The organism is Microbacterium sp. 67-17 (genome assembly GCF_001898325.1).
Taxonomy (GTDB): domain Bacteria; phylum Actinomycetota; class Actinomycetes; order Actinomycetales; family Microbacteriaceae; genus Microbacterium; species Microbacterium schleiferi.
In genome coordinates, this window is sequence record NZ_MKTR01000007.1 from 113,873 (window position 1) to 164,264 (window position 50,392).

Below are 50,392 nucleotides of genomic sequence, written 5' to 3' on the forward strand. Positions count from 1 at the left end.
CGGACTCGTCGGATCTGAATGTCGGTGACCAGGCTGTCGCCATTGGTGCGCCCCTCGGGCTCGCGAACACGGTGACCACGGGTATCGTGAGCGCACTCAACCGATCGATCCAGATCTCCTCGTCTGCTGCACCCGACACCGAGCAGAGCGACCCCAACTCCGAGGATCAGGGTGGCGAAGGTCCGTTCTACTTCGACTTCGGTCAGGGTAACCAGGGCAGCACCGGGTCGAGCGAGACGATCTCGATCGCGGTGATCCAGACGGATGCCGCCATCAACCCGGGTAACTCGGGTGGTGCACTGGTGGACTCCGACGGCAAGCTCATCGGCATCAACGTCGCCATCGCCTCTGCGGGCGGATCCTCTGGCCAGTCGGGCTCCATCGGCGTCGGCTTCTCGATCCCCTCGAACGTCGTCGAGCGTGTGACGCAGGAGATCATCGACACCGGTTCGGCGACGCACGGATTGCTCGGCGCGAGCGTGCAGAACGCGGCGGCTATCGCCGATTCGACGATCACCGGTGCATACATCGCCGAGGTCACCGACGGCGGTGCTGCCCAGCGCGGCGGCCTGCAGGCTGGCGACATCGTGACGGGCTTCAACGGCGTGCCGATCTCGGACGCGACCGATCTGACGGCCCAGGTGCGGGCGGCCGCGGCCGGAAGCGATGCGACCGTGACCTTCGTCCGCGATGGTCAGACCCGCACGGTCGACGTGACGCTCGGACAGCTCGGCTCGTGATCGCGGCCTGAGGTTCGATCTCCACAGACCCGACCGACGCCGCCCCGGACTATTCCGGAGCGGCGTCGGTCGCTTGCGTGCCTGGGTCTTTGTCGGGACGACGCGTGATGCTTCGAGCCGCGCCGCCGATCGCCGTCGTGCCTTTGGAGACACCGCTGCCGATCGCTGATGCACCCCGGCTCACGCCGCTACCGACGGCGGAACCTGCTCGCCGCACGGCCGAGACCGCAGAGTGCTCGAGCCGCCGGGCGCCGGGACGTGGCTCGGTTTCCGGTGGGAGAGCCTGCGGAGGAATACCGAAGGCTCGGCGCGAGCCCGCGAGCACCCGCCGGCCGAGGATATGGTTGCCGGTGCCGCCGATGGCCGCGCCGATGCCGAACGGCAGAGCCTTGCCGATCCAGGACGCTCCGCCCTTGGCTGCGAACTGGCGGACGAAGGTGGTCTTCAGGCGATCGACGAGGGGACCCATCGCGGCCTTCGGGATCGTCTTGGTGACCATCTCGCCCCAGTAGGTCGAGCGCGTCGGCCCACGCCCGGTCGCCTGATTCGCCAGCTGCGAGACGAGGTCAATGCCTTCTTGCCCGAGCATCAGCATCAACACGAGCGCGCGGGCGCGGTTGGGATCCGAGACAGGAATGCCGTGCACTTCGGAGACGGACTGTGCGAACAGTGTGGTCGCTTCGAGGAAGGCGATGGTTTCGACGCCGCTCAGCGCGAGGGTGACGCCGGTGCCGATGCCTGGGACGACGGCCGTGGCCCCCACTGCCGCACCGCCGGTCGTCACCGCGGCGAGGTATCGCCGCTCGAGGGTGCGGATGATCTGGGCGGAGGTTGCGTTCGGTTGACGAAGACGGATGCTGCGCACATGTGCCAGCACGACCGGCCGCTGGATTGCCAGCACGCGATCAAGCGCTCGGATGAACAACGGGTGCTCGTCCGATCCTTCCGGAGGGAGGCCACCCGACCAGGGCGCGTCATCCGGCAGCGAATGGATCTGATGGACCTTGTCGGCCATGGGGCGATCCTAAGCGCTCCGGCTGGGCATCCGCCTGGCATGGAGTGTCATCGGGGGGTTGAAGCAGAGGTCGATTGATAGTTTGGAGCGGTGACTGAGGCGACGGATCTTCCCGACGAGTCCTCCGGCGAGTCCGGCCAGACGCCAGGGGAGGGGCCCGCGAACAAGCCAGCGTCGCCGCGTACGCCGCGCACCCCGCGAAAGACGTCGAGTTCGCGAACGACCGCCTCGAAGACTTCGGGGTCCAGCCCCCGCACGCCACGCAAGCCCGCGGCGAAGCGACCGACGACTGCGAGCAAGCGCCCTGCCTCGGCGGCGAAGCCCCCGGTACAACAGGATGCCGCGTCCGCTGAGCCTGAGGTGACGGCGGTCGCTGGTGCTCCGGTTGATCCTGCGCTCGAGGCTGCGCTGGAGTCGATCACGGCCAGCGAGACCCGGGATGAGGTCGACGAGACCGTGGTTCCGGAGGCCGATGAGACTGAAGCCGCAGACGACTCCGTGGCGGATGACTCCCTGGTAGATGTCTCGGTGACAGCTGACTCCGTGGATTCAGCCCAGTCGGCCGTCGCCACGATCGACGGGTCGACCGACCTTGTGTCCGTCGAAGCCGAGGATGCGATGCCCGAGCCGGCGCTCGTGCTGCGCGACATCCGCAAGTCGTTTGGCGATCTTCAGGCACTGGACGGGATCAGCCTCGAGGTTCCCGTGGGCAGCTTCTACGGGATCGTGGGGCCCAACGGGGCGGGCAAGACGACGACGCTGTCGATCGTCGCGGGGCTGCTTCGCGCCGACTCGGGCGAGATCACGATCGCGGGCGTGGATGCCGCGGCCAAGCCCGTCGCCGCCAAACGCCTCATGGGTGTGCTTCCCGATCGGTTTCGCACGTTCGACCGGCTGACCGGTCGCCAGCTGCTCTACTACTACGGCGCGCTGCGAGGTCTCCCGCCGGCGGAGGTCGAGAGGCGCACGATCGACCTTGCCCGCGCCTTCGATCTCACCGAGTCGCTCGGTCGGGTCGTGTCGGATTACTCGGCGGGTATGTCCAAGAAGATCATGCTCGCTGGCGCTCTCATCCACTCGCCCCGCGTCCTGGTTCTCGACGAACCGTTCGAAGCTGTCGACCCGGTCTCGAGTGCAGCGATTCTCGACATCCTGCAGGCTTATGTCGCCCACGGCGGAACCGTCATCCTCTCCAGCCACGGCATGGAACTGGTGGAGCGGGTGTGCTCCCGTGTCGCCGTGATTGTCGCCGGGTCCCTGGTCGCGGAAGGCTCGATCGACGAGGTGCGCGGCGAGGTCAGCTTGGAAGAGCGATTCGTCGAGCTTGTCGGTGGGGCGGGCGAGCTGGAGGGTCTCGAGTGGTTGCACACATTCTCCGACTGAGACTCGCGCTGCTGCTCGGTGCCTTCCGCGGGGATCCGCAGAAGGTCACCCGGGGCGTTGTTGGGGCGTTGCTGCTGCTGGCGGCGACCGTTGCCGCGTGCTGGGCGCTCCTGGGAGTGCAGGAGTCATCGTCCGCCGCCGTCGGGGCCATCACGGTTTTCTGCGGCGCAACACTCACGCTCGCCTTCGCGCTGGCTCCCATCGTTGCCGCGGTGACCGATCCGCTCGATCCACGCCGTTTTCGGGTCTTCGCACTTGCACCCGAACCCCTCGCGGGGGCTCTCGCCCTCGCCGGGCTGCTCAGCGTCCCCGTCCTCGGCCTGGTCGCTCTTGTCGCGTGCGCGGCTGTTGTCTGGGTGGCCGCGGGAGCTACCGTCGTGGCTGCGATCATGGCCGCTATCATCGGGGTCGCGACCTGCGTCCTGTTCGCCCGCGTCTCGTTGGGGGTCGCCGGCATCATCTTCGGTGATCGCCGGTCCAGAGAGCTCTCCGGGCTTCTGCTGGTCACCGTGCTGGTCATCGTCGTCCCGGTGGGCGTCTTCCTGGCGTCACTCGATTGGCGTGGCACCGTCCCAGGCCCACTGCAGCAGGTCGTCGACATCCTGAGCTTCACCCCCATCGGCGCCGCGTGGGCGTTCCCGCTGCTGTTCACGCGCGGTGACGCATCCGGAGTTCTTGCCCTGCTCATCGCCCTGGGAACCGTCGCTGCCCTGGGGTTTGCATGGCTCGCGCTGGTGCGTCACTTCCTCTCGAGCATCGAGAAGCCCCTGACCACGCGCGAACGGGGCGGGCTCGGCTGGTTCAGCGTCGTTCCGGGAACACCCGGGGGAGCGGTCGCCGCTCGGAGCCTGGTGTATTGGCTGCGTGACAGGCGCTACCTCGTGAACACCCTCGTCATTCCCGTCGCGGCGGTGGCCACTGTCGTGCCGCTGCTGATCGCGGGCGTTCCCGCCAACGTCGCGGCGCTCGTTCCCATCCTGTTCGTCGCGCTCTTTTTCGGGTGGCTGCCGCACAACGATCTGGCGTACGACTCGACGGCGATCTGGATGCATGTCGCCAGCGGCCTGCGGGGCCTGCCCGACCGCGTCGGGCGACTTGTTCCGATCCTCGTCATCGCCATCCCGGTGCTGGCGATCGGCATCCCGATCTCCGTTGCCCTCCACGGGCGATGGGCGATCGCGCCGGCGATCGTCGGCGTGTGCGCGTCGCTGTTCTTCTCGGGCCTCGGGCTGTCGAGTATCGCTTCGGCAGCCTCGCCCTATCCCGTCACACCCCCGGGCGAGAGCCCTTTCCAGCAGCCCCAGCGCACCGGTTCGAGCGGAGCTGTGCCGCAGGCCCTCGTGATGCTCGGCTCGCTCGCCGTGTCGGCCCCGAGCCTGTGGTGGACGTGGCTTGCGCTCACGCGCACGATCGAGGCCGCATCGCTCGCTCTCTGGGTCGGAGTTGCGACCGGGCTGGTTGTCCTGGTGGCGGGGGTCGCGATCGGGGCCGCCGTGTTCACGCGTCGCACCGGGCGGATCATGGAGTTTGCCGAGGCATCCTGACGCCCCTCCCGGCGCGGCTGCTCGTGCGGCGTCCGGCCGCGCGGAACCCGCGCCGGGGCCGGATGCCGCGACTACACTGACTGTCCATGAGCACTCCGCTGGACAGCCCCGACCAGGGCGGACTTGCGACCCTCGATCGCGAGCTTGAAGAGCTCCTTCGCGAAGAGACCGTCGAACCCGGGGACCACGAGCGGTTCTCGCACTATGTCAAGAAAGACAAGATCCTTGAGTCGGCTCTCACCGGCAAGCCCGTCAAGGCGCTGTGCGGCAAGAAGTGGACGCCCGGTCGCGACCCCGAGAAGTTCCCGGTATGCCCGACCTGCAAAGAGATCTACGAGCGGATGCAGCACTGAGGCGACGCGCTGGAGCAGTCAGCCCGACTGGTATCTGGTCTCCAGGGCCGGCTCCGAACGGCTGAGCGCGAGTGCCGTCAGCGGAAGTTCCGCGCGTGCGCGCGCGTGGTGCTCCCGAGCGACGCTGACCCCATGGGGCCCCTCGGCCGAAGCATCGATCTCGCCGTGGACCACGAGCGGAACCTGCAGGGCGCGGGCATCCGCATGCGGCGCCGGCGTCTCGCGGTGCTCGAAACCTTCGGCGACGACGATGAGCTCTTCGCGGGCAATCCCGTCCTCAAGGATGCGAAAAGCCGTCTTTCGCCCGCCCTGCGAGGCTTTGGCTGTTGAGGTCTTCGCCACCGGAATCCACGCTCCGCCGGCATCCTGGCGTGCCACGAGCTTGTAGACAAGGCCCGCCGTCGGCGAGCCGGAGCCCGTCGCCAGTGCCGTGCCGACGCCGTAAGCATCCACCGGGGATGCCGCCAGTGCCGCGATCGCGAACTCGTCGAGGTCGCTTGTGACAGTGATGCGCGTACCCCGAGCACCGAGGGCATCGAGTTGCCGTCGAACCTGCGCAGCGACGATGGGGAGATCACCCGAGTCGATCCGCACCCCGCCGAGCCTCGTTCCGGCGACCTCGATCGCGGTGGCTACGCCCGTCTCGATGTCGTAGGTGTCGATGAGAAGCGTGGTCTGGTCGCCGAGGGCCCGCAGCTGTGCTGCGAAGGCATCGGCTTCGGTGTCGTGGAGCAGGGTCCAGCTGTGCGCTGCCGTGCCCATCGTGGGGATGCCCCACCGGCGGCCCGCCTCCAGGTTGCTCGTGGCGCCGAATCCCGCGATGAAGGCGGCCCGCGCCGCAGCGACAGCCGACCATTCGCCGGTGCGTCGCGATCCCATTTCCGCGAGGGGGCGGTCACCGGCGGCAATACTCATGCGTGCCGCGGCGGCAGCTACCGCGGAGTCGTAGTTCAGGACGCTGAGGGCGAGGGTCTCGAGGATGACGGCTTCGGCAAAGGTCCCCTCGATCGTCAGGAGCGGCGACCCCGGAAAATACAGTTCGCCCTCCCGGTAGCCGTGGATCGATCCCGTGAAGCGGTATCCCTCGAGAAAGCGCAGTGTCTGGGCATCCACCACCCGCTCGTCCCGCAGGAAGCGCAGCTCGTCATCACCGAACCGGAAGTCGCGTAACAGGCTCAGGAGGCGCCCGGTGCCTGCCACGACGCCGAACCGGCGGCCGCCGGGCAGGCGTCGCGCGAAGACGTCGAAGACGCACCGGCGCGAGGCAGTGCCATCGTGGAGTGCGGCATCGAGCATCGTCAGTTCATACCGGTCGGTGAGCAGGGCCGTGCTGACGGATGCTGTCATGCGCGCCAGCCTAGTGATGGCGCCGCCGCGGCATCCATCCCGTGCCGCCAGCGACGGGTGAGAGACGAGCGCTGGCGTAGGCTGGTGCACCGTGAACAACGCGCCGATCGGGATCTTCGACTCCGGTGTCGGCGGGCTCACCGTCGCGCGGGCCATCTCGGACCAGCTGCCTCGCGAGTCGCTGCTCTACATCGGCGATACCGCCCACTCGCCCTATGGGCCCAAGCCCATCGCCGATGTGCGCCGCTACTCGCTTGAGGTGCTCGACGCGCTCGTCGCGCAGGGTGTGAAGATGCTCGTGATCGCCTGCAACACGGCATCCGCCGCGGTGCTGCGCGATGCCCGCGAACGCTACGACGTCCCCGTCGTCGAGGTGATCGGGCCAGCAGTCCGGACGGCGATGTCGACGACCCGGTCAGGGCGGATCGGCGTCATCGGCACCAGCGGCACGATCGGCTCGCGCGCCTACCAAGACATGCTCGAGGTGAACGACCGCCTCACGGTGTTCGCGCAGGCGTGCCCGCGCTTCGTCGAGTTCGTGGAGGCAGGCGAGACCGACACCGCCGAGGTGCTCGCCGTGGCCGAAGAGTACCTCGCGCCGCTGCGGCATTCCGCCGTCGACACCCTCGTCCTCGGTTGCACGCACTACCCGTTCCTCAAGGGCGCGATCAGCTACGTCATGGGGCCGGATGTCTCGCTCGTTTCCAGCGACACCGAGACGGCGAACGACGTGTACCGGCAGCTCGTGAGCCGGGATCTGCTGGCGGGAACGGATGCCACGGCGACCCACACCTACGAGGCCACCGGCGACTCCGCTGACGAGTTCGTGAGACTTGCCCACCGGCTCATGGGCCGCGAGGTGCGAGACGTTCGCCTCGTGCAGACCGGAGCCATCGACCTGCGGCACTGACCTGCCGCACTGACCGACGCTCCGCCGAGGCGGAGCATCCGACCCGAAAGAGAACCCGCATGAGCGAGATCACCCGCACCGATGGCCGCGCCGTCGACCAGTTGCGCCCCATCACGATCGAACGAGGCTGGTCGGCCCAGGCAGAAGGATCAGCGCTGATCAGCTTCGGCGGAACCCGCGTGCTGTGCACGGCATCCTTCACCAACGGTGTTCCCCGGTGGCTGACCGGCAAAGGTAAGGGCTGGGTGACCGCCGAGTACGCGATGCTGCCTCGCGCCACGAACGACCGCAACGACCGCGAAAGCGTCAAGGGCAAGATCGGCGGGCGCACACACAAGATCTCCCGCCTCATCGGCCGGGCGCTGCGGGCCGTCGTCGACACGAAGGCGCTCGGTGAGAACACCATCGTGATCGACTGCGACGTGCTGCAGGCAGACGGCGGAACCCGAACCGCCGCCATCACGGGGGCCTACGTTGCGCTTGCCGATGCGATCGAGTGGGGCCGGCGCAAGAAGTTCATCGGCCAGAAGTCGCAGGTGCTTCTCGACTCGGTGGCTGCCGTCTCGGTCGGCATCATCGACGGTGAGCCGATGCTCGATCTTGCCTACGTCGAGGACGTCCGTGCCGAGACCGACATGAACGTCGTCGTGACGGGGCGCGGGTTGTTCGTCGAGGTGCAGGGCACCGCCGAGGGCGCGCCCTTCGACAAGCGGGAGCTCGATGCGCTGCTCGAGCTGGGGCTGTCGGGATGCGCGACCCTGCGCGACATCCAGACCGAAACGCTCAGCGCTGACTCCGACAGTGCGGGTGAGTGATCGGATGCCGCAGCAGATCGTCCTGGCAACCCACAATCCCCACAAGGTTGCCGAGTTCGGCCGGATCGTCGCGGCGACCCGTCCCGACCTGCACGTCATCGGCTACGACGGACCCGAGCCCGTCGAGGATGGCGTGAACTTCGCCGAGAACGCCCTGATCAAGGCGCGGGCAGCTGCCCGTCATACGGGTCTTGCAGCGCTCGCCGACGACTCCGGAATTGCCGTCAGCGTGATGGGCGGGGCGCCGGGAATCTTCTCGGCGTACTGGGCGGGTCACAAGAAGGATGCCGTCGCAAACATGCACCTGCTGCTGGACCAGCTCTCCGACATTGCGGACCCGCATCGGAAGGCATCCTTCGTGTCGACCATCGCGCTGGTCGTGCCCGAACCGGGCTCGACGGCCTTCGCGATGGAGCACGTGGTCGAAGGGCGCTGGCACGGGCGACTGGCCCACGAGCCGCGCGGGGACGGTGGGTTCGGATACGACCCGATCTTCATCCCCGACGGCCAGGAACCCGGCGCCGAGCGCACGGTCGGCCAGTGGAGCCCCGAGGAGAAGACCGCGGCCTCTCACCGAGCGCAAGCGTTCATCGCCCTCGCGCCCCTGTTGTCGGCGCTCTGAACTCGCGGAGCGGAAGCGAGAATCAGACTCGTTCCCGATTGGGCGTAAAGCCCTGCCGCGGGCCGTTCTCGCCCCTACGCTGGGTGCCGTGTCCAACGGATCGGGCACGAGATGTAGACGCAATGCGATTCCTGACGGGGCGGTTATACCACTCCGGGGCGTGTGGGTACGAGGGTGTCGAACTCTTTGAACCCCGCGAAGTCGGGGAAGAGGGTGCGCGCTGAGCGGTTGTATGTGCCTTCGAGGTATCGGAGGAGCTTCGTCTTCAGTGGCGATGACACGATTACGGCAACGAAAGGAACCTTCGGGGGACGCCCGGCGTTGCGCTCATTGAGAAGCGCTCCTTGAAGCACTTCAGGGTTCCCGGGCTGGAACGGAACGTGGAGACTCTTGAAGGGGGTCGTGTCGACGAGTTCGAATCCGTGTACCAAATTCACGCGCTCTCGCTCGGGGACCGGCCCAGTGACGAAGAAGCCCTCTTGAGCCCGCAAACGCGCGTTCGGGCTTGGGGACTCCACTATGACCGGGGTCGCGCCTCTCAGGACTGCTCTTAGGGTCGCGCCGTTGGGATCAGAGAGGTCCGCGACGGTGAGAGTACGAGAACGCACGGTCGCGACCCGCTCCCAAGCGGTGGTATTTAGCGCCAGAAGCAAGCCCGCCTTGGCTAGCGCCGGACTTTTTGGGGTCTGACACGCGAACCAGAGCGCCGTCATTGGATTCGACGTGAAGTCAATCAGCCGCGTTGCGATCCCATAGTGCTGAAGATCTGACAGGAGCTGGAGGTCATCGACGTACCCGGTCGATTCGACCCCGAGGCCCCATTTGCGCGCGCGTCCAAGAATCTCGATCTCCGCCGTGCGGAGTTGCTCTTCATCCCCACCGACTTGCCGATGGAGTGAGGACGAGAGATCGTAGTCGGCACTCGACATCCCGCGCCACGCGAAGTGCTGACCTGTGCTGTAGACACCTATCGAACCGATAGCTGCCATGACTTCGCGCGCGGTTTTCGGCTGAATCCACCAGCCCGTCCGCTTCCAATCGTCAATCAAAGTACCCGGCATGAAGCGAGACTAGTGGGGGGGCCGCGGACGGAGACGGGGGCCTGCGCGTGCAAGAGCCCCAACAGCTAGTCCGCAACTTCTTCGCGGTGGCCCAGATCGCGCTCATAGGGGAGAACCTCCCAGCCTCTCTCGCGCGACCATTTCACCGCTGGGGTGCCTGCGGTGCCGATCACCCAAACATCGGTGATCGGCTCTATCCCTGAAAGCGGACTAGAGCGAACCTCTGTCGCATCCCAAAGTCCGCTCCATATCTCGAAGGGGGCACCTGACTCGTGCACTATCAGCGCAAGATGCAGCCGACTTTTGCCGGAAGCGGCAAGCTTCTGAGCCTTGTTCCGCCACTGGTTGCCGCCCGTGAGGCTCATGACCCAATCGCTCAGGCCCGTTAGGTACTCATCAATGAAACCCGCCGTCGCTCTCGGCAGTACATCGATGCGACCGCCCCGGCTCGCACCGACGTACCGGTGCAGGCGGTAGCTGTTGAGCATCAACCACTGACCGGCTTCGAGCGCGGAGATGAGCTCGGTACAGTCATCGCTGTCTGTAAACCCCGCGGTCTCCATGAACTGGGCGAGCACGGGGGCATGCCGAGCAGCCTTGCGTCGGTCAATGCGGCCATGTGGATACCGCAGCTCCCACCACCCGGCGAGATTCGGGGCATCGAGCTTCGTCGAAAAGGAGAGTGTCTGGAGTGCGCCCTGCTCGGCGATCACTGTGACCTCCAGTGCACCATCGTCCGAGATCAGGGCGTCCACCATGCGTGGCCGCGAGCCGTCATCGAAATGGATGACGGGCAGTCCGGATACACGCCGAATCACCTCTTCGGCGAACCACTCCGTGCGATCTCCGAGCACCATGCGAGCCACCGTAGCGGGCCCGTCACGAAGATGCGCCTTCACTCTCTGCCGTTTGGTAATTGCCGACATGGGTCGGCAAGAACGCGGGAGTCGGTATGGTGCGAAGGTGGATGAGCAGTGGGCCATCGAAAAGCTGGAGTGGTGGATCCAGACAGCGCGGAGATCTCGCGCCCAGTCGCAGGGAAAGACCTTCGGTTTCACCTACGACACGTACCCCGACTATCAGGCCCTTAGAGATGCGTCAGCACAGACACTCGCGATCATTGCGCGGGTACTGAACCGCAACGATGTCCCTAATCTGCTGCGGCGATCGGATAACGCATACTGGGTGGACGGTGGCATAGAGTTCGCGGAACACGCCCTGGCGGTCTTGAAGACACGAGGCGAGACGCGAGAGAAGCTGGGCACGAACGCTCCCACGATGAAAGCGGATGCACTGCATCCAACGATCTGGCATGCCGCGTCAGGACGCTGGGAGTCCGGCCACTACTCGGATGCCGTCCAGCGGGCCGCGACGGCCCTCAGCGGCCAGGTGAAGGATCTGACGGGCCGGTATGAGCTGGGAGATAGCGAGCTGGTGTCGCAGGCGTTCTCGATGTCGCCGCCCCAGGAGGGAAAGCCCCGTCTCCGCTGGCCGGGCAACGACGATGATCTGACGGTGAAGTCCATGCGAGTCGGGATCCTGAACATGGCACAAGGCGTGTTTGCGGCGATCCGGAACACAACGACGCACGCGACGACGGAACTGCCGAAGCAAGAGGCGCTGGAACAGCTCGCCACGCTGAGCATCCTCGCGCGCTGGATCGACCAATGCGAACTAGAGCGGACCGACTGATGGTGATCAACTGGGATTCGTTCATCCCGGACCTCATCGTCGCTATGTTTACGGGCCTCGTGGTCGGTGCAATCCTCGCGTGGACTCAAGCGCGCGCAGCGCGGAAGAGAGAACACCGAGAGATCGAACTTCGATGGGAGGCTTTGCGCCCGCGAGTCGGAGCGCTATTACTGGACCCGTGGGATCGGCGAGTGATGGGAGCGACGCTCACCGAGTTCGCGAGCCGCACCGACGCTTTGCTTGAGCTGGTGGAGGATGTTCCGCTCGGAAGCTGGGCGGAGATCCTGGACAGTGACGAACTTCGAAGCCTGCATGAGTTCTCGAAGGCTGCGACCGAGCTGCGGGGCGCAGCACCCAGGTTCGACAGTTTCCTAATCGACAGAATCTCTAGCTACTTAGTGGACCCCGCGACTGCGGATGTCGCGGAATGGCGTGCCGCACGCGACGCTGCGGAGCTAGTGGCCCCTGTGGCGAACGAGAGGCTGTTCTCCCCTCCCTTGAACCCTTCGGCCGGCAGACGCTTCCGAGACCTTCGATATGACAGTCCAGTGGTGCAGCACGTCGTCGACAATCCGCCGATAACGTACGAAGAAGTTCTGCCAATGGTTGAACGCGCCGAGGCTCATTACTCGGCCTGCACGCGCATCGTGGACGCGGCCATGACACGGTTCTGGTACCACTAGGATTATCTGACGCGCTCCAGCTCGCACCCATCTCGGCGGGCATCAGCTTTCGAGGCGCATACGCGCTAGTGTCGCTCTGCGGCGCGGCCAGAGTGGGACTGGCGGCAGCGTGACCGGGGCGGCGGGTGCGCTGCCAACGAAGACTTGCTCTCGCCGCCTACGTCCTGCCGGAGCTGCTTGCTCTCGATTTCTGGCGCTGCCCGTGGCGGCTGTCTGTTGTCAGTTGTGGCCCCGGTGCGCCGACCCTTGCATGGTCAACATTCCTCGCCCGAGCTATCGTCGCGTCATGGATGTTGCGGAATGGAGTGGGATGGCAGGCGGCGTGGCTGGATTGGTCGGGGGTGGTGTCGCGATATGGCAGGGGATCAGCGCACGAGCTGCTCGCCGTGACGCGGAGGCGGCCAGCGCCGAGGCGGCTGTGCTCGCCGCGGAGGCGAACGCTGCGCTACACCGCATCGCCGCTGCGCAGGAATCGATCGCGACGGTATCGAGGCCCAGTGCGTGGGGGGTGCCTAAGTCGCTCGGGGGCGACGTCTGGGTGATCCGGAACACATCTGGGCGTCCGATCGACTTGGCTACTGTCGAAGTGTCCCCTGAGCGAGCCCAAGCGTTGCTGGAAATCGACGGTGAGCTTCCCCGCCAGTTCCCGTCTGGTGACCTGCTGGAGTTCGCTGCTCGTGCCCGCAACGGCCTCAGCATCCGAACCTTCACGCTCGTGTGGCACTTTGCCGACGAGCCGGAGAGTGAGACACACAGCTCCGTGCGCACCCTGCACTAAGCCTCGTGCGTGCGATATCACGCGGTGTCCTTGGCCACGAGTAGAGTGCCGTTCCTAGACGAAGGGAGGGCCCGGTGAACTTCAAAATGAACCCCGACTTCCCCCGCCAGATCCAAGAGCAAGTAAACAAGCTGAAGGCGGTTCTAGGCGGAGTCTCCACTGAGTACGCAGGCCAGAACGTTGAAGTCGTCAGAGATGCGCTCCGGACCAGATGGCACGCTGTCGGTAACGGTGCGAGAGTTACGGACCCGGAGCTGACTAACGTGGCAACGAGGATCAGCCTCGGCAAGCGCGTTTGGCTGGAGGACGACGGCAAGGTTATGTCTGAAGACTAGGCGGCCATGTCGCCTGGCAAACCAGCTGATGTTGCCAGCCATGGCGCCCTTCGGGACTTGCCTGCCCGCCTGGGCGATCACGCGGCTAGCCCTCTCGCGGCTTGTCGTGCCCGGGATAGGGAGGCGGATGCGCCACTTGCCGCTCGGGAGTTGCTTCGCTTTCTCCATGGGAATCCTTCCGTTTGACTGCTGTACGTCGCAGGTAGACGGGTCAGCAACCCTCTGGAAGCGGAGCGACTTTGGACACGGGTGTCTACAGACGCCGGGTTTGGCCTAGAGCCGACTGGGAAACATGAGAATCAGACTCGTTCCCGATTGGGCGTTGAGCCCTGCTGCGGCCTGCTCTCGCCCCTACGCTGGGTGCCGTGCATGATCACGCTCCCGGCATCCGTGGTGCGAGCAACCGTCGGCTGCTGACGGCCTCGCTCACGATCACCTCGGTGGTTCTCGTCGTTCAGGTGGTCGGCGCGTTCCTGAGCGGTTCGCTTGCCCTGCTCGCCGACTCCGTCCACATGCTCACGGACACGGCAGCCCTCGTGATCGCGCTGATCGCGAGCATCGTCGCGGCCCGGCCGGCTACCGATCGGCAGACCTACGGTTACCAGCGTGCCGAGGTGTTCGGGGCACTGATCAACGCCGTGCTGCTGATCGGTCTGTCGGTGTGGATCGTCGTCGAGGCGATTCAGCGCTTGCTCGATCCGGGAGAGGCCGAGGTGCGCGGCGGGATCATGCTGATCGTCTCGGTCGTCGGACTTCTCGCCAACGCCGCGGCGATGTGGCTGCTCTCTGCCGCGCAGCGCACGAGCATCAATGTCCGCGGCGCGTACCTCGAGGTCCTCGGCGACCTTCTGGGGTCGGCGCTGGTCATCGTCGCCGCGATCGTCGTGCTGTTGACAGGGTGGCAGGCAGCGGACGCCGTCGCGTCGCTGCTGATCGCGGCGCTGATCGTGCCGCGCGCGGTCGGGCTGCTGCGCGAGGTGTTCCATGTGCTGTCGGAGTCGGCGCCGAAGGGTACGCATGTCGCCGAGATCCGCGAGCACATCCTCTCGGCAGCGGACGTCGTCGCGGTGCACGACATCCACGTGTGGCAGCTGACCCGCGGAGCTCCGGTCTTCACCGCCCACGTCGTCATCGACCCGGATGCCATCGCCGCGGGGCGGTCGGGCGAGATCCTCTCGCGCCTGCAGACGTGCCTTGCCTCACACTTCGACGTCGAGCACTCGACCTTCCAACTCGAGCCCGCCGGCCACGTCGAGTCGGGTGACGCCACGCACGCCTAGGGGCCGTCCTCCAACACCACGTCCTCGGGGGAACGATCGGGACGGAGGCCGCGCCAGCGAGCGTGGCGCAGGATGCCGCCGGGGGTGAACTCCGCGAACTCGACCTCACCGACGAGCTCCGGCCTCACCCAGATCGCATCGCTCGCGTCGGCTGCGGGCACGCCGACGAACGGATTCTCGTCGGTCCCGAGAGGTGCGAGCAGGCGCCCGAGGGTCGCAAGCGCGGCATCCGAGAAGCCCGTCCCGACGCGTCCCGCATACTGCAAGCCATCCGGGCCTGGGATGCCGACCAGGAGCGACCCGATCGCCCCTGACCTGCCACCCTGGCCGGGCCGGACGCCGCCGATGACGACATCCTGGGTGCGGGTCAGCTTGATCTTGAGCCAGTCGGGGGAGCGCTCGCCCGGCCGGTAACGCGAGCCGGGGTTCTTGACGACCACCCCTTCGAGGTCGGCCTCGCGTGCGGCGTCGAGTGTCGCATCCAGGTCATCGAAGACCGGCGGGACGGCGACACGCTCGCCCGCCCCGTCGGCAAGACGCTCCAGCAGCGCGCGGCGATCACGCAGCGGCAACGCCGTCGCATCCCGCCCGTCGATCTGCAGCAGATCGAACAGGTAGTACCTCACCGGCGTGCGCGCGGCTTCGCGGACGATCTCGGCCGGATTCGCGAGGTTCATCCGCTTCTGCAGCAGCGGAAAGCTTGGCCTGCCCTTCTCGTCCAGCGCGACGATCTCGCCGTCGACGACGCACGGCGCCACGCCCAGCCCCGCATCCTGCAGGTCCGGATAGGTAGCCGTCAGGTCGTTGCCGCTGCGGGCGCGCAGGGTGAGGGTGCTCCCGTCCCAGGTCCCGACAGCACGGATGCCGTCCCACTTCATCTCCACCCAGGGCTCGCCGCCCCAGCGGGCGATCGCCCCGGCGGCGAGCCCCGGCGTCGACAGGGATGCCAGCATCGGGGCGACACCCCCGGCATGCTGGGGGGACTCGCGCGGTTCGGGAATTGCGCGGGGGGCGGGGTTCTTCGCCGTCGGCGCGTCCTTCATCCGGTGGAGGAGCCACTGCGACTTCTCGCCGTCGCCGGCGGTGCGGATGAGCGCGAAGCGCGCGTCATCCATCGCGCCACCCGGGGTGCCGTGAGCGCGGAAGATGACCTCGTCGGCGCGCCATTTCTCGGTTTCGTAGGTGCCCGTGTCCCACACCGTCATGGTTCCGGCACCGTACTCGCCCTTCGGGATCGTGCCGTGAAAGGTCAGGTACTCGATCGGGTGATCCTCGGTCATCACGGCGAGGTTGTTGCGGTTAGGAGTCTCGGGGATGCCGCGCGGCACCGCCCAGCTCACCAGCACGCCGTCCCGCTCTAGGCGCAGGTCGAAGTGCAGACGCGACGCGTGATGTTCCTGCACGACAAAGCGCGCGGGCTCGCCCTCACCGCGCACGGTCGGTCGGGCACCGGCATCCGGAGCCGGCTCCGGCGTTCTCGCAGCATCGCGCTTCTCGCGGTAGCGATCCAACGAAGCGGCAGTCGACGCACCGAAGAACGGTGCCATCCCCGCTGCCGCACGCTCGAGAACCTCCGAGAAGAGCAGTTGCCGCAGATCCGGTTCGGCGAGCTCATCCCAGGTGCGCGGCGCTGCCACGGTGGGGTGCTCGCGCCCCCGCAGAGAATACGGGCTGATCGTGGTCTTCTTGCCGTTGTTCTGGCTCCAGTCCAAGAAGACTTTTCCCGCACGCACCGCCTTGGACATGGAACTCACAACCAGATCCGGATGATCCGCCTCGAGCGCCCGAGCCAGCTCACGCGCCAGGTTCGAGGCGGCCTCGCTCGTGAGCGTGCCGGGTAGCGGTGCGTAGAGATGGATGCCTTTGCTGCCGCTGGTGACGGGCACGGGTTCCAGCGACATCCCGCGCAGGATCTCCCGTACGAGCCGCGCGACCTCGGCGCACTCGGCCAGCCCCACACCCGGTCCCGGATCGAGGTCCAGGACCAGGCGGTCCGGGTTCGCGGGGGAGCCATCCGACGCGAAGCGCCATTGGGGCACGTGGAGTTCGAGGCTCGCGACCTGCCCAAGCCAGACGAGCGCCGCCTGCGAATCGACGAGCGGATACGTCTTCGTTCCGGAGGAGTGCTCGATCGGCATCCGGGGGAGCCACTCGGGAGCGCCGCGCTCGAGATCCTTCGTGAAGAACGACATTCCCGGATGCCGCGCGTCGCCCACACCGTCGGGCCATCGCTTTCGTGTCACGGGGCGCCGCGCCAGCAGCGGCAGGATCGTCGGGGCGATGCGGCTGTAGTAGTCGATCACCTCGCGCTTGGTGGTGCCCGTTGCCGGATACAGCACCTTGTCGAGGTTGGTGAGGCGCAACCGGTGCCCCTGCACCTGCACAGTCTGCTCCCGACCCGCCATGGGCCCAGGCTAGCCCGCGGTGCCTGAGACGGGTCGGATGCTGGCACTGGGCGCCGCGAACGTGTGTACTGGTGTGATGAGGTCCATCTGGAAGGGCGCGTTGACGTTCGGACTGGTCAACGTTCCGGTGAAGGTCTATGCCGCCACTGAGGACCACGACGTGTCGCTGCATCAGGTCCATGCCGCCGACGGGGGTCGCATCCGCTATCAGCGCGTGTGCGAACTCGACGGTGAGGTCGTGCCCTACAGCGAGATCGACCGAGCCTACGACGATGGCGAGAAGACCGTCATCTTGACGAAAGAGGACTTCGCGGCGCTTCCCTCCGAACGCAGCCGCGAAATCGAGGTCGTCGAGTTCGTCCCGACCGAGCAGGTCGACGTCCTGACGCTCGACAAGGCGTACTACCTCGAACCGGACTCGAAGTCGCCCAAGGCCTACGTGCTGCTGCGCAAGACACTGGAGCAGACCGACCGCACCGCGATCGTGCGGTTCTCGCTGCGCCAGAAGACACGGCTGGCGGCGCTTCGCGTGCGCGGAGACGTGCTCGTTCTGCAAACCCTGTTGTGGGCAGACGAGGTGCGGGAAGCAGCCTTCCCCTCCCTCAGCGAGTCGGTGAAGATCTCCGACAAGGAGCTCGAGCTGTCGGCATCCCTCGTCGAGAGCTTCTCGGGCGATTTCGACCCCGCCGACTTCGTCGACGAGTACCAGCAGGAGCTGCGGACCCTCATCGAGGCCAAGCTCGAGAAGGGGGATGCGCTCGACACCTCCGAGACGTTCGGTGAGCAGCCCGAAGACCACGGTGGCGAAGTCATCGACCTCATGGAGGCGCTGCGCGCCAGTGTCGAACGCTCGCGAGCCGCACGCGAGAAGAAGTCCGGTTAGTCAGGACGAACCGGGAAAGGCCGCGGCGAACAGCGCGTTCGCATCGGCGGTGAGCGCCTCGGTCTGCGCGCGTAGCTCCGCCGCCTGGACTTCTTGCTCGATGATGGCAGGTTCCCGTGCGGCGAGGTCAGCGGCCAATCCGTCGAGTTCGTCGGCTCGGAAGCGCAGGTACTCTTCCCACGACGTCTGACGGCGCTCGCCCGCGAACGTCGTGAACGTCACGACGTACGATCCGCGCTCGGCCTCCGGTGTCGCCTCGAACTGGGCGAGATCACTGCTGTACCGGGTCAGCGCCTGGTCGTACCAGCTCTGGTCGGCGTTCCACTGCGCGCGTGCCTGCCCGGCCGCGGTCTCGGCCTCGGCGACCCGAGACCACGCGGCCTCGACGTCGGCCCGCACGCCGTCGAGCACGGCGATCGACGCCGCGTGCACCGCGACGAGGGCCGAGCGGTCGGCAAAGGTCTCGGAGTAGAGCGCCTCAAGCTCGGGCGTGAATCCGCCGTCGAACTCCACCTGTGAGCCCAGGTAGGCGAAGAGCTCGTTGCCGCGACGTGATTCGTCTGCGCCCACCGACGCCTCGATCTGTGCGAGCACCGGATCACCTTCGGGGATTCTTGCTGCTTCGGCGGCGACGAGCGCATCGACCTCCCGCTGCTGGTCAGGGCTCATGCGGCCGTAAACGGCGTGGAGCAGTTCGTGCGCGGCGAATGTCACCGTGAAGCCCGTGAGGCGTTCGTCGCCCGGCTCGAAGAGGTACATGCGATCTGTGCTCGGCCGGTAGCAGCCGAGGGTCACCGCGCCGCCTTCTGCCTCGCCGCCCTGCGATGGAGAGGGGGACGGATCGGGCTCACCGCCGTGCCCTCGTTCGCACAGGGTCAGGATGTCGTCGCCGACCAGCTCTGGTTCGGTGCGATAGAACACCTCACGCCCCGAATCCGTTAGTGACATCTGAGCGGCGAGCGCCGCTACTGCGGCTGACGGCTCGCGCACAGGTCCCCAGTCGCCGGGCAGATCGAGCGTCTGCGCAACCCACCCCTGAGCGGGCAGCAGCCAGCCGCGCACCGGTTCAGGCAGGTGCTGAGCGAACATCACGCTCGCGCCGAGTGCGATCGCAACGACGAGCGCGCCTAGCGCAACCCACCATCCGGTGGCGCTGCGCCGCCGGGTCGGCGGATCCGACGGATGATCGTCGCCCGCCGGATCCGGTTCGTCAAAGAGGGTCATCGGGTCTCCGTAGGTGTGCGCTACGAACAGTAGCGGGCAGAGGATGGAGATCGCTGATGCTGATGGTGTCGGCATCCGTTCGTCTCGCATCGCTATCATCTGGGCGACTCGACATGACTGAACCGATGAACCACTCACCCGACCCGCCAGTGCGCTCTGGAATCGGTGGCACGCTCGGCCTGCTTGCAGCGATTCTTGTGATTGCCGGGACGCTCGTCTGGGTCGTGATGAACGTCTCTGCGGCGGTGTCAGCCCCCGAGGAGGGCCGCGCATCGGTCGCGCCGCCCGCCGTGGCGCCAGAACCGCCTGCCTCGGACGCGGATGCTGCGGCAGACGCGGTGCACGATGCAGCGCCCTCGGGCCCAGCGTCCTCGAGCCCCCTGCCCGATCCAGCCTGGGTAGCGCGGGTGGCCTCAGCTACCGGCATCCCGGAGCGGGCCATGGCCGCCTACGCATCAGCAGCGCTCGCGATCTCGACGATGCAACCCGGCTGCGGGCTGGGGTGGAACACGATCGCCGCGATCGGATCGGTGGAGTCCGACCACGGGCGCCACGGGGGAGCGGTGCTCGGCACAGACGGATTCCCCGAGCCCGCCGTTCGGGGTGCCGCGCTGGACGGGAACGGGGTTCAGGCGATCCCCGACACCGATGGTGGGCGGTGGGATGCCGACACGGTGTGGGATCGGGCGGTGGGACCCATGCAGTTCATTCCCTCGACGTGGGCGCGCTGGGGCTCAGACGGCAACGGCGACGGTGACTCCAATCCGAACCAGATCGACGACGCCGCGCTCGCCGCGGCTCGCTATCTGTGCGCCTCCGGATCGGTTGCGGCCGCCGACGCGTGGCGGGCCGCGGTGTTCAGCTACAACAACCTGGACAGCTACGTCGATGACGTGGCGCGGCGCGCGAACGACTACGCGACGCGCGCCGGTTGAGGATGACCTTACTGAGAGTCCTCGGGGCGGTGCTCGAACACGTCGGGCTCCAGAGCCAGGTCGCGCGCTTCGGCGGCATCGGTCTCGAGCTTCCCGCCCGACGCAGCCTCCTTCCGAGACTTCCACTTCTCACTGAAGTAGTGGTACGCGACGACCAGGGCTGTGCCACCGACCGCGACCAGCAGGATGATGTCGATGTACTCGGTGACGAGGTCACGCACCCACGGGATGTAGGCGATGAGGTAGCCGACCATGGTGAGGCCGAAGCCCCACAGCAGCGCGCCGATCAGGTTGTAGAGCGTGTACCTGCGCCAGGGCATGTGTCCAACGCCCGCGGCAACGGGGGCGAAGGTGCGCACGATCGGAACGAAACGGGCGAGGATGACGGTGATTCCGCCGAATCGTTCGAAGAACGCGTTGGTGCGCTCGACGTTGCGCTTGCTGAAGATCCCGGACTCCTTGCGCTCGAAGACCGCCGGTCCGCCCTTGTGGCCGATGTAGTAGCCGACCTCCCCACCGATGAAAGCGGCGAGGGCGATCAGCGAACACACGACCCAGATGTTCACGCCGAACACGTCGTTGGTGTGGGTGAGGAGCCCCGAGATGATGAGCAGAGTGTCGCCGGGGAAAAGGAACCCGATCAGCAGGCCGGTTTCGGCGAAGATGATCAGGCACACCACCAGCAGTGCCCATGGGCCTGCCGCGGAAATGATCGTCTCGGGGTCGAGCCAGGGGATGAGAGCCAGTGAGTGCACGAAGGTTCCGTCGGTGTCGGCGGTCAAGGGCGCGGCAGGATGCCTTGCGTGCGGAAGGTGGGACTTGAACCCACACGCCCGAAGGCACAGGAACCTAAATCCTGCGTGTCTGCCAATTTCACCACTCCCGCGGGTGCGATCAGTCTACTGAGGCTCATTTGACGATCTCGACGTTTGCTCTCAGCGCCGACCTCGGGGTCCGGATTCAGAGAGCCGCCACTGCGACCTCGACCCCTTGCGCTGGCCGCTCCACCGCGACAGGGTGTGCAGTAATACTGCACCAGGCAGTGTCGCTTGGCGAGAGGAAACGATGGTGACGACCGAACAGGTACAGCAGTGGCTGGATGACTACCGCACGGCGTGGGAGACGCGAGACGCGGATGCCGCGGCGGTGCTGTTCACGGATGATGCGACGTACCGCGAGCAGCCGTACGAGGAGCCGTACCGCGGGCGCGAGGGCGTGCACGCCTATTGGACGCGCGTCACAGCGACGCAGTCAGATGTCAGTTTCCGCACGGGGAGAGTGGTGACCGCCGGTTCAAATGCGGCTGTCGAGTGGTGGGTCACGTTGCGCAATGACGGAGCCGAGGCGACGCTCGCGGGGGAGTTCTTCCTGGAGTTCAACGAGGGCGGCCTCGTGCGTCACTTGCGCGAGTACTGGCACTTCGCTCCTGGGCACATCGAGCCGCCGACGGGTTGGGGGCAGTAGGTCGCGGGGCTGGCAACGGATTGGTCACGGTCGCGTACCCGTCGTTCGGAACCCTTGCGTTAAGTGTGGCGACACGGCAGAGTGTACGCCAGCACTGAACACTGTCCAGGCCGGCTTTCGGGAGAGAGCCGCAGGGCCGCCCACCGTGTACCCGATTTCAAAGGAGAAGTCATGCCACTCAGCACAGCTATTCCACGGCGAAGAGGGGTTCTCGCCGGTGCGGGGATCGCCGTCGCAGCCCTCGCCCTCGCAGCGTGTTCGTCGGGCAGCACCGACGCATCGGGCTCGGGAGAGACATCGGCCCCCAGTGACGAGCCGTTGCAGATCGCATACATCTCGTTCGCTGTTGCGAACACGTACGACGAGCCGATGCTGGCTGCAGCGCAGAAGTCGCCGCGGCAAACAACGCCGAGATCACCGTGTTCGATGGAAACCTCGATCCGGCTACCCAGGCAACCCTCATCGAAGCCGTCATCGCATCTGGCGACTACGACGGCATGATCGTCCAGCCCATCTACGGCCCCGCGATCATGGATGTCGTGGCCGAGGCGATAGATGCCGGGCTCACCGTGGTCAACATCGACCAGATCCTCGGCGAGGACTTCACCTCCGGCGCTACCCAGTTGCCGGGACTGGCCTCGAACATCGTGTTCGTGCCGACGATCCTCGGCCAGAAGCTCGGCGAGCAGACCGTCGAGGCCTGCGCGTCGATGAACCTCGACCCGTGCAACGTCGCGTATCTGCACGACCTGAAGACCTCGAGCGTGAGCATCGCGCTGTGGGATGCCTTCAGCGAGGCAACCGCGGGAACTCCCGTGACTGTCGTCGCCGAGGGGGAGACGTTCTGGAACCCGGCAGCGGCGCAGACCGCGGTGGCCGACATCCTGACCGCGAACCCCGACATCGATGCGATCGTCACCTCGGACCAGGGGCTGCAGGGCGCGGTTCTGGCGATCGGAGATTCGGGAGCCGCCGTCGGCGATTACCTGCTCGTCGGGTACGGCGGCTCGCAGTGGGCCCTCGACGCGATTTCGGAAGGCATCGTGTACTCCGACGTCATCATGGCTCCTGCCACGACCGGTCGCCTGGGAATGGAAGCGATGATCGCGGCGCTGCGCGACGGCAACGACATGGGAGATGTCGACCCGTTCGCCGACTTCCCCAACAACGGGGTCATGACCCCCGACACGGTTGACCAGTTCACTGGCGAGTGGCCCGGTTGATCCATGCCGCACCAACCGGCTGACGCCGGCGTCCCGCAGCTCACCGTCGAGCTGCGGGACGTCGGCAAGTCCTTCGGCGGTCTGCCCGTCCTCCGCCATGTCGACCTGACGATTCGTCCCGGAACCGTCCACGCCCTGGTCGGCGAGAACGGCGCGGGCAAGTCGACGCTCGCGAAGATCATCGCCGGCCTCTACAGCGCCGACGAGGGGGAGGTGCTCGTCAACGGCGAGCGCGTGAGCTTCGGGTCGCCGCGGGAGGCTCTCGATCACGGCATCGCGACGATCGCTCAGGAGTTGGCGCTCGTTCCGGCCCTGTCGGTCGCCGAGAACGTCTTCCTCGGACGCGAGCCGCGGCGGATCGGGTTCATCGGTCGCAAACGGCTCGGCGCGCAGTACCGGGCACTGAGCGAACGCACCGGGTTCGATCTGCCCGCGGACGTCCCAGTGGGCGCGTTGCGTACGGCCGACCAGCAGAAGGTCGAGATCATGCGTGCCCTCGCGCGGGGCGCGTCGGTCATCATCATGGACGAGCCGACGGCGGCGCTGTCGGGGGCGGATGCCGACCTGCTGCACGCCGTCGTGCGTCAGCTCGCGGCATCTGGGCACACCGTCGTTCTCATCTCGCACTTCCTCAGCGAGGTGCTGGAGCTCGCCGACGACATCACCGTGCTTCGTGACGGTCGCCTCATCCGCACCGGCGCCGCGGCCGACGAGACCGAGGCAAGCCTCATCGAGGCGATGCTCGGCCGGACGCTCGGCGCCGTGTTCCCGGAACAGCCTCCCGCTCCCACGACAGGCGACCCGGTGCTGACCGTGACAGATCTCGTGGCGCCCGGGGTGCGCGGAGTGTCGTTCTCGGTGCGACCTGGCGAAATCGTGGGGCTCGCCGGGCTCGTCGGCGCCGGTCGCAGCGAGATCGTGCACGCCATCTTCGGAGCCGCGGGCCGCCACGGCGGTTCCGTCGAGTTGATGGAACCCGGGCGTGGTGATGGCGAGAAGCGAACTCCGGTGGGCGCGTCGGTTCCAGCCGCGCTCAACGCGGGACTGTTCCTCATTCCCGAGTCCCGTAAGGACCAGGGGCTGGTACTCGGGCGGTCGATCCGCGACAACGTGACCCTGTCGAATCTCGCTGCGTTCGCCCGCGCGGGATGGGTGCGCACTCGTGCCGAACGCGTCGACGCGAAAGCGATGCTCGATCGCGTCACCGTCGCCGGTGATGATCGCCGCAGCGTCTCGAGCCTCTCGGGCGGCAACCAGCAGAAGGTGTTGTTCGCGCGTGCTCTGCAGCGGCCCCGCACCGTGCTCATCGCCGACGAACCGACTCGTGGTGTCGATGTCGGGTCGCGTCGCGCGATCTACGACCTCATCGTTGCCGAAGCATCCCGCGGCATCGGGGTGATCGTCGTCTCATCCGATGTGGAAGAGGTGCTCGGGCTCGCCCATCGCATTCTCGTCATTCGCAGCGGTCGCATCGTCGCGGAGCTCTCGGGTGACGACAGAACTGAAGAAAACGTCCTCACCGCAGCCTTTGCGGATCCGATCATGAGTGGAAAATCATGACCCTGACCACCGGCACCGTGCCCACCCAAGCGCAGCAGAGCGTCCTGTCGCGCATACCGTGGCGATCGGTCGCGATCGTCGTTCCGTTCCTTGCCGTGTTCATCGCTCTCTCGATCGGAAGCCCCGCGTTCCTGTCGTTCCAGAACATCGGCAACGTGCTCGACCGGCAGTCGGGCATCCTGATCATCGCGGCAGCGAGCACCCTGGTGCTGATCGCCGGTGGAATCGACCTCTCGGTCGGTGCCACCTACATGTTCACCGCCGTCGTCTGCGGCACCGTGATCATCAAGGTCGGCGGCACCGAGGGTGCTGTGCTCGGCATCCTCGCGGGAGTGCTGTCGGGCCTTGCCGTCGGCATCATCAACGGCGTCATCAGCACATATCTGCGGATCAACCCGCTGATCGCGACCCTGGCGATGAGCTTCATCATCTTGGGCGCGACCAAACTCGTCTCGCAGGCGGGTAAGGAGGGCATCGGCCAGATCAGGGTCGACGTGCCCGAGTTCACCTGGATCGCCAAGACCGAGCCGCTCGGGATGTCGCTGCCGATCTGGATCGCTCTGGTGGTGGTGGTAGCGCTCGGGATCGTGCTGTGGCATACGACATTCGGGCGCTACGTCTATGCGGCAGGTGGCAACGCCGAAGCGGCGCGACTTGCCGGCATCCGGGTCAACGTCGTTCGGATCGCGACCTTCGCGCTGACCGGTCTCGGGGCGGGGCTTGCGGGAGTGATCGACCTCGCTCGCACGCCCTCGGTGCCCGAGAACGACGCGATCGCGACGACGCTGACCTTCACGGTGCTCGCCGGCATCGTCGTCGGCGGCACCTCGATCCTGGGTGGCGAGGGGGCGGTGTGGCGGACGGTGCTCGGCATCCTGTTCATCGCGATGCTCTACAACGGCTTCACGCTGCTGAAGATCGATCCACTGTTCCAGGGCATCGCGCTGGGCGCCATCATCCTGCTCGCCGTCGGCTTTGACGCCTGGTCGCGGCTACGACGGCGCTGACCGGCGCCGGCGTCAGCGCTTGGGGGCGAAGAAGAAGTAGATCAACGGGCCGATACCGCCGAGCAGGATCACGAACGCCCAGATCGGCTTCTTGCCGTTGAGCTTGTTCTCGGGACGGATATAGAGGTCCCAGAACGCCAGGCCTGCCCAGGCGGCGCGGATGACGCCACCGACCAGTCCGCCGACGATTCCCGTGCCGGTCTTGCGTGCCACGTGGCTCGGCGTCTTGATGGTCATGATCTTCGCCCTCCGGGTCTCTCGTCCGAATGCTCCCGTGCCATTGTGCAACGCGGATCCCGGGCACCGACAGGGGCCTCGCGGGCGGTGGGACCAGTCGCACTGGTGTGCGCGGGCGCGCCTGCCTACGCTCGGGGTGTCGCCATGGCCGCGGCGCGGGAGGTTCGGATGAGGTATCTGCGATGGATTTGGGCATACCCGCTCGTGACGGCTACCACGCTGGTTCTCGTAGCGGTCGGGGTGTTGGTGGCCTCCGGCCTGCCTGACGTGGCCCGGTGGGTCGCGACGATCTGGGTTGCCGGGGTCATCGTCTGGACGCTCGTGGGCATGGTGCGCGACGTCCTGCGCGGGCACGTCGGGCTCGATGTTCTCGCCGTCACCGCGATGATCGCGACCCTCGCGGTCGGGGAGTACCTGGCGGCACTCGTGATCGTTCTGATGCTCGCGGGGGGTGCGGCGCTCGAGGATATCGCCGGCCGGCGTGCGCGCCGGGACCTTCGCGCGCTGCTGGACAGATCACCGCGCACGGCGCACATCGTGACCGGCGGCGGGTCGGGGGCTGTCGAGATCGTGAAGGATGTCCCGGTCGATGAGGTCGCCGTGGGCGACATCCTGTTGGTGCGCCCGGCCGAGATCGTGCCGGTGGATGCCGTGCTGCTGAGCGCGAGCGCGGAGTTCGACGAGTCCTCTCTCACCGGTGAGAGCCTGCCCGTGCAGCGGGACGAGGGCGACGAGGTGTTCTCGGGAGCCGTCAACGGGTCTCGAGCCGTGCAGGTTCGAGCGACGCGACGCAGCGCCGATAGCCAGTACCAGCAGATCGTCGCGCTGGTGCACGCTGCCGAGAGCTCACGGGCTCCGGTTGTGCGGCTCGCTGACCGGTTCGCCGTGCCGTTCACCGCGGTCTCGCTCGTGCTGGCGGGAACCGCGTGGGCGATCTCGGGAGACCCTGTCCGGTTTGCTGAAGTGCTGGTGCTGGCGACCCCGTGTCCGCTCCTGATCGCCGCACCCGTGGCGTTCTTGGCTGGTCTGTCGCGGGCGGCGAAGGCTGGCGTGATCATCAAGAGCGGCGCGGTCATCGAGCAGCTCGCGCGCGTTCGCTCGGCGGCCTTCGACAAGACGGGAACTCTGACGTGGGGTCGCCCGGCTCTCGTTGCCGTGCGGCCGGCGGACGGGTTCACCGCCGACGAGGTGCTGCAGTTCGCGGCCTCAGCGGAGCAGTACTCCACGCATGTGCTAGCAGAGAGCGTGCGCCGCGCCGCCCTCGACCGCGGACTCGCTCTGCTGCCGGCGACTGACGCCTCGGAAGAGGCCACCAATGGTGTAAGTGCCTCGGTGCAGGGGCGACCTGTCACCGTCGGGAAGCCCGCGTATGTCGCGGCGCTCACCGGAACGGCGGCGCAACAGACCCTGGATGCCGGCCAGGCTGCGGCCTACGTTGCGATCGATCGGCGGTTCGCGGGAACGATCATCCTGGCCGACGATCCCCGCCCCGATGCAGCGGGCGTCATCGCGTGGCTTCGGGAGACCGGTGTGGACCGGGTTGCGATCTTCACCGGTGACGTGGGCGCTACCGCGCAGTCGGTTGCGGCGGCGGTCGGTATCGACGAGGTGCACGCCGAGCTTCTGCCCGGCGACAAGGTGGAGCTTGCCGCTGGTCTGCAACCTCGTCCGATGATGATGGTCGGCGACGGGGTGAATGATGCGCCGGTGCTCGCGGCATCCGATATCGGCGTTGCGATGGGCGCACGCGGAGCGACAGCTGCCGGGGATGCGGCGGACGTCGTCATCCTGTTGGATGCCCTCGCCCCGGTTGCCGACGCCGTTGCGATCGCCCGCCATACCCTGCGCGTCGCGCTGACCGCCATCGGTGTGGGGATCGGGCTGAGCATCGCCCTGATGATCGTCGCGATGACAGGGGTCATCCCCGCCGTCGCAGGCGCCCTCATTCAGGAACTCGTGGATGTCGCGACGATCCTGTACGCGCTGCGGGCGCTGGGTGCGCCGAGCGGGATCGGGCGACCCGCCACGTCCCCCGCGGGGTGACCGAGCGCGCCCCTCGCTGTGGATAACTCTCGCGGCGCGGCGCGCGGCCTTGTCAGGATGCACGGGTGACCCTCACCTCGCCCGCGGACCCGACAGTTTCGGTCGTCGCGCGTGTGCGCGAGTCGCTGCGGGCGGCACAGATTGACCCGCAACGCGACCCCGATCGGGCGAGTCAGATCGCAAGGTCGGAAGTGCGCCGGCACAACGATTTCGCGCTGGCCCGCGGCGAGCGGACCCTCGATGACGAGGCCCATCACGTCCGCGACATTCTGGCCCAGCTCTCGGGGTTCGGGCCGCTGCAGGCCTACCTCGATGACCCCGAGGTCGAGGAACTCTGGATCAACGCTCCCGACCGGATCTTCGTCGCGCGCGCCGGCGTCGCGTCCCGGGTCCCGCTCGCGCTGACCGATACGGCGGTGCGAGACCTCGTCGAACGGATGCTGCACGCGACCGGCCGCCGCGTCGATCTCAGCCAGCCCTTCGTCGACGCTTCACTTCCTGACGGGAGCCGCTTGCACGTCGTCATCCCCGACATCACGCGGCGTCACTGGGTCGTGAACATTCGCAAGTTCCTGCCGCGGTACCGGTCGCTGGATGACCTCGTCGCGGCGGGCAGTGTGACGGCGGCGGATGCTGACCTGTTGGCGATCGCGATGCGGGAGGGGCGCAGCATCCTCGTTTCGGGTGCCACCCACGCCGGCAAGACGACGCTGCTTGCGGCGCTGATTGCCGCGTGTGCGCCGTCGCAGCGCATCGTCACGGTAGAGGAGACGTTCGAACTCGCCGTCGAAGCCGCCGATCTGGTCGCGCTGCAAGGGCGTCAGCCGAGCCTCGAAGGGGGAGGGGAGGTGACGCTACGCCGCCTCGTGAAAGAGGCGCTGCGGATGCGGCCAGATCGGCTGGTCATCGGCGAGGTGCGAGACGTCGAGGCTCTCGATCTTGTGCTGGCACTGAATACCGGCGTGCCCGGCGCTGCGACGATCCACGCCAACTCCGCAGCCGATGCACTCCGCAAGCTCTGCTCCCTCCCGCTCTTGGCGGGCCGCAACATCGACAGCGGCTTCGTGGTGCCGGCGGTTGCGGCATCCGTCGACCTCGTCGTCCACTGCCAGCGGGATGCGACCGGCAGACGCCGGGTGACCGAGATCGTCGAGCCGACGGTGATCGAGGATGGCATCATCCAGACCCGGCCCGCAGCCCGGCGGGAACGGCAATCACTGATGCGGAGCAGAGACCGATGATCCTGCTCGTGGGCGTGATGCTCGGCGCAGGAGTGCTGCTGATCATGTCGCCCTGGCTCTGGCCGGCGGGGCGCGGCACTGTGTCGCCGGCGGCACCCTCGGCGCTGACCCGGCTGATCGGCGAGGCAGGCTTCGCGGAGCGGGCGAATTCTCGCAACGTCTTGGCCTCTTCGGCTCTTGTCGGGGCCATCGCCGCCGCACTCGTGTGGCTGGTCTTTCCCACGCTGCCCCTGTGGCTTCTGGCGGGTCTCGTCGGCGCATACGCTCCCATCGCGTGGTTGCAGTCTCGCGCTCGGCGACGCGCCAAAGAGCGCCGAGGCCTCTGGCCCGATGTGTGCGACCTGCTCGTGTCGTCGGTTCGGGCAGGGATGTCGCTCGCCGACGCGGTCGCGAGCCTTGCCGTGTCGGGTCCCGAGCGACTTCGACCCGACTTCGTCAGGTTCGCCCGCGACGTCTCGGCATCCGGGCACCTGGATGCCGCGCTCGCCGGCCTGAAGACCCGCCTCGCAGATCCGATCGCCGACCGCATCGTCGAGACCCTGCGGATGGCGCGGGAGGTCGGCGGTACGGAGCTCGTGCCGACCCTGCGCGCGCTGGGGGCGGCAGTCCGGGCTGATGCGGCGCTGCGTGCCGAGGTCGAGGCGCGTCAGTCGTGGATTCGGGCGGCGGCGGTTCTCGGAGCTGTGGCGCCGTGGGTGATTCTCGGTCTTCTCGCGCTTCGCCCCGAGGCTGCCGCCGCGTACGGCTCGCCCCAGGGAGTCGCGCTGATCATCGGTGGCGCCGTCGTCACCGTCGTCGCGTTCCGGCTCATGGTCCGTGTAGGAAGGCTCGCCGAGCCGCGGAGGTGGTTCGCGTGAACCCCACGGATGGAGCCCTTGCCGTGGTTTTCGGCGGCGCGCTCGCTGGAGGCATCCTCCTCGTCTTCTCCGCGTCGCCACGCTGGCGCGCCCGCGGATTGACGGCGCGCCTTGCCCCGTACCTGCGCGATGTCACGGACGGGGACCCCGGCCGGGCGTTCAGCGCCATCACCGTGCCCGTTCTCGGATCGGCCGCGCCAGCGTGGGATGCCGCCGCGCAGCGACTGTCGAGCATCCGTTCCTCGTGGCAGCGCTCGCGTGCACTTGTCTGGGCGCTGCTGGGAGCGGGAGTGGGAGCTGCCCTCGCGACTGTCGTTGCGCTGACGCAGGGTCCCCATCCAGGCCTGCTCGCACTGCCACTGGTCGGCGCCACCGCTGCTGCGGTAGGCGAGCAGTCGCTCCGACGCGCGGGCGAGAAGGCGCGCGAGCGGCGACTACATGAAGAGCTCCCGGTCGTGCTCGAGTTCCTTGCACTCTGCTTGTCTGCGGGGGAAGGACTGCTCGATGCGCTGCGGCGCGTGGGCAGTCGGGGAACTGGGGAGCTTGCTAGCGGCATCCGGGAGGTCGTCGTGGAGGTCGGCACCGGGTCGGCCTTGACGGACGCCTTGCTCGCCTTCGCTCGCAGGGAAGACAGCCCCGCCCTGTCGCGGGCGATCGATCAGCTCGTGGCGGCGGTGGACCGCGGAACGCCGCTCGCTGATGTGCTGCACGCCCACGCTGCCGACGCGCGGGCGGGGGAGCAACGCGAGCTCATCGAGCAGGCCGGCCGCAAGGAAATCGCGATGCTCGTGCCGCTGGTGTTTCTGATTTTGCCGGTGAGTGTGCTGTTCGCGATCTTCCCCGGCGTCGTGATGCTCGACCTCGGATAAGTGCCTACCAACAGAGAACACCGAACCGAAGGAGATGATGATGAGACGGATGCTGGACCGCCTGCGTGAAGCGATCGCGCCACGCGCGGGGACCGACCTGGAGGATGCTGGCGTCGCCGCCGCGCTGCGTGAAGACCGCGGTGACGTACCTGGGTGGGTGTTGATCACGCTGATGACCGCGGGACTGGTCGTGTTGATTTGGGCACTCGCGGGGCCGGCGCTCTCGGGACTTTTCGAGCAGGCGATCTCCCGCGTCTCGGGCTTCTGAGGCGGCTGGCTGTGAACGAGCGTGGCTTCTGGGGCGACGACCGGGGCTCGGCTCCGGTTGAGTTCGTCATGGTCGCCGCGCTGCTCACGGCCCTCACCCTCGGGGTGATTCAGCTCGGAGTCGCTACCTACGTGAGAAACGTCGTGCACGACGCGGCGGTCGAGGGGGCGTACTACGGCGCGCTCGCCGACACCTCCACCGGCTCAGCCGTCGATCGCACACGGGAGGTGATCACCCGGGCGATCGGAGCCGAGTACGGCACGGATGTCGGCACCCGCGAGATCATGATCGACGGTCAGTCTGTCGTCGAGGTCACCGTGCGGGCCAGCATCCCGCTCGTCGGCCTGTGGCCCAGCGGTCTGCAGACGGAGGTGACCGCCCATGCTCCGCTGGAGTCGTTCGATCGCTGACCGGGTGCGTAGGCGACTGGCTCGGATGCTGCGGGAGGAGCGCGGATCGGCGTCGCTCGAGTTCCTCACCGTCGGACTCCTCATGCTCGTGCCGCTCATCTATGTCGTCGTCGCGCTCGGCCAGATTCAGCATCAGGCGCTTGGCGCTGAAGCCGCAGCCCGCCACGTTGCGCGCGCGATCTCGCTGTCGACGGATGAGGCATCCGCGGGTTTCAGCGCATCTGAGGTGCTGTCGGCCGTGATGGCGGAGTACGACCTCGATGCCTCCGCCACATCCCTATCGATCTCGTGCGTTCCGGCGTCGGCTTCCTGTCCGACCGCGGGTGCGACCGTGCGGGTTTCGGTTGCGACACGCGTCTCGTTGCCTCTCGCGCCGCCGGTGCTCGGACTCGATCAGATCGCGAGCGTTCCAGTCGAGGCCAGTGCCGTGCAGCGGATGTCCCGCTTCTGGAGCGGGGGATGAGGGCTGTGCTGAGGCACTTTCGTGAGTCGGTTCCTGCCGCGGGTGACGAGGAGGGCAGCATCCTGCCGCTCGTGCTGGGGTACGCGATGCTCGCGCTCGTGCTGATCCTCGTGACGGTCGACGCGACGAGTCTGTACCTCGCGCAGAAACGGCTCGACAGCGTCGCGGATGCTGCGGCGCTCGCCGGCGCTGACGGGTTCACGCTCACGATCGCCGGTGGTGCGCCGAGGGCCGAGCTCTCGTCGGGCGACGTGTACGCGCAGGCGAGCGCGCTGCTGGCGCAGTCGGATGCCGACGCGAGTCTGGTCTCGGCATCCACTCCCGACGGCGTGTCGGCTCGGGTGACGGTCGCGGGGCAGTGGCATCCGCCCGTGTTCAGCCTCTTCGTGCCCGACGGCGTCTCGCTCCAGGCCACCGCCACCAGCCGCAACGCGCTGCGGTGAATCACCACGAAACGTACGTAATACCTCGAAAAGGGAGTAGCGTGTGGTCATGACTGATATCCCGATCACGGATGCGCGCGATCGTCTCGCCTCCGTGATCGACGAAGCCCGCCGGGGGACCGTGTATCTCACCCGACGTGATCGGCGAGTTGCGGCGATTGTTGACCCGGAAACCCTCGCTCAGCTTGAGGCTGACTCGGAGGAACTCAGCGACATTCGCGCGGTCGATGAGGCCTGGGCCGAGACCGAGCGACTGGCCGAGACGCCCATCCCGTGGGAGGACGTGAAGCGCGAGCTCGGGCTGTGACCTACCGCATCGAGGTCCTTCCCGCGGCGGTTCGCGAAATCCGCAAGCTTCCCTCAGAAGCGAAGCGGCGCGTGCAAGCCGTCATCGAACTGCTGAGCGAGAATCCCCGGCCGCCCGCGGCGACGAAGCTGACGGCCCGACCCGAGTGGCGGGTGCGCACTGGCGACTACCGCGTGCTCTACCGCATCGAGGACGACATCCTGACGATCGTTGTCGTGCGTGCCGGTCATCGGCGGGACGTCTATGAGAGATGACTCAGTCGGAGTCGTTCACCTCGATGACGATCCGGCCGTCGGCTCCGATGACCCCGGGCCCCTTGTCGGGAGTTGGCGCGGGCGCGGGGATGATCTGCTCCTGCTCCCACGCCAACCGCGCGTTGTGGGCTGACGGGTAGAAGAACTCATCCATTCCGAGGGCTCCCCCCGAGCTTGTTGGCCGAGAGTGCGGTGATCGGCCCTGCCGCCAGGCGATCACGCCGCCGACCACGAATCCCGCGGGTACGAGAGCGAGTACCGCGATCCCGAGCCACCCGAACGAGTCCAACATGGGCCGAGAGTACGTCCGCCCCGCGGAAAGCGGATCCCCCTCAAGACGGATGCCGCGCGGTAGCGTTCGATCGTGGATATGTCCCGCCGCTCAGTGGGAGGCCCACGTGATCGGCTCATCCTGGGTTGAAAATCCGTTCCGGCGCCGAGAATTCACTCGGGCGACACATCCGGGGGCGCCAGAACGGATTCTCGTCGTTGCGGGCGACGGAGTGGTGAGACGGGCGCCTGATCAGGCGTCGCTGCGCACCGCGTTCAGCTCTGGAAGCCGATGAGCCAGCGGATGCCGTACCGGTCGCGGACCATGCCGTCGTAGTCGCCCCACGGGCGCTGCTGCAAGGCATCCACGATCTCGCCGCCGTCGGCCAGCGCGCCGAACCAGGCGGTCAGGCCCTCGGCCGCTGCGGTGCCGAGCAGCGAGAACTCGACACCGGCCATCGAGACGGTCTCCTCGCCGGGCGCGGCATCCGCGGCGAACAGCGTCACGAGGCCCGAGAGGGCTCCGTGGGCGATCGCGTCTTTCGGCCCGTCAGTGCGTGAGAAGTCGACGTACGTGTGCAGCTCGAGCTCTCCGCCGAACACGGACTGATAGAACGTCAGCGCTTCTCGCGCGGTGCCGTCGAAGTGCAGGTAAGGCACCAGGCCACTCATACGGCAGCCCTGCGCGCGAGCGACCGGCGGATGAGCTTGTCGCCCTCGACGACGATCGGGGGAATGAGGGCGAGCCCGATCGCGAGCCACCACTGCGGGGCATCCAGGGGAGTGGTCATGAGCAGCGCATTCATGAAGCCGAGTTCGACCGAGAGCACGGTCAAGACGATCGGTATCCACATCCACTTCAGGGCGTTGCTGATCGGTGCGGCAAGACCGGATGCGGGATCGCGGCGCATCGCGAACCCGGCGAGGACCATGCCGAGGCTCAGCACGACGAAGGTCATCGTGACAGGGACCGACGGCTCGGTCTGACTCGGGGTTCCCGGCGAGAGCAGCATCGCGGCAAGCGCGGCGCCGAAGATCGCGACGCCGTACAGCAGCCACTGCCCGATCGAGCGGGGGTTGGCCAATGGGATCTTCGTGTTTCGCGGCGGCTGCGACATGAGTCCTGCCGGGCTCGGATCCAGCGTGATGACGAGCACGGGGAAGAAGGTGATGAAAAAGCTCAGGAACAGCACCATCAGCGGCGTGATGGGGGTGCCGTTGTTGATGTCGAAGATGCTCGAGACCAGGAACAGCAGCACGAGGGAGAACAGCCCCGCCATCTGGTAGCGGATGTAGCTGACGATCTTGTCGTAGATCGTGCGGCCGAGCCGGATCGCCTCGACGAGGGTGCCGAAGTTGTCGTCGGTGAGGATCATCTTGCCGGCCTGCTTCGTCACCTCGCTTCCCGATCCCATCGCGACACCGATGTCGGCCTGCTTGAGGGCGGCGGCGTCGTTGACGGCATCCCCGGTCATCGCGACCACGTCGCCGCGCTCCTGCATGAGGCGGGCGATCCGCAGTTTGTCTTCGGGGGTCACGCGTCCGAAAACGTGGAGTTCGGGCAGGCGCGCGGTGAGCTCTTCGTCACTGAGCGCTCGCAGCTCGGGGCCACTGATCGCGCCGGCGCCGAGGCCCAGCTCCCGCCCGATCGCGGCTGCCGTCACGGCGTGGTCGCCGGTGATCATCCGCACCTCGATGCCCGCCTCGCCCGCGATGCGCACCGCCTCGATCGCCTCGGGGCGCAGCGGATCGATGATGCCGACGAGAGCGACGAACGTGAACTCCTCGGCGAGCGACATCGGGTCGGCCTTGGCTGCCTCCTCCTTGCCGGCGAGGTTTCGCACGGCGATCGCGAGGACGCGCAGACCATTGCGGCTGAGCTCGGCGTTCGCTTCCAGGATGCCGTCCTTCGCGTCCGCGATGGGCACGATGCCGTCTTCGGTGACAGCGTGCGAGCAGCGGTCGATCACGACATCCGGTCCGCCCTTCATCGTCGCCAGGAACGTCTCGGTGCCCTGCAGTGGCGCGTGGTGGAAGGTCACCATGAACTTGTAGGCGGAGTCGAAGGGAACCTCGGCCTCGCGCGGGTAGGCGCGGCGGCTCTCTTCGGCATCCACGCCGAGCTTCGCGGCCAAGACCACGAGGGCAGCCTCCGTCGGGTCGCCGACGACGACTCCGGCATCCGAAACAGTCGCGTCGGAGTTCAGGCATAGGCCGTAGGCCAGCGGCGTGAAGTCGGGAACCTCCTTGCCTGCGGCGTGACGAAGCGCGCCGGTCTTGCGATAGCCCTCGCCCTCGACGGTGAACCACTGCCCGAGGGCGTAGAGCTTGGTGGCCGTCATCTGGTTGAGGGTCAGCGTTCCGGTCTTGTCGGAGTTGATCGCGGATGTCGCCCCCAGCGTCTCGACGTCACTGAGGTTCTTGACGACTGCGCGGTGTTCGGCCAGCTGCCGGGCGCCGTACGCGAGCATCCCCTGCACGAAGGTGGGGAGGGCCGATGGGATCGCCGAGACAGCCATCGCGATGCCGACGAGCAGCACCGTCGCAATCGTTTCGCCGCGTAGGAGCCCGAGGATGATCATGATCGCCACGGCACCCCACGCAACGAACCCGAGCACCTTCGTCAGGCCGTCGAGCTCGCGCTGCAGTGGCGACTTGGAGGGCGCGACCGCGGTGAGCATCGCCGCGATCTGCCCCATCTGGGTCGACATCCCGGTTCCGGTGACGACCATCGCGGCGGTGCCGCGCGTGACCGTGGTGTTCTGCCACAGCATGTTGGCGCGGTCGCCGAGCGCAACGTCGTGGCCGTTGATCGTCGCGACATCCTTATCGACCGGCGCGCTTTCGCCGGTGAGGGCGGCCTCCTGGGTCTGCAGGTTCGCGGAGCGCAGGATGCGGCCATCGGCCGGTACGAGATCGCCGGCCTCGAGCTGCACGAGGTCTCCCGGCACGATCTCGGGAGCGGGCACCTCGCGCAGCGACCCGTCTCGCACCACCTTCACATGGGGGATCTGCAACTTGGAGAGTCCGTCGACGCTCGCGCGCGCGGCAAGTTCTTGCCGGGTGCCGAGCACGACGTTCAGCACGATGAGGGCCGCGACGATGAACGCGACAGCGAACTGGGCGATGATGAGGCTCACCACGACGACCGCGACCAGCATGAGGTTCATGGGATCGGCGAGCATGCGCAGGGCAATCGTCCAGGCGCTCGGCGCCGGGGGAGCGGGGATCGTGTTCGGGCCGCCGGTTGCCAGGCGCCGGGCCGCATCGGCCGAGGTCAGGCCGGAGGTGGCATCCGTCCCGAGACTGCGTACGACGGAGTCCGGATCGAGGGTCCACCATGCGGTGGTATCGGATGCCCGCACCGATGCGGCCTGGGTGGATTGTGGTCTGGTCTGCTCGGTCATGCCGGTCCCTTCGCCGGGCCCGATCCTATCGGGGCTCGCGAGTCGCGGACAGTGCCATCCGTCGCGCACTCCCGGTGCAACGCCCAGCATTCTCACGGGTGGTCTCCGAGCCTTCTCATAACTGCCGGACGTACCGTCGAAGAGTGCGTTTGGCAGTACACGAGTTCGGCAGCGGTGACCGTACCGCCGCCATCGTTCACGGCATCAGCGGATCGGGCCTGCTCTGGCAGGATTTCGCCGAGCGACTCTCGCTGCGACATGGGATGCGGGTGCTCGCCGTCGATCTGCGTGGTCACGGCTCCAGCCCCCGATCGGAGCACTATCGCCTCCGCGATTTCACCGACGATCTCGTTGAGACCCTGCCCACAGACCTCGACCTCGCGATCGGCCACTCGCTTGGTGGACGAGCGCTGGCCGACGCCGCCGCGCAGCTGCAGCCGCATCGTGCGATCTACCTCGACCCGGCGCTCGACGTCGACGCGGGGGTTGCTGGTCGTCGCCTGCTGACCTACCGCATGGCGGGTCCGGTCGTGGCCCGGATGCTGTCCGTTGTCGACCCGGCAGTGCCGGCGCGGGATCGGTTTATGGCGCTGTCGGTCGTGCAGGAGCTGGATGCCCACCGCGTCGAACCCGCGCCGCCTCCTGTGCCGTCAACGATCGTGAAGGCGACGAAGTCCCGCCTTCTTCGGAGCCGCTACCTCGAGCGACTGAAGGCGTATGGCTGGGATGTGCGGGAGTTCCTCAGCCGGCACGAGATGCAACTCCTCAAGCCTGAGGCACTGCTCGACGCTCTCGAGGATGTGCTGCGCGCACCGACGCGAGCCCTGAGCGCGGTCTGAGTCTTCGCTGGCAGACCTCAATCGAGGTCGATGCGTTGACGCGCCTCGGGAACATCCCAGGCGTTCGGACCGTCTTCCGCTGACTCGGTTGAAGCAATCCCGGGGCACCATCCGGTGATCGCCATCGCCACGAGGGCGAGTGCGCCAAGCAACGCGGGAACAGCCAGAGCCCACACACCCGTGGTCGCCGCGCTCCCGGCGATGACTGCGACAAAGACGGCCGCCGCCCACCGTGCGATGCGCTCGCCGCGCGTGATCGTGCAGACCCGGAGCAGGCTCACGGGGTGCTCGTGGCGTCCTGGGTCGCGTTCTGCTGCGCGATCTGGCGACGCACGTCATCCATATCGAGGCCTTCGACCGCGGTGATCACCTGCTCGAGCTGGGGAGCGGGCAGCGCGCCCGGCTGCGAGAAGACGAGGATGCCGTCGCGGAATGCCATGAGCGTCGGGATTGAGGTGATGCGGAAGCCCGCCGCGAGCTGCTGCTGAGCTTCGGTGTCGACCTTCCCGAAGACGATGTCGGGGTGCTCTTCCGACGATTTCTCAAAGACGGGACCGAACATGCGGCACGGCCCGCACCACGCTGCCCAGAAGTCGAGCAGCACGATGCCGGAGTCATTGATGGTCGTCTCGATCGTCTCGAGGGTGATCTCACGGGTTGCCATGATCTGTATCATACCCTAGGGGGTATATCCCTCGGGTGGATTCCGTACTGTTCGTGTCGGGAACTGCCTGCTCTGCTCAGAAAGGACCCCTCATGCGCCGCATCCGTCTTGCCCTGGCCGCACTGGCCGCCGTTGTTCTCGCGACGAGCCTCGCGGCCTGCTCGGCGACGCCATCGGTCGCGGTTCCCGAGGGAACTGTCATCATCGACGTGCGGACGCCCGACGAGTATGCCGAGGGGCACCTCGAGGGTGCGATCAACGTCAACCTGCAGTCGGGTTCGTTCGAGCAGCAAATTGCCGAGCAGCCCCTCGACGGCACCTACATCGTGTACTGCCGCACCGGAAACCGGTCGGCACAGGCCGTCGCGATCATGACGGACCTCGGCTTCACGGATGTCACCGATGCCGGCGGCGTCAGTGACGCGTCAGCTGCGACCGGCATCCCGATCGTCACCGACTGACCTGCTCAGCCCGCGCGACCCGACCGCGGCACGAACCGGGGAACCCAGCGCACGAAGGCGGCCGCGCCCAGGAGCCCGAGTACACCGACCGCGCCGGTCGCCACCGACAGGGTCGAGACCGCCGCGATCCCCGAGACGAGCAGCGGTGCTGCGGCCCCACCGGCGTCGGTGAACATGCGCCACGACCCGAGGAACGGGGCGGGGTCCGTGCGCGGGGCGACGTCGGCGCCGAGGGTGAGCAGGATGCCGCTGGACAGCCCATTGCCGACCCCCAGGACCGCGGCGAACATCGCGAACCACATCGCCGACGAGTCGAGGTCGTGCGTGAAGGCGAGTGCGAGGAATCCGAGGCCCATCAGCAGCATCGCGGGAAGGGCTGCCCACAGCCGTCCGAAGCGGTCCATGACCTGGCCGCTCGCATAGAAGAGGGCGAAATCGATCGCGCCCGAGACGCCGACGACGAGCGCAATGGTCTGTGCGTCGAGCCCGATCGACACGCCCCACAGTGGCAGAACCACCTGACGGGCAGATCGCACCGCAGCCAGCGACGCCGCAGCAACCCCGAGCCGTGACAGGACGGCCCGGTAGCGCCAGGCGACGGCGAAGACGCTCTCGCGGCTCCCCGGAACCCGGATGCTGCCGGTGATCGCCTCGCCCGTGTCCTCTTCATCGAGTTCTTCTCGGGTCTTCTCCGCAGCCGCATCCGATTCGGCATCCGTCTCGACCGCCGAGAACAGCTGTTCGGGGTCCGCCCCGAAGACGACGAGCAGCACGGTGGCCAGCAGGCACACTCCGAAGAACCAGATAGCAGCGTGTTCGTCACCGAAGGCGGCAAGAAGCGCAGCCGCGACGAAGGGACCCACGAACATGCCCAGCCGGAATGTGCCGCCCAGCAGCGACATCCCGCGGGAACGGAACGACAGCGGTACGCGCGTGGTCATGAACGAGTGCCGGGCCAGTCCGAAGGCAGCGGCGCAGACCCCGATGAGCAGCACGGATGCTGCGAACACGCCGAGCACGGGAGCCACGATCATGCCTGCCACCCCGAGCAGGGCGAGTGTGCCGGCAACCGCCATCGTGATGCGTTCACCGAAACGCGCGACGGCCCAGCCGGCAGGGAGGTTCCCCGCGAGTTGGCCCACCACGAGGGCCGAGGCCACGAGCGCTGCCCCTGCGACATCGGCACCCAACTGCGCCGCGATCACGGGAATGAGGGGGATGACGGCGCCCTCACCCAGAGCGAAGAGCACCGTCGGGAGGTAGACCATCGGTCCGAATCGCCACAGCACATCCCGCGCGCGGATCGGGGCGGGAGGATCGGACATCGGTTCCACGTTAGTCTGGACTGTCATGCTCGAACTCGATCTATCCGCCGACATCCAGGCCCTGCGCTCCACTTTCAACGACATCCAGTCCGTCGTCGACGTCGATGCGCTCGCCGCAGAGATCGCGCGGCTGAGTGACGAGGCTGGCGCGCCGGACCTCTGGGACGACCCCGAGCAGGCGCAGAAGGTCACGAGCGCCTTGAGTCACCGACAGGCTGAGATGTCTCGCATCACCGCCGTCGCCCAGCGGCTCGATGACCTCGAAGTGCTCGTCGAACTTGCCAACGAGATGGAAGACGAGGAGTCGGCGGCCGAGGCGCGACGTGAGCTTGTCGAGCTCGAGAAGGTCATCGGCGACCTCGAGGTGCAGACCCTGCTCGACGGGGAGTACGACGATCGGTCCGCGGTCGTGACGATCCGCTCGGGCGCCGGGGGCGACGATGCCACCGATTTCGCCGAGATGCTCATGCGCATGTACCTGCGGTGGGCCGAGCGGCACAAGTACCCCGTGAAGGTCATGGACACCTCCTACGCCGAGGGTGCCGGCATCAAGTCGGCGACGTTCGAGATCGACGCCCCCTACGCGTACGGCACGCTCTCGGTCGAGGCCGGAACCCACCGCCTTGCGCGGATCAGCCCCTTCGGTGCTGCCGACAAGCGGCAGACCTCGTTCGCGGCTGTCGAGGTGATCCCGGTCATGGAAGAGGCGGTCGAGGTCGACATCCCCGAAGGGGACATTCGCGTCGATGTCTTCCGCTCGTCCGGTCCCGGCGGCCAGTCGGTCAACACGACAGACTCCGCCGTTCGCATCACCCACATCCCCACCGGGATCGTGGTGTCGATGCAGAACGAGAAGAGCCAGATCCAGAACCGCGCCGCCGCCATGCGCGTTCTGCAGACCCGGCTGCTGCTACTCAAGCGTGAAGAAGAAGCGGCCAAGAAGAAGGAACTGGCAGGCACCATCACCGCCAGCTGGGGCGACCAGATGCGTTCCTACTTCCTGTACGGCCAACAGCTGGTCAAGGACCTGCGCACCGGTCACGAGGTCGGAAACCCTGCTGTCGTGTTCGACGGCGACCTCGACGGGTTCATTGCCGCAGGCATCCGGTGGCGCAAGCGCAAGGATGACGTCGACTGATGCTTCGCTCCCGCGTCGACGGCGGGGAGCCTGAACGTTCTCGATGAAGACTGCGCCGCCACGGGTGTCGCACCCGGCGGTGATCACCTGCGCGCTTAGGCTCAGATCGCCATGATCCGGTTCGAGAACGTCACCAAGCGATACCGGGGCACCGCGAAACCCGCCCTCGACCAGGTGAGCTTCGAAGTGCTCCGCGGCGAGTTCGTGTTCCTCGTGGGTGCGTCGGGATCGGGTAAGTCATCCTGTCTGCGCCTCATTCTGCGAGAGGACATCGCCACCTCTGGCAACGTCCTCGTGCTCGGGCGCGACCTGCGCACCCTCGCCAACCGCAAGGTGCCCTACTTCCGCCGCCACGTCGGCGCCGTCTTCCAAGACTTCCGGCTGCTGCCGAACAAGACGGTCTTTCAGAACGTCGCGTTCACACTGCAGGTCATCGGCTCCTCGCGCGGGTTCATCAAGCAGGCGGTTCCCGAGGCGCTCGCCCTGGTCGGACTCGCCGACAAGCAGAAGCGGATGCCGCACGAACTCTCGGGTGGTGAGCAGCAGCGCGTCGCGATCGCCCGCGCGCTGGTGAACCGCCCTCAGGTGCTGCTGGCCGATGAGCCCACCGGGAACCTTGACCCTGCGACATCCATCGACATCATGCAGTTGCTCGCGCGGATCAACGCCGGCGGCACCACCATCGTGATGGCAACCCACGAGGCGGGCTTTGTCGATCAGATGAAGCGGCGCGTTATCGAGCTGCGCGGCGGCCAGATGATGCGTGACGAGCGCCACGGTGGCTACGGCGACACGTCAGGTCTGCCGCGGCTTCAGCCCGAGCAGGTGCGCGGTGCGGCTGCGGCTGCTGCGCTCACCGCGGTCCTCGAACTGCAGCGTGAGGTCGGCATCGAGCCGACAGTGACGGATGCCGAGATCGCCGTCGCCGCGGCAGTCGACATCGCCGACGACCCATCGACGGCGTCTGTAGCCTCCGCCCTCGCTGAGGTGCGACCCGCTCCCGTCGACCCCGATGTGCCGGCCCCGGCTGTCGCAGAGGCTCCGGTGGAGGCGGCTCCGGCACCGTCACCCGAAGAGCGACCCGCATCCGCGCCGAATGCACCGTCGGTGCCGCCCGAATGGCAGGTCTCCGCGGCGCAGTCCGCAGCCGCTCCGCGACCCACGACGCAGCCTGTGCCTGTCATCGACATCCCCGAAGTCGAGGTCGAAGAGCTGGGGCTGGCAGAGCGGCTGGGGTTGGCCGGCGAGCGCGGCGATGATGAAGTCGGGCCTACCTCATGAGGGCCGGGCTCGTCTTCGGTGAGGCGCTGAGCGGCCTGCGCCGCAATGCATCGATGGTGATCTCCGTCGTCTTGGTGACCTTCGTCTCTCTGACCTTCGTCGGCGCTGCGATGCTCATGCAGCTGCAGATCGGCACGATGCGCACCTTCTGGGCCGATCGCGCCCAGGTGCAGATCTACATGTGCAGCTCCCTGTCGCAGGTTCCCACCTGCGCAAACGGAGTCGCGACGCAGGAGCAGATCGACGGCGTCCGAGCCAAACTCGATTCGGATTCGCTTGCTCCACTGATCAGTGACCTGCAGTTCGATAGCGCCGAGCAGGCCTACCAGGATGCGATCGATCTGCTCGGAGAGGAGTACAACGGCATCCTCACCGCCGACCAGATCGGTGCGCAGTTCCGAATCACGCTCGCAGACCCGACCAAGTCAGCAGTGATCTCCGAGGCGTTCTCGGGATCGGATGGGGTGGAAGAGGTCAAGGACCAGCTGCAGTACCTCGAGCCGTTGTTCTCTGCGCTGACCGTCGCGACATACGTCGCCGTCGGGATCGCGGGGCTCATGCTCATCGCGGCCGTGTTGCTCATCTCGACGACGATCCGCTTGTCGGCGTATGCGCGAAGACGCGAACTCGGCATCATGCGGCTCGTCGGAGCATCCAATCGGTTCATCCAAACGCCCTTCATCCTCGAGGGTGTGTTCGCTGCGCTCATCGGCTCGGTACTGGCGAGCGTCGCCGTTGTAGCCGGAGTGCAGTTCGGTGTGCAGGACTACCTGCGTTCACGCATCCCGTTCGTGGCGACCTGGGTCGATACCGCCGATGTGCTGGTGGTCATTCCCGTCCTCATCGGGATCGGCATCGTGCTCGCCGCGCTCTCGGCGGGCTTCGCGATCCGGCGCTGGCTTCGGGCCTAGTCGGCGGGAGCGAGGAGAACAGCGATGGCGCAGGATCCGCGAGCACCACAGCCGGTGGGGTCCGCGCCGGCTTGGGGGATTGCGGGCATCATCCTCGGGCTCGGCCCTCTGCTGCTGTTCGCGGTGGCCGCTGCGGCAAATCTCGGTGGCCCGCTGATCTCGGTAGCAGTGTTCGGGCTTCCGGTGCTCGCGACGACGGTGTTCGCCGTGCTTGTCATCCGTCGCCTCCTGCGCGCCCGGCAGATCGGCTGGGGCTACACGGTTGCTGCCGTGACGATCTTCGCCGGCGTTGTCGGCTACCTGCTCTGGTTCTTCCTCGCACTGTTGGCGATCCAGTTCGGCAACGGGCCGGCCTGACCCGCCGACTGCCGCGCAGCCAGCGCTTGGTACACTGGTGGGCTGCGTCGAAAGGAGGAGCCATGCCACGCGAACGCGGAGAGAAAGTCATCGCGACCAATCGTCGTGCGCGCCACGAGTACTCCATCGAGAAGACGTACGAGGCAGGCTTGGTGCTCACCGGCACCGAGGTGAAGTCGCTGCGCCAGGGACGCGCGAACCTGAGCGACGGATACGCCTACATCGATGGCGGTCAGGCGTTCCTGGATTCGGTTCATATCCCCGAGTACTCGCAGGGGCATTGGACGAACCACTCGGCTAAGCGGGTACGCAAGCTGTTGCTGCACAAGGACGAGATCATCAAGCTCAGCCATGCCGTCTCGGCGGGCGGCTACACCCTCATCCCGATGAAGCTCTACTTCTCGGACGGGCGCGCCAAGGTCGAGATCGCGGTGGCCAAGGGTAAGGCCGAGTACGACAAGCGTCAGACGCTGCGCGAGCGCCAGGACAAGCGCGAGGCCGAACGCGCCATGCGCACCAAGAACCGCCTGGGGGAGTAGCCGGCCTCCGTCAGTGGGCGCTGAAGCGTGCTTCGACGGCCGCGCTGACCACGATCTCGGCGGGCTGTAGTTCCAGAGGGGCGCCCGCGTCCATCGAGCTTGCCGCCATCATCATTCGGGGAGACGGGCCGGGTGCTGCACCCGCGGCTCCGCCTCCGAGCAGGCCCACGTCGGCCACCTCGACGGCGGTGACTTCAGCGAGTCCGAGGGCCGCAGCGTAGGCGGTCGCGCGGGTCATCGCGACCCGGACCGCCTGGGCTGCGACATCCGCTTCGACGGCTGAGCGGGTCGCGTCGGTGAGCATCCACTGCACCCCATCGACCTGGATCGCGTCGAGCTCGGCGATCTCACCCAGCCATCCCGAGAGCGCGTCGAGGTTGGCGAACGTCGCCGACACGTCCAGCGACGCGTGGTGCACGAGCGGCAATTGCTTGCCCTCGGAGTTCCAGGGGCGCTCGGAGCGCACGGCGAGCCGGCCGGTCGACCACTCGCGGATCTCGCCCGCGTCCTGTCGGGCCGTGAGCGCGGCGCGCAGCATGCTCGCAGCATCCGTCGCTCTGCCCATGACGTCGGTTCGTTCGCCGCCTTCGGTCCGGATCGTGAGCCGCGCCACGGCCTCTTCGGGGGCAACCCGGGTCTGGTGGTCGCCGCGGACGGTGATGATGACATCGCGCATGGGTGTGACTCTACGTCGTGCGGCTGAGCGCCGGGAATGCGTAGGATGCGGCATCCGTTGTATCCTGTAGAGCTCGGGTGCTTTGCATCCTGAACCTTCGAAACTCCACAGTGTGACAGCGGCCCTTCGCAAGAAGGACTCACGGGGATGATCGGTTTCGACATCGTCTGCGAATTCGCGAGAAGCGGGCCGAGGATGCGGGGTTATCTCGTAAACGCCCCCTGCAAACAAATAACTGCCAATAAGAAGCAGTCTGACTTCGCCCTCGCTGCCTAAGCAGCGAGCCCGAGTCCGTTAGCCCGTAGGCGATCCCGCTACGGTTCCTAGCGTCATCTAAGGGATCTTGCTGCGTGACGGCGTCTGGACGTCACGCGGGACTTCTCCCAGGCTGGGCTTGTCGACTTAGGTGTCTGTGACAAAGGTCGGAGCCGAGCAGAACGCTTTCACAGAATGCGCCCGGAGAAGGCGCGATGACCCAGCGATGGACGGGGGTTCGATTCCCCCCATCTCCACCACGGCACACAGAAGATGGATGCCGAAGCCGCTGTCACACTGTCGGAGGGAGCCTCCGGGATCGGCGCGTGAGCGCTGGTCGAGGAGGCTCTTCTGTTTCTCGCGCGTGCGAGGATGCTGCTATGCCCGGCTCTCCGCTCATCTCGGCCGACGAACTTCTCACGCTGCTCGAGATTGGGGTCGACATCCGCCTTCTCGACGTGCGCTACCGCCTCGACAAGCCGGACGGTCGGGACGACTACCGTGCTGGGCACCTTCCGGGTGCGGTGTATGTCGACATGGACACCGAACTTGCGACGCACGGTGCGCCGTCTGAGGGTCGGCACCCGCTGCCATCGCGCGCGACGCTGCAGGATGCCGCCCGCCGCTGGGGGCTGCACGCGGGTGACGCCGTGGTCGTCTACGACGATTACCGCTCTGTCTCTGCGGCGCGAGCCTGGTGGCTGCTTCGGGGCGCCGGCGTCAGAGACATCCGCGTTCTCGACGGCGGCCTGTCGGCGTGGCGGGCGGCCGAACTCCCGCTCGAGACGGGCGACGTGTCACCCGAACCGGGATCGATCGTGTTCGACGGCATGGATGAGGGCATCTCAATCGATGACGCCGCAGCCTGGCCGCAGCGCGGGGTGCTGCTCGACGCGCGTGCACCCGAGCGTTACCGCGGTGAATCCGAGCCGTTCGATCCCGTTGCCGGGCACATCCCCGGCGCGGTGAACCTGCCCGCCGATGCGGTGCTCGAGGGAGCGAACTTCGCATCGCCCGCGACGATCCGCGCAGCGTTCGAGAGTGCCGGCGTGAGCGACCTCACCCCCGCCGCTGCCTATTGCGGCTCGGGCCTGACCGCCGCGCACACGGCGCTTGCCGGAGCGGTGGCAGGCGTGGAGGTCGTCGTCTACCCCGGCTCATGGAGCCAGTGGTCCAACACGCGAGGCCGCCCCGTCGCGACAGGCGCCGAGCCGGGAGCCTGAGGGGCGCACACCGCGGCGAAGGGGCTGGATCAAGACCGCACCCGGTGTCACACTGCTCGCATGACGAAGTTCATGATCTCGTTCCCGAGCTCGGCCATGGTGGTTCCTGACGACGAGTGGGAAGCGGTGGGGGAAGCCGCGCATGCCGTGATTCGCGAGGCGAAGGCGGCTGGCGTGTATGTCTTCGGTGGCGGGGTCAATGAGAGAGTCGCACCGGTGCGCGTGGATGGCGAGGGAGTCGTGACCGAGGGCACGTATCCGAGCACCGGTGACATGTTCGGTGGCTACACGATCATCGAGGTGCCGACGGCCGCCGAGGCATACGAGTGGGCCGCGAAGATCGCGGTGGCGTGCCGCTGCCCGCAGGAAGTGCGTGAGTTCCAGTACGACCCCGAGTCCTGAGCTTGTGCCCGAGGGGTCGCAACACGCCGTTCATGCCCGCGTCGCTGCGGCGTGTTGCGACCCCTCGCGTGCGAGGCCGATGCGTCCACACGCCAACTGTTGCGTGAGCGTCAGCTCCAGAGAGTCTCGATCGGGATGTCGCGGCCCACGATCCGCTCGGCGGCGCGGTGGCCCGAGAACATCGCCGCGGGCACCGTCGCCGGATCATCGGTCCAGGTCGCCTCACCGGCCAGGTGCAGCACGCCGCCGATCGGCGTCGCGAGGTCGTCGTGGTCGGCGGTCGTCGAACCGAGCGTCATGTACGCGTACGACCCTCGCGCGAACGGATCATCGTGCCACGACGTGATCGCGACGCTCGTGGGTTCGACGACGCGGTCGCCATAGAGCCGGCGCAGCTGCGTGAGGATGTCGGCGACGACGCGTTCGGCATCCCACCCGGTGACCTCACGCGCTGTGGGGCCGGCAGCGAAGGTCAGCAGCGTCGGCGTTCCGTGGAGCGCCGTCAGGTCGTACCAGGAGTGCCACGCGCGGCTTTGGGGTCCCTGCTGACGGATGGCGTAGACGCCCTCGTCCCAGAACTTCGTCGGGAAGCGCAGGAACACCTTCTCGAACGCGTTCATCGTCAGGCGCGACAGTGCACCGGCGACGGGCTCAGGAAGCGGGGGACGGATGACGAACTCGTCCGATCTGAGCACCCCCACGGGAACGGTGACAACACCAGAGCTGCCGCCGAATACGCCCCGATCGGTCGAGACGACGACGCCGTCATCCGACCAATCCACGTCCGTGACAACGTGTTCGAGACGGATATCGAGCCCGTCGGCCAGCCGCGTGGCGAGCACGTCGTACCCGTCCGGAAACACGACCTCGTCACCCTCGATCGCGTCGTCGTCGAGTCCGTGCGCGGCGAGATCCTCGATCCAGGCGCCGTATTGCTCCTCCGCCCGGTGTTCGAGATATTCGCGCACGCGCTGGGTTCGCTCGGCATCCCAGCCCTGTTCGGCCAGTGCCTGTTCGGTGACATCGCGATACGAGGCGTCGGGTGCGGATGCCGCGATCACGGCGAGCAGAGCTGCATCGACCGTATGCACATCGTCGGCGAACGCGCGAGCCTCGGCATCCGACAGCCGCCGACCGTCTGGGTCGTAGTAGGCGATCGGCTGGCTGTCGGGTTGGTACCCGCCGACGGTGAACTCGACCATCGGCATCCCGAACGCTTCGGCCGCCGCGGCGACGGGGCTGTCGGTGACGCCGTGGATCCAGGATGCGCCGAGATCGGTCACCTCACCGCCCGTGCGGTCGGTCTGCAGGCGACCGCCGACGCGGTCCCTGGCCTCAAGGATGACGACGGTCCGGCCGGACGCAACCAGCAGTCGCGCGGCGGTGAGACCGGCGATCCCGGCGCCGATGACGACGGTGTCAAAGCGTTCCATGCCCTGATTCTGCACTGTGCGGGGGCTCACGGGCAGCAGGAGGTCAGGGGCGGCGCCCGAGCAGCGCATCGACCGTCGCGGTGACGAAGGATGCCGCGGCGCCAATCGCCAGCGCGACACCGGCGGCAACGGGGGAGAGCGAGCCGCCCTCAAACGGCGGGAGCACGAACATCACGAACGACGCGACGGTCAGCATCCCGCCGAGGATCACGGTCGAGACGCGACGGATGACGCCGGTGACGACCCGGCGATCGCGATCGTCGGCAAAGAGGCGGATCTTGACGGTGAGTTTGCCGTCGGCAAGGTCGCCGACGATGGTCTCGATCCGATCGGGGAGCCGTCGCAGGCGCGGGAACGCGCCCAGGGCAGAGCGCCCGATCGCGCCAGCGAGGGCGCGCGGCCGCAACTGCGACAGGATGAGCGCCTGCGCCGCGTCGCGGGACTCGCCGATGACATCCATCGTCGGTGCCGCGGTGCGGAGGGTTCCCTCAAGGATCGCGAAGGCACGACCCGCGGCCACGAGATCGGGCGGAAGTGCGGTGCCGTACCGGGTGAAGAGGTCGCTGGCGTTATCGATCGTGCGGAGCGTGATGCGGGATCCGCTGCCGAGATCGTGGGTGACGAACTCCGCGAGCGCACGCCGGAAGCTGGGCTCGTCGGCGGGGTTTGCCAGCGGCATGATCGCCAGCGCGGCATCCGCGACCCGGCGGGTATCGCCCTGCAGGAACGCGATCGCGAGGTCTTGCACCGTCTGGCGCAGATCCCGGTCGAGCCGACCGACGGAGCCGAAGTCGATAAGTGCCGGCGTGCCGTCTGGGTCGATGATGACGTTGCCCGGATGCAGGTCGGCGTGAAAGACCCCGTCGATCACGAGCTGGCGCAAGAAGCTGCGCAGAACGGTGCGCAGGGCATCCTCGATCTCGTCGCTCTGCCCCTCGCGCCGCAGCGCCGTGATCGTCTCGCCGTCGATGAACTCCATCGTGAGGACGCGGTCGGTGGACAGATCGGGGAAGAACCGCGGGATGCGCACCTCGTCACGAGCCGACCGCGCCGACTGGGCGAGGCTCTCGAGGTTGCTTGCCTCACGCGCAAAATCGGCCTGATTGCGCAGATCCTGGGCGTATTGCTTGGCGATGTCGAGCGCGCCGAACTGGCGGGCCTGCTTGATGCGACGGGTCGCCCAGCCGGCAAGCCGCAGCATGATGTCGATATCGCAGTCCAGCAGGGCACGGATGCCGGGGCGCTGCACCTTCACGGCCACGACGGTGCCGTCATCCAGCGTCGCCCGGTGCACCTGAGCGATGGATGCGGCAGCCAGCGGCTCCACGTCGAAGGTTGCGAAGCGGCCGCGACGCTCGCCGAGTTCGCGCTCGAGGAGTTCTTCGATCTGCGCGGCCGGCGCGGGGTTGACTTCCTTCTGCAGGCGCGAGAGCTCGCGAACCCATTCGGCCGGCAGGATGTCGTCGCGTGTCGAGAGGAGCTGTCCGGCCTTGATGAAGCCGCCACCTGCTTCTTCGAGCGCTTCGCGAAGCCCTCGTGCCTGGCGCGCACGAAGATCGGCAGTCGCCGGGCCATAGCTGAAGTCGAGCTTGCGGAAGGGGAGGAGGCCATGGCGCCGAGCGAGCCCCCAGATCTGCCGGAACCGGGCACGACGCTGTCGCCAGGTCAGGGGCTTCTCGCCCGCCGCCGCAGCGGCGAGGTCGGAAAACCGAGGTGGCGCAAACAGCGACGAACTCACATCCTGATTCTTCCGTGTCTTGCGGTGCCCCGGGTCAACCGGGTAACGGTGGGGCCATGACCGATACGAAGACGCAGGTCGGGGTGCGTCGGAATCGGGCCTGGAACTCGCCGTCGGCGATCTTCCTGCTCGGTGTCGTGATCATCCCGACGATTCTCGCGATAGCGACCACTGCCCGGACTTCGCCGGATGATGCGGACTACGTTCGCATGGCTTTCGCCACGGTGATCGGTGCCACGGTTGCCATCGTGACCGTCGTTGGGCTCGGGGTCTTCTTCCTGCGACGCCGCAGCCCGTACCTGTTCTGGTACACGCTCGGAACCCTGGCGGTCGTCGCGTTCCAGATCAGCGCGATATCGTCCGCCGCCGACACGCTTCTCGACCGATTGGCGATGTCATGACGGATACCGACACCCAGGCATCCGTCGCCGGAAACTCGGTGCTCCCCGGTGTTGAGATCGTCGCTGCCATCCGTCGTGTCGCGACGGTGGCGGCCCTCGCTCTCCTTGCGTACATGACCTTCACGCGCGGCAGCGCTGGCACGTGCGTCGGCGGGGTCGGCGCTGACGGCGGCTACATCGACGCGAATGGCGATCCGACTGACGTGGCGCCGCAGTGCATCTCGCTGGCGCTGGAGCCGAGCCCGGTAGTGATCATCGCCGTTGTGCTCACCTTCATCGTCGCGCTCACTCTCGTGATCCGACGAGCGCAGACGGTTCCCCCCTGTGCGTCAGGATGGGGTGAGACACCAGCACTGCTGACCTTCGCACTGCACGGGGCGAGAACGGACCAATACTGAGATGACGATGACGGTTGCTGACG

At 67.2% G+C, this 50,392-nt stretch carries 55 protein-coding genes, 1 tRNA gene, 1 other RNA gene and 1 pseudogene (1 of these 58 only partly in view); 40 read left to right on the top strand and 18 right to left on the bottom strand.

The annotated features are described in order from the left end of the window. Window positions 1-740: the 3' portion of a trypsin-like peptidase domain-containing protein gene (locus tag BGO47_RS03365; RefSeq protein WP_292708562.1), read on the top strand. Its footprint begins 787 nt before the window's first position; 740 of the gene's 1,527 nt are visible here — the last part of the coding sequence; its start codon lies beyond the left edge, outside the window; the stop codon is at window positions 738-740. Between the two features lie 49 nt (window positions 741-789). Here BGO47_RS03365 and BGO47_RS03370 read toward each other — a convergent pair whose 3' ends face one another. Then, a complete protein-coding gene (locus BGO47_RS03370) occupies window positions 790-1,755 on the bottom strand; it encodes a hypothetical protein (protein ID WP_292708564.1) in 966 nt (321 codons plus the stop codon). Window positions 1,756-1,845: 90 nt separating this feature from the next. Between BGO47_RS03370 and BGO47_RS03375 the strand changes: the two genes are divergently transcribed. The 3 genes from BGO47_RS03375 to BGO47_RS03385 all read left to right on the top strand — a co-directional run bounded on the left by BGO47_RS03375 (window position 1,846) and on the right by BGO47_RS03385 (window position 5,035). Next, complete coding sequence (locus BGO47_RS03375) at window positions 1,846-3,138, top strand: ATP-binding cassette domain-containing protein (RefSeq protein ID WP_292708566.1); 1,293 nt, start codon at window positions 1,846-1,848, stop codon at window positions 3,136-3,138. Next, window positions 3,114-4,682 carry a hypothetical protein gene (locus BGO47_RS03380; protein ID WP_292708568.1) on the top strand — a complete coding sequence of 523 codons (1,569 nt, stop codon included), beginning with the start codon at window positions 3,114-3,116 and terminating at the stop codon, window positions 4,680-4,682. Before BGO47_RS03375 ends, BGO47_RS03380 begins: the two co-directional genes overlap by 25 nt. An 86-nt stretch (window positions 4,683-4,768) precedes the next feature. Next, complete coding sequence (locus tag BGO47_RS03385) at window positions 4,769-5,035, top strand: DUF3039 domain-containing protein (RefSeq protein WP_292708570.1); 267 nt, start codon at window positions 4,769-4,771, stop codon at window positions 5,033-5,035. 18 nt (window positions 5,036-5,053) lie between these two features. Here the strand turns inward: BGO47_RS03385 and BGO47_RS03390 are convergent, their stop codons facing one another. Next, the gene (locus BGO47_RS03390; protein ID WP_292708572.1) at window positions 5,054-6,382 is read right to left on the bottom strand and encodes a nicotinate phosphoribosyltransferase; all 1,329 of its coding nucleotides are present in this window, start codon (window positions 6,380-6,382) and stop codon (window positions 5,054-5,056) included. 91 nt (window positions 6,383-6,473) lie between these two features. Here BGO47_RS03390 and murI point away from each other — a divergent pair, with 91 nt between their 5' ends. Genes murI through BGO47_RS03405 form a run of 3 tightly spaced genes read left to right on the top strand, consistent with a single transcriptional unit; the run spans window position 6,474 to window position 8,729 of the window. Beyond that, on the top strand, window positions 6,474-7,292 hold the full coding sequence (gene murI, locus BGO47_RS03395) for a glutamate racemase (protein ID WP_292708574.1): 819 nt from the start codon (window positions 6,474-6,476) through the stop codon (window positions 7,290-7,292). Between the two features lie 59 nt (window positions 7,293-7,351). Next, complete coding sequence (rph, locus tag BGO47_RS03400) at window positions 7,352-8,107, top strand: ribonuclease PH (RefSeq protein ID WP_292708576.1); 756 nt, start codon at window positions 7,352-7,354, stop codon at window positions 8,105-8,107. 4 nt (window positions 8,108-8,111) lie between these two features. Further along, entirely contained in the window at window positions 8,112-8,729 is a 618-nt protein-coding gene (locus BGO47_RS03405) for a non-canonical purine NTP pyrophosphatase (RefSeq protein ID WP_292708678.1), read from the top strand. 143 nt (window positions 8,730-8,872) lie between these two features. Here the strand turns inward: BGO47_RS03405 and BGO47_RS03410 are convergent, their stop codons facing one another. Then, the gene (locus tag BGO47_RS03410; RefSeq protein WP_292708578.1) at window positions 8,873-9,790 is read right to left on the bottom strand and encodes an FRG domain-containing protein; all 918 of its coding nucleotides are present in this window, start codon (window positions 9,788-9,790) and stop codon (window positions 8,873-8,875) included. A gap of 65 nt (window positions 9,791-9,855) precedes the next feature. Further along, entirely contained in the window at window positions 9,856-10,647 is a 792-nt protein-coding gene (locus BGO47_RS03415; protein WP_292708580.1) for a hypothetical protein, read from the bottom strand. 106 nt (window positions 10,648-10,753) lie between these two features. On the opposite strand from BGO47_RS03415, the gene BGO47_RS03420 reads away from it, so the two are divergent. The 5 genes from BGO47_RS03420 (at window position 10,754) to BGO47_RS03440 (ending at window position 14,558) form a co-directional block, all read left to right on the top strand. Next, window positions 10,754-11,482: a TIGR02391 family protein gene (locus BGO47_RS03420; RefSeq protein ID WP_292708582.1), complete on the top strand. Its 729-nt coding sequence runs from the start codon at window positions 10,754-10,756 to the stop codon at window positions 11,480-11,482. After that, window positions 11,482-12,165 carry a hypothetical protein gene (locus BGO47_RS03425; RefSeq protein ID WP_292708585.1) on the top strand — a complete coding sequence of 228 codons (684 nt, stop codon included), beginning with the start codon at window positions 11,482-11,484 and terminating at the stop codon, window positions 12,163-12,165. Before BGO47_RS03420 ends, BGO47_RS03425 begins: the two co-directional genes overlap by 1 nt. A 286-nt stretch (window positions 12,166-12,451) precedes the next feature. After that, complete coding sequence (locus BGO47_RS03430) at window positions 12,452-12,943, top strand: hypothetical protein (RefSeq protein ID WP_292708587.1); 492 nt, start codon at window positions 12,452-12,454, stop codon at window positions 12,941-12,943. A gap of 74 nt (window positions 12,944-13,017) precedes the next feature. Then, entirely contained in the window at window positions 13,018-13,278 is a 261-nt protein-coding gene (locus tag BGO47_RS03435) for a hypothetical protein (protein WP_292708589.1), read from the top strand. 365 nt (window positions 13,279-13,643) lie between these two features. Beyond that, entirely contained in the window at window positions 13,644-14,558 is a 915-nt protein-coding gene (locus BGO47_RS03440) for a cation diffusion facilitator family transporter (protein WP_292708591.1), read from the top strand. Here BGO47_RS03440 and BGO47_RS03445 read toward each other — a convergent pair. Beyond that, window positions 14,555-16,963, bottom strand: a complete 2,409-nt coding sequence (locus BGO47_RS03445; RefSeq protein ID WP_292708593.1) for an ATP-dependent DNA ligase — start codon at window positions 16,961-16,963, stop codon at window positions 14,555-14,557. The two genes, BGO47_RS03440 and BGO47_RS03445, sit on opposite strands and share 4 nt — an antisense overlap. Window positions 16,964-17,039: 76 nt before the next feature. Here BGO47_RS03445 and BGO47_RS03450 point away from each other — a divergent pair. Next, window positions 17,040-17,843: pseudogene (locus tag BGO47_RS03450) on the top strand (Ku protein); the annotation flags it as partial. Window positions 17,844-17,846: 3 nt separating this feature from the next. Here BGO47_RS03450 and BGO47_RS03455 read toward each other — a convergent pair. After that, the gene (locus BGO47_RS03455) at window positions 17,847-19,070 is read right to left on the bottom strand and encodes a hypothetical protein (RefSeq protein ID WP_292708595.1); all 1,224 of its coding nucleotides are present in this window, start codon (window positions 19,068-19,070) and stop codon (window positions 17,847-17,849) included. 113 nt (window positions 19,071-19,183) lie between these two features. Between BGO47_RS03455 and BGO47_RS03460 the strand changes: the two genes are divergently transcribed. Next, the gene (locus BGO47_RS03460; RefSeq protein ID WP_292708597.1) at window positions 19,184-20,005 is read left to right on the top strand and encodes a lytic murein transglycosylase; all 822 of its coding nucleotides are present in this window, start codon (window positions 19,184-19,186) and stop codon (window positions 20,003-20,005) included. Window positions 20,006-20,013: 8 nt separating this feature from the next. On the opposite strand, the gene BGO47_RS03465 is transcribed toward BGO47_RS03460, so the two are convergent. Further along, entirely contained in the window at window positions 20,014-20,760 is a 747-nt protein-coding gene (locus BGO47_RS03465; RefSeq protein WP_292708680.1) for a VTT domain-containing protein, read from the bottom strand. A 49-nt stretch (window positions 20,761-20,809) separates the two neighbouring features. Then, window positions 20,810-20,891: transfer RNA gene (locus tag BGO47_RS03470), tRNA-Leu, on the bottom strand. Between the two features lie 179 nt (window positions 20,892-21,070). On the opposite strand from BGO47_RS03470, the gene BGO47_RS03475 reads away from it, so the two are divergent. From BGO47_RS03475 to BGO47_RS03490, 4 genes are all read left to right on the top strand, one after another. Continuing rightward, complete coding sequence (locus BGO47_RS03475; RefSeq protein WP_292708599.1) at window positions 21,071-21,469, top strand: nuclear transport factor 2 family protein; 399 nt, start codon at window positions 21,071-21,073, stop codon at window positions 21,467-21,469. A gap of 329 nt (window positions 21,470-21,798) precedes the next feature. Further along, complete coding sequence (locus BGO47_RS03480; RefSeq protein ID WP_292708682.1) at window positions 21,799-22,692, top strand: sugar ABC transporter substrate-binding protein; 894 nt, start codon at window positions 21,799-21,801, stop codon at window positions 22,690-22,692. Between the two features lie 3 nt (window positions 22,693-22,695). Beyond that, window positions 22,696-24,252: a sugar ABC transporter ATP-binding protein gene (locus BGO47_RS03485; protein ID WP_292708601.1), complete on the top strand. Its 1,557-nt coding sequence runs from the start codon at window positions 22,696-22,698 to the stop codon at window positions 24,250-24,252. Beyond that, window positions 24,249-25,259, top strand: a complete 1,011-nt coding sequence (locus BGO47_RS03490; protein WP_292708602.1) for an ABC transporter permease — start codon at window positions 24,249-24,251, stop codon at window positions 25,257-25,259. The genes BGO47_RS03485 and BGO47_RS03490 overlap by 4 nt, the downstream gene beginning before the upstream one ends. A 12-nt stretch (window positions 25,260-25,271) precedes the next feature. Here BGO47_RS03490 and BGO47_RS03495 read toward each other — a convergent pair whose 3' ends face one another. Further along, window positions 25,272-25,496 (bottom strand): PLDc N-terminal domain-containing protein, encoded by a 225-nt coding sequence (locus tag BGO47_RS03495; protein ID WP_292708603.1) that lies wholly within the window; start codon window positions 25,494-25,496, stop codon window positions 25,272-25,274. Between the two features lie 168 nt (window positions 25,497-25,664). Between BGO47_RS03495 and BGO47_RS03500 the strand changes: the two genes are divergently transcribed. From BGO47_RS03500 to BGO47_RS03545, 10 genes are all read left to right on the top strand, one after another. Next, entirely contained in the window at window positions 25,665-27,539 is a 1,875-nt protein-coding gene (locus BGO47_RS03500) for a heavy metal translocating P-type ATPase (RefSeq protein ID WP_292708605.1), read from the top strand. A 65-nt stretch (window positions 27,540-27,604) separates the two neighbouring features. After that, entirely contained in the window at window positions 27,605-28,780 is a 1,176-nt protein-coding gene (locus BGO47_RS03505; protein ID WP_292708607.1) for an ATPase, T2SS/T4P/T4SS family, read from the top strand. Next, entirely contained in the window at window positions 28,777-29,637 is an 861-nt protein-coding gene (locus BGO47_RS03510; RefSeq protein WP_292708609.1) for a type II secretion system F family protein, read from the top strand. Before BGO47_RS03505 ends, BGO47_RS03510 begins: the two co-directional genes overlap by 4 nt. Beyond that, window positions 29,634-30,506 carry a type II secretion system F family protein gene (locus BGO47_RS03515; protein ID WP_292708611.1) on the top strand — a complete coding sequence of 291 codons (873 nt, stop codon included), beginning with the start codon at window positions 29,634-29,636 and terminating at the stop codon, window positions 30,504-30,506. Before BGO47_RS03510 ends, BGO47_RS03515 begins: the two co-directional genes overlap by 4 nt. A gap of 37 nt (window positions 30,507-30,543) precedes the next feature. Further along, a complete protein-coding gene (locus BGO47_RS03520) occupies window positions 30,544-30,774 on the top strand; it encodes a hypothetical protein (protein WP_292708614.1) in 231 nt (76 codons plus the stop codon). Window positions 30,775-30,785: 11 nt separating this feature from the next. Continuing rightward, the gene (locus tag BGO47_RS03525; protein WP_292708616.1) at window positions 30,786-31,184 is read left to right on the top strand and encodes a TadE/TadG family type IV pilus assembly protein; all 399 of its coding nucleotides are present in this window, start codon (window positions 30,786-30,788) and stop codon (window positions 31,182-31,184) included. Further along, window positions 31,156-31,647, top strand: coding sequence for a TadE family protein (locus BGO47_RS03530; protein ID WP_292708618.1), 492 nt, complete (start codon window positions 31,156-31,158; stop codon window positions 31,645-31,647). Before BGO47_RS03525 ends, BGO47_RS03530 begins: the two co-directional genes overlap by 29 nt. A gap of 5 nt (window positions 31,648-31,652) precedes the next feature. Further along, window positions 31,653-32,090, top strand: a complete 438-nt coding sequence (locus tag BGO47_RS03535; RefSeq protein ID WP_292708620.1) for a pilus assembly protein TadG-related protein — start codon at window positions 31,653-31,655, stop codon at window positions 32,088-32,090. Window positions 32,091-32,139: 49 nt separating this feature from the next. Further along, window positions 32,140-32,397, top strand: a complete 258-nt coding sequence (locus tag BGO47_RS03540) for a type II toxin-antitoxin system Phd/YefM family antitoxin (RefSeq protein ID WP_292708622.1) — start codon at window positions 32,140-32,142, stop codon at window positions 32,395-32,397. Further along, entirely contained in the window at window positions 32,394-32,651 is a 258-nt protein-coding gene (locus tag BGO47_RS03545; RefSeq protein WP_292708624.1) for a type II toxin-antitoxin system RelE/ParE family toxin, read from the top strand. Before BGO47_RS03540 ends, BGO47_RS03545 begins: the two co-directional genes overlap by 4 nt. Window position 32,652: 1 nt before the next feature. On the opposite strand, the gene BGO47_RS03550 is transcribed toward BGO47_RS03545, so the two are convergent. From BGO47_RS03550 to BGO47_RS03560, 3 genes are all read right to left on the bottom strand, one after another. Beyond that, window positions 32,653-32,943, bottom strand: a complete 291-nt coding sequence (locus BGO47_RS03550) for a hypothetical protein (protein WP_292708627.1) — start codon at window positions 32,941-32,943, stop codon at window positions 32,653-32,655. Between the two features lie 254 nt (window positions 32,944-33,197). After that, window positions 33,198-33,593 carry a VOC family protein gene (locus BGO47_RS03555; protein ID WP_292708629.1) on the bottom strand — a complete coding sequence of 132 codons (396 nt, stop codon included), beginning with the start codon at window positions 33,591-33,593 and terminating at the stop codon, window positions 33,198-33,200. Next, a complete protein-coding gene (locus BGO47_RS03560; RefSeq protein WP_292708631.1) occupies window positions 33,590-36,328 on the bottom strand; it encodes a cation-translocating P-type ATPase in 2,739 nt (912 codons plus the stop codon). Before BGO47_RS03560 ends, BGO47_RS03555 begins: the two co-directional genes overlap by 4 nt. A 143-nt stretch (window positions 36,329-36,471) precedes the next feature. On the opposite strand from BGO47_RS03560, the gene BGO47_RS03565 reads away from it, so the two are divergent. After that, window positions 36,472-37,167: an alpha/beta hydrolase gene (locus BGO47_RS03565; protein WP_292708633.1), complete on the top strand. Its 696-nt coding sequence runs from the start codon at window positions 36,472-36,474 to the stop codon at window positions 37,165-37,167. A 17-nt stretch (window positions 37,168-37,184) separates the two neighbouring features. Here the strand turns inward: BGO47_RS03565 and BGO47_RS03570 are convergent, their stop codons facing one another. Both BGO47_RS03570 and trxA read right to left on the bottom strand, forming a co-directional pair. Continuing rightward, the gene (locus BGO47_RS03570; protein ID WP_292708635.1) at window positions 37,185-37,448 is read right to left on the bottom strand and encodes a hypothetical protein; all 264 of its coding nucleotides are present in this window, start codon (window positions 37,446-37,448) and stop codon (window positions 37,185-37,187) included. Then, entirely contained in the window at window positions 37,445-37,831 is a 387-nt protein-coding gene (gene trxA / locus BGO47_RS03575) for a thioredoxin (protein WP_292708637.1), read from the bottom strand. Before trxA ends, BGO47_RS03570 begins: the two co-directional genes overlap by 4 nt. Before the next feature lie 92 nt (window positions 37,832-37,923). Here trxA and BGO47_RS03580 point away from each other — a divergent pair, with 92 nt between their 5' ends. Beyond that, window positions 37,924-38,292 (top strand): rhodanese-like domain-containing protein, encoded by a 369-nt coding sequence (locus tag BGO47_RS03580; RefSeq protein ID WP_292708639.1) that lies wholly within the window; start codon window positions 37,924-37,926, stop codon window positions 38,290-38,292. A 5-nt stretch (window positions 38,293-38,297) separates the two neighbouring features. Here BGO47_RS03580 and BGO47_RS03585 read toward each other — a convergent pair whose 3' ends face one another. Further along, a complete protein-coding gene (locus BGO47_RS03585; RefSeq protein ID WP_292708641.1) occupies window positions 38,298-39,617 on the bottom strand; it encodes an MFS transporter in 1,320 nt (439 codons plus the stop codon). A gap of 25 nt (window positions 39,618-39,642) precedes the next feature. Here BGO47_RS03585 and prfB point away from each other — a divergent pair, with 25 nt between their 5' ends. The 5 genes from prfB to smpB all read left to right on the top strand — a co-directional run bounded on the left by prfB (window position 39,643) and on the right by smpB (window position 43,843). Continuing rightward, the gene (gene prfB / locus BGO47_RS03590; RefSeq protein WP_292708643.1) at window positions 39,643-40,755 is read left to right on the top strand and encodes a peptide chain release factor 2; all 1,113 of its coding nucleotides are present in this window, start codon (window positions 39,643-39,645) and stop codon (window positions 40,753-40,755) included. 111 nt (window positions 40,756-40,866) lie between these two features. After that, on the top strand, window positions 40,867-42,036 hold the full coding sequence (gene ftsE, locus BGO47_RS03595) for a cell division ATP-binding protein FtsE (RefSeq protein WP_292708645.1): 1,170 nt from the start codon (window positions 40,867-40,869) through the stop codon (window positions 42,034-42,036). After that, entirely contained in the window at window positions 42,033-42,947 is a 915-nt protein-coding gene (gene ftsX / locus BGO47_RS03600) for a permease-like cell division protein FtsX (RefSeq protein ID WP_292708647.1), read from the top strand. The genes ftsE and ftsX overlap by 4 nt, the downstream gene beginning before the upstream one ends. A gap of 24 nt (window positions 42,948-42,971) precedes the next feature. Beyond that, on the top strand, window positions 42,972-43,304 hold the full coding sequence (locus tag BGO47_RS03605) for a hypothetical protein (protein ID WP_292708649.1): 333 nt from the start codon (window positions 42,972-42,974) through the stop codon (window positions 43,302-43,304). A 62-nt stretch (window positions 43,305-43,366) separates the two neighbouring features. Next, entirely contained in the window at window positions 43,367-43,843 is a 477-nt protein-coding gene (smpB, locus tag BGO47_RS03610; RefSeq protein WP_195691746.1) for an SsrA-binding protein SmpB, read from the top strand. Between the two features lie 10 nt (window positions 43,844-43,853). Here the strand turns inward: smpB and BGO47_RS03615 are convergent, their stop codons facing one another. Continuing rightward, window positions 43,854-44,519 (bottom strand): SIMPL domain-containing protein, encoded by a 666-nt coding sequence (locus tag BGO47_RS03615; protein ID WP_292708653.1) that lies wholly within the window; start codon window positions 44,517-44,519, stop codon window positions 43,854-43,856. A gap of 143 nt (window positions 44,520-44,662) precedes the next feature. On the opposite strand from BGO47_RS03615, the gene ssrA reads away from it, so the two are divergent. The 3 genes from ssrA to BGO47_RS03630 all read left to right on the top strand — a co-directional run bounded on the left by ssrA (window position 44,663) and on the right by BGO47_RS03630 (window position 46,399). After that, window positions 44,663-45,034: a transfer-messenger RNA gene (gene ssrA / locus BGO47_RS03620) on the top strand. A gap of 120 nt (window positions 45,035-45,154) precedes the next feature. Continuing rightward, on the top strand, window positions 45,155-45,997 hold the full coding sequence (locus BGO47_RS03625) for a sulfurtransferase (RefSeq protein ID WP_292708655.1): 843 nt from the start codon (window positions 45,155-45,157) through the stop codon (window positions 45,995-45,997). Between the two features lie 60 nt (window positions 45,998-46,057). Then, entirely contained in the window at window positions 46,058-46,399 is a 342-nt protein-coding gene (locus tag BGO47_RS03630; protein WP_292708657.1) for a YciI family protein, read from the top strand. Between the two features lie 110 nt (window positions 46,400-46,509). Here the strand turns inward: BGO47_RS03630 and BGO47_RS03635 are convergent, their stop codons facing one another. Both BGO47_RS03635 and BGO47_RS03640 read right to left on the bottom strand, forming a co-directional pair. Continuing rightward, window positions 46,510-47,832, bottom strand: a complete 1,323-nt coding sequence (locus tag BGO47_RS03635; protein WP_292708659.1) for an NAD(P)/FAD-dependent oxidoreductase — start codon at window positions 47,830-47,832, stop codon at window positions 46,510-46,512. Between the two features lie 43 nt (window positions 47,833-47,875). After that, window positions 47,876-49,570 (bottom strand): AarF/UbiB family protein, encoded by a 1,695-nt coding sequence (locus tag BGO47_RS03640; protein ID WP_292708661.1) that lies wholly within the window; start codon window positions 49,568-49,570, stop codon window positions 47,876-47,878. A gap of 56 nt (window positions 49,571-49,626) precedes the next feature. Here BGO47_RS03640 and BGO47_RS03645 point away from each other — a divergent pair, with 56 nt between their 5' ends. Continuing rightward, on the top strand, window positions 49,627-49,971 hold the full coding sequence (locus tag BGO47_RS03645; RefSeq protein ID WP_292708663.1) for a hypothetical protein: 345 nt from the start codon (window positions 49,627-49,629) through the stop codon (window positions 49,969-49,971). Then, window positions 49,968-50,369, top strand: coding sequence for a hypothetical protein (locus BGO47_RS03650; protein WP_292708664.1), 402 nt, complete (start codon window positions 49,968-49,970; stop codon window positions 50,367-50,369). The genes BGO47_RS03645 and BGO47_RS03650 overlap by 4 nt, the downstream gene beginning before the upstream one ends. The last annotated feature ends 23 nt before the right edge of the window (window positions 50,370-50,392 follow it).

Bases quoted from the DNA above. Each gene is read 5' to 3' on its own strand.
- BGO47_RS03645 (WP_292708663.1), top strand. From the start codon at position 49,627: ATGACCGATACGAAGACGCAGGTCGGGGTGCGTCGGAATCGGGCCTGG.
- BGO47_RS03540 (WP_292708622.1), top strand. From the start codon at position 32,140: ATGACTGATATCCCGATCACGGATGCGCGCGATCGTCTCGCCTCCGTG.
- BGO47_RS03410 (WP_292708578.1), bottom strand. From the start codon at position 9,790: ATGCCGGGTACTTTGATTGACGATTGGAAGCGGACGGGCTGGTGGATT.
- BGO47_RS03520 (WP_292708614.1), top strand. From the start codon at position 30,544: ATGATGAGACGGATGCTGGACCGCCTGCGTGAAGCGATCGCGCCACGC.
- BGO47_RS03430 (WP_292708587.1), top strand. From the start codon at position 12,452: ATGGATGTTGCGGAATGGAGTGGGATGGCAGGCGGCGTGGCTGGATTG.
- ftsX (WP_292708647.1), top strand. From the start codon at position 42,033: ATGAGGGCCGGGCTCGTCTTCGGTGAGGCGCTGAGCGGCCTGCGCCGC.
- BGO47_RS03490 (WP_292708602.1), top strand. From the start codon at position 24,249: ATGACCCTGACCACCGGCACCGTGCCCACCCAAGCGCAGCAGAGCGTC.
- BGO47_RS03485 (WP_292708601.1), top strand. From the start codon at position 22,696: ATGCCGCACCAACCGGCTGACGCCGGCGTCCCGCAGCTCACCGTCGAG.
- BGO47_RS03580 (WP_292708639.1), top strand. From the start codon at position 37,924: ATGCGCCGCATCCGTCTTGCCCTGGCCGCACTGGCCGCCGTTGTTCTC.
- BGO47_RS03425 (WP_292708585.1), top strand. From the start codon at position 11,482: ATGGTGATCAACTGGGATTCGTTCATCCCGGACCTCATCGTCGCTATG.
- smpB (WP_195691746.1), top strand. From the start codon at position 43,367: ATGCCACGCGAACGCGGAGAGAAAGTCATCGCGACCAATCGTCGTGCG.
- BGO47_RS03495 (WP_292708603.1), bottom strand. From the start codon at position 25,496: ATGACCATCAAGACGCCGAGCCACGTGGCACGCAAGACCGGCACGGGA.
- BGO47_RS03530 (WP_292708618.1), top strand. From the start codon at position 31,156: ATGCTCCGCTGGAGTCGTTCGATCGCTGACCGGGTGCGTAGGCGACTG.
- BGO47_RS03550 (WP_292708627.1), bottom strand. From the start codon at position 32,943: ATGTTGGACTCGTTCGGGTGGCTCGGGATCGCGGTACTCGCTCTCGTA.
- BGO47_RS03370 (WP_292708564.1), bottom strand. From the start codon at position 1,755: ATGGCCGACAAGGTCCATCAGATCCATTCGCTGCCGGATGACGCGCCC.
- trxA (WP_292708637.1), bottom strand. From the start codon at position 37,831: ATGGCAACCCGTGAGATCACCCTCGAGACGATCGAGACGACCATCAAT.
- BGO47_RS03445 (WP_292708593.1), bottom strand. From the start codon at position 16,963: ATGGCGGGTCGGGAGCAGACTGTGCAGGTGCAGGGGCACCGGTTGCGC.
- BGO47_RS03510 (WP_292708609.1), top strand. From the start codon at position 28,777: ATGATCCTGCTCGTGGGCGTGATGCTCGGCGCAGGAGTGCTGCTGATC.
- ftsE (WP_292708645.1), top strand. From the start codon at position 40,867: ATGATCCGGTTCGAGAACGTCACCAAGCGATACCGGGGCACCGCGAAA.
- BGO47_RS03455 (WP_292708595.1), bottom strand. From the start codon at position 19,070: ATGACCCTCTTTGACGAACCGGATCCGGCGGGCGACGATCATCCGTCG.
- BGO47_RS03635 (WP_292708659.1), bottom strand. From the start codon at position 47,832: ATGGAACGCTTTGACACCGTCGTCATCGGCGCCGGGATCGCCGGTCTC.
- BGO47_RS03390 (WP_292708572.1), bottom strand. From the start codon at position 6,382: ATGACAGCATCCGTCAGCACGGCCCTGCTCACCGACCGGTATGAACTG.
- BGO47_RS03555 (WP_292708629.1), bottom strand. From the start codon at position 33,593: ATGAGTGGCCTGGTGCCTTACCTGCACTTCGACGGCACCGCGCGAGAA.
- BGO47_RS03405 (WP_292708678.1), top strand. From the start codon at position 8,112: ATGCCGCAGCAGATCGTCCTGGCAACCCACAATCCCCACAAGGTTGCC.
- BGO47_RS03630 (WP_292708657.1), top strand. From the start codon at position 46,058: ATGACGAAGTTCATGATCTCGTTCCCGAGCTCGGCCATGGTGGTTCCT.
- BGO47_RS03560 (WP_292708631.1), bottom strand. From the start codon at position 36,328: ATGACCGAGCAGACCAGACCACAATCCACCCAGGCCGCATCGGTGCGG.
- BGO47_RS03385 (WP_292708570.1), top strand. From the start codon at position 4,769: ATGAGCACTCCGCTGGACAGCCCCGACCAGGGCGGACTTGCGACCCTC.
- BGO47_RS03460 (WP_292708597.1), top strand. From the start codon at position 19,184: ATGACTGAACCGATGAACCACTCACCCGACCCGCCAGTGCGCTCTGGA.
- BGO47_RS03475 (WP_292708599.1), top strand. From the start codon at position 21,071: ATGGTGACGACCGAACAGGTACAGCAGTGGCTGGATGACTACCGCACG.
- BGO47_RS03585 (WP_292708641.1), bottom strand. From the start codon at position 39,617: ATGTCCGATCCTCCCGCCCCGATCCGCGCGCGGGATGTGCTGTGGCGA.
- BGO47_RS03650 (WP_292708664.1), top strand. From the start codon at position 49,968: ATGACGGATACCGACACCCAGGCATCCGTCGCCGGAAACTCGGTGCTC.
- BGO47_RS03605 (WP_292708649.1), top strand. From the start codon at position 42,972: ATGGCGCAGGATCCGCGAGCACCACAGCCGGTGGGGTCCGCGCCGGCT.
- BGO47_RS03415 (WP_292708580.1), bottom strand. From the start codon at position 10,647: ATGGTGCTCGGAGATCGCACGGAGTGGTTCGCCGAAGAGGTGATTCGG.
- rph (WP_292708576.1), top strand. From the start codon at position 7,352: ATGAGCGAGATCACCCGCACCGATGGCCGCGCCGTCGACCAGTTGCGC.
- prfB (WP_292708643.1), top strand. From the start codon at position 39,643: ATGCTCGAACTCGATCTATCCGCCGACATCCAGGCCCTGCGCTCCACT.
- BGO47_RS03500 (WP_292708605.1), top strand. From the start codon at position 25,665: ATGAGGTATCTGCGATGGATTTGGGCATACCCGCTCGTGACGGCTACC.
- BGO47_RS03625 (WP_292708655.1), top strand. From the start codon at position 45,155: ATGCCCGGCTCTCCGCTCATCTCGGCCGACGAACTTCTCACGCTGCTC.
- BGO47_RS03615 (WP_292708653.1), bottom strand. From the start codon at position 44,519: ATGCGCGATGTCATCATCACCGTCCGCGGCGACCACCAGACCCGGGTT.